Source organism: Paraburkholderia sp. 2C, assembly GCF_054589215.1.
Genome location: NZ_BAAILL010000041.1, coordinates 260,736 through 316,932, shown reverse-complemented (window position 1 = coordinate 316,932; position 56,197 = coordinate 260,736). Strand labels below are relative to the sequence as shown.

52 protein-coding genes and 3 pseudogenes (1 of these 55 running past the window's edge) are annotated in these 56,197 nt (G+C 61.3%); 29 read left to right on the top strand and 26 right to left on the bottom strand.

Annotated features, from left to right (window positions below; genetic code table 11):
- The 6 genes from ACYPXD_RS20025 to ACYPXD_RS20000 form a co-directional block, all read left to right on the top strand.
- Positions 1-397: the 3' portion of a MarR family winged helix-turn-helix transcriptional regulator gene (locus ACYPXD_RS20025; protein WP_459714960.1), read on the top strand. 41 nt of this gene lie to the left of the window's left edge; only the last 397 of its 438 coding nucleotides appear in the window; its start codon lies off the left edge, out of view; the stop codon is at positions 395-397.
- Between the two features lie 132 nt (positions 398-529).
- Entirely contained in the window at positions 530-967 is a 438-nt protein-coding gene (locus ACYPXD_RS20020) for a MarR family winged helix-turn-helix transcriptional regulator (RefSeq protein WP_459714924.1), read from the top strand.
- A 35-nt stretch (positions 968-1,002) separates the two neighbouring features.
- Entirely contained in the window at positions 1,003-2,481 is a 1,479-nt protein-coding gene (locus tag ACYPXD_RS20015) for an efflux transporter outer membrane subunit (RefSeq protein ID WP_459714921.1), read from the top strand.
- Between the two features lie 35 nt (positions 2,482-2,516).
- A complete protein-coding gene (locus tag ACYPXD_RS20010; RefSeq protein WP_459714958.1) occupies positions 2,517-3,797 on the top strand; it encodes an HlyD family secretion protein in 1,281 nt (426 codons plus the stop codon).
- A gap of 97 nt (positions 3,798-3,894) precedes the next feature.
- Complete coding sequence (locus ACYPXD_RS20005; RefSeq protein ID WP_459714919.1) at positions 3,895-5,454, top strand: DHA2 family efflux MFS transporter permease subunit; 1,560 nt, start codon at positions 3,895-3,897, stop codon at positions 5,452-5,454.
- 114 nt (positions 5,455-5,568) lie between these two features.
- Positions 5,569-6,237: a MarC family protein gene (locus ACYPXD_RS20000; RefSeq protein ID WP_459714918.1), complete on the top strand. Its 669-nt coding sequence runs from the start codon at positions 5,569-5,571 to the stop codon at positions 6,235-6,237.
- 15 nt (positions 6,238-6,252) lie between these two features.
- Here the strand turns inward: ACYPXD_RS20000 and ACYPXD_RS19995 are convergent, their stop codons facing one another.
- Positions 6,253-6,522 carry a hypothetical protein gene (locus ACYPXD_RS19995; RefSeq protein WP_459714917.1) on the bottom strand — a complete coding sequence of 90 codons (270 nt, stop codon included), beginning with the start codon at positions 6,520-6,522 and terminating at the stop codon, positions 6,253-6,255.
- A 50-nt stretch (positions 6,523-6,572) separates the two neighbouring features.
- On the opposite strand from ACYPXD_RS19995, the gene ACYPXD_RS19990 reads away from it, so the two are divergent.
- The 5 genes from ACYPXD_RS19990 to ACYPXD_RS19970 all read left to right on the top strand — a co-directional run bounded on the left by ACYPXD_RS19990 (position 6,573) and on the right by ACYPXD_RS19970 (position 10,948).
- Positions 6,573-6,890: a hypothetical protein gene (locus tag ACYPXD_RS19990; protein WP_459714915.1), complete on the top strand. Its 318-nt coding sequence runs from the start codon at positions 6,573-6,575 to the stop codon at positions 6,888-6,890.
- A 149-nt stretch (positions 6,891-7,039) separates the two neighbouring features.
- Complete coding sequence (locus tag ACYPXD_RS19985) at positions 7,040-7,798, top strand: hypothetical protein (protein WP_459714913.1); 759 nt, start codon at positions 7,040-7,042, stop codon at positions 7,796-7,798.
- 144 nt (positions 7,799-7,942) lie between these two features.
- The gene (locus ACYPXD_RS19980) at positions 7,943-8,278 is read left to right on the top strand and encodes a DUF4148 domain-containing protein (RefSeq protein ID WP_459714911.1); all 336 of its coding nucleotides are present in this window, start codon (positions 7,943-7,945) and stop codon (positions 8,276-8,278) included.
- Between the two features lie 286 nt (positions 8,279-8,564).
- Positions 8,565-9,878, top strand: coding sequence for an ATP-binding protein (locus ACYPXD_RS19975; protein WP_459714909.1), 1,314 nt, complete (start codon positions 8,565-8,567; stop codon positions 9,876-9,878).
- 392 nt (positions 9,879-10,270) lie between these two features.
- Entirely contained in the window at positions 10,271-10,948 is a 678-nt protein-coding gene (locus tag ACYPXD_RS19970; RefSeq protein WP_459714907.1) for a response regulator transcription factor, read from the top strand.
- Positions 10,949-10,983: 35 nt separating this feature from the next.
- Here ACYPXD_RS19970 and ACYPXD_RS19965 read toward each other — a convergent pair whose 3' ends face one another.
- From ACYPXD_RS19965 to ACYPXD_RS19945, 5 genes are all read right to left on the bottom strand, one after another.
- Positions 10,984-11,952, bottom strand: a complete 969-nt coding sequence (locus ACYPXD_RS19965; protein WP_459714905.1) for an alpha/beta fold hydrolase — start codon at positions 11,950-11,952, stop codon at positions 10,984-10,986.
- A 121-nt stretch (positions 11,953-12,073) separates the two neighbouring features.
- Positions 12,074-12,511 (bottom strand): GNAT family N-acetyltransferase, encoded by a 438-nt coding sequence (locus ACYPXD_RS19960; protein WP_459714902.1) that lies wholly within the window; start codon positions 12,509-12,511, stop codon positions 12,074-12,076.
- 87 nt (positions 12,512-12,598) lie between these two features.
- Positions 12,599-13,780, bottom strand: a complete 1,182-nt coding sequence (locus ACYPXD_RS19955; RefSeq protein ID WP_459714900.1) for an amidohydrolase family protein — start codon at positions 13,778-13,780, stop codon at positions 12,599-12,601.
- Positions 13,781-14,050: 270 nt separating this feature from the next.
- The gene (locus ACYPXD_RS19950; protein ID WP_459714898.1) at positions 14,051-15,709 is read right to left on the bottom strand and encodes a methyl-accepting chemotaxis protein; all 1,659 of its coding nucleotides are present in this window, start codon (positions 15,707-15,709) and stop codon (positions 14,051-14,053) included.
- A gap of 175 nt (positions 15,710-15,884) precedes the next feature.
- Positions 15,885-16,085 carry a hypothetical protein gene (locus ACYPXD_RS19945; protein ID WP_459714896.1) on the bottom strand — a complete coding sequence of 67 codons (201 nt, stop codon included), beginning with the start codon at positions 16,083-16,085 and terminating at the stop codon, positions 15,885-15,887.
- A gap of 311 nt (positions 16,086-16,396) precedes the next feature.
- On the opposite strand from ACYPXD_RS19945, the gene ACYPXD_RS19940 reads away from it, so the two are divergent.
- The 4 genes and pseudogenes from ACYPXD_RS19940 (at position 16,397) to ACYPXD_RS19925 (ending at position 23,018) form a co-directional block, all read left to right on the top strand.
- Entirely contained in the window at positions 16,397-17,332 is a 936-nt protein-coding gene (locus tag ACYPXD_RS19940) for an ABC transporter substrate-binding protein (RefSeq protein WP_459714894.1), read from the top strand.
- 13 nt (positions 17,333-17,345) lie between these two features.
- Complete coding sequence (locus ACYPXD_RS19935; protein WP_459714891.1) at positions 17,346-19,022, top strand: amino acid ABC transporter permease/ATP-binding protein; 1,677 nt, start codon at positions 17,346-17,348, stop codon at positions 19,020-19,022.
- Positions 19,022-20,260: pseudogene (locus tag ACYPXD_RS19930) on the top strand (acetamidase/formamidase family protein); the annotation flags it as partial. The gene ACYPXD_RS19935 and the pseudogene ACYPXD_RS19930, both read left to right, overlap by 1 nt.
- A gap of 328 nt (positions 20,261-20,588) precedes the next feature.
- Positions 20,589-23,018 (top strand): acetamidase/formamidase family protein, encoded by a 2,430-nt coding sequence (locus tag ACYPXD_RS19925; RefSeq protein ID WP_459714888.1) that lies wholly within the window; start codon positions 20,589-20,591, stop codon positions 23,016-23,018.
- Between the two features lie 8 nt (positions 23,019-23,026).
- Here ACYPXD_RS19925 and ACYPXD_RS19920 read toward each other — a convergent pair whose 3' ends face one another.
- Positions 23,027-23,788, bottom strand: coding sequence for a S1 family peptidase (locus ACYPXD_RS19920; protein ID WP_459714886.1), 762 nt, complete (start codon positions 23,786-23,788; stop codon positions 23,027-23,029).
- Positions 23,785-24,267: a YbaB/EbfC family DNA-binding protein gene (locus tag ACYPXD_RS19915; RefSeq protein WP_459714883.1), complete on the bottom strand. Its 483-nt coding sequence runs from the start codon at positions 24,265-24,267 to the stop codon at positions 23,785-23,787. Before ACYPXD_RS19915 ends, ACYPXD_RS19920 begins: the two co-directional genes overlap by 4 nt.
- Positions 24,268-24,522: 255 nt before the next feature.
- Here ACYPXD_RS19915 and ACYPXD_RS19910 point away from each other — a divergent pair, with 255 nt between their 5' ends.
- From ACYPXD_RS19910 to ACYPXD_RS19900, 3 genes are all read left to right on the top strand, one after another.
- Positions 24,523-25,101 carry a TetR/AcrR family transcriptional regulator gene (locus tag ACYPXD_RS19910; protein WP_459714881.1) on the top strand — a complete coding sequence of 193 codons (579 nt, stop codon included), beginning with the start codon at positions 24,523-24,525 and terminating at the stop codon, positions 25,099-25,101.
- 93 nt (positions 25,102-25,194) lie between these two features.
- Positions 25,195-26,076: an NmrA family NAD(P)-binding protein gene (locus ACYPXD_RS19905; RefSeq protein ID WP_459714878.1), complete on the top strand. Its 882-nt coding sequence runs from the start codon at positions 25,195-25,197 to the stop codon at positions 26,074-26,076.
- A 76-nt stretch (positions 26,077-26,152) separates the two neighbouring features.
- Positions 26,153-27,037: an SDR family oxidoreductase gene (locus ACYPXD_RS19900; protein ID WP_459714876.1), complete on the top strand. Its 885-nt coding sequence runs from the start codon at positions 26,153-26,155 to the stop codon at positions 27,035-27,037.
- A 98-nt stretch (positions 27,038-27,135) separates the two neighbouring features.
- Here ACYPXD_RS19900 and ACYPXD_RS19895 read toward each other — a convergent pair whose 3' ends face one another.
- The 3 genes and pseudogenes from ACYPXD_RS19895 to ACYPXD_RS19885 form a co-directional block, all read right to left on the bottom strand.
- Positions 27,136-28,125 carry a 2-keto-3-deoxygluconate permease gene (locus ACYPXD_RS19895; protein WP_459714873.1) on the bottom strand — a complete coding sequence of 330 codons (990 nt, stop codon included), beginning with the start codon at positions 28,123-28,125 and terminating at the stop codon, positions 27,136-27,138.
- A 315-nt stretch (positions 28,126-28,440) separates the two neighbouring features.
- Positions 28,441-28,752 (bottom strand): annotated as a pseudogene (locus ACYPXD_RS19890) (NnrS family protein); the annotation flags it as partial.
- A gap of 224 nt (positions 28,753-28,976) precedes the next feature.
- Entirely contained in the window at positions 28,977-29,741 is a 765-nt protein-coding gene (locus ACYPXD_RS19885; protein WP_459714870.1) for a bestrophin-like domain, read from the bottom strand.
- On the opposite strand from ACYPXD_RS19885, the gene ACYPXD_RS19880 reads away from it, so the two are divergent.
- Positions 29,740-30,312 (top strand): SDR family NAD(P)-dependent oxidoreductase, encoded by a 573-nt coding sequence (locus ACYPXD_RS19880; RefSeq protein WP_459714868.1) that lies wholly within the window; start codon positions 29,740-29,742, stop codon positions 30,310-30,312. The genes ACYPXD_RS19885 and ACYPXD_RS19880 overlap by 2 nt on opposite strands.
- Positions 30,309-31,124: an alpha/beta fold hydrolase gene (locus ACYPXD_RS19875; RefSeq protein ID WP_459714866.1), complete on the top strand. Its 816-nt coding sequence runs from the start codon at positions 30,309-30,311 to the stop codon at positions 31,122-31,124. Before ACYPXD_RS19880 ends, ACYPXD_RS19875 begins: the two co-directional genes overlap by 4 nt.
- Positions 31,125-31,154: 30 nt before the next feature.
- Here the strand turns inward: ACYPXD_RS19875 and ACYPXD_RS19870 are convergent, their stop codons facing one another.
- The gene (locus ACYPXD_RS19870; protein WP_459714863.1) at positions 31,155-31,394 is read right to left on the bottom strand and encodes a hypothetical protein; all 240 of its coding nucleotides are present in this window, start codon (positions 31,392-31,394) and stop codon (positions 31,155-31,157) included.
- A 140-nt stretch (positions 31,395-31,534) separates the two neighbouring features.
- On the opposite strand from ACYPXD_RS19870, the gene ACYPXD_RS19865 reads away from it, so the two are divergent.
- Positions 31,535-33,469, top strand: coding sequence for a S9 family peptidase (locus ACYPXD_RS19865; protein WP_459714860.1), 1,935 nt, complete (start codon positions 31,535-31,537; stop codon positions 33,467-33,469).
- 92 nt (positions 33,470-33,561) lie between these two features.
- On the opposite strand, the gene ACYPXD_RS19860 is transcribed toward ACYPXD_RS19865, so the two are convergent.
- The 3 genes from ACYPXD_RS19860 to ACYPXD_RS19850 form a co-directional block, all read right to left on the bottom strand.
- Positions 33,562-34,065 (bottom strand): DUF417 family protein, encoded by a 504-nt coding sequence (locus tag ACYPXD_RS19860; protein WP_459714858.1) that lies wholly within the window; start codon positions 34,063-34,065, stop codon positions 33,562-33,564.
- A gap of 192 nt (positions 34,066-34,257) precedes the next feature.
- Positions 34,258-34,887: a cysteine hydrolase family protein gene (locus tag ACYPXD_RS19855; protein ID WP_459714855.1), complete on the bottom strand. Its 630-nt coding sequence runs from the start codon at positions 34,885-34,887 to the stop codon at positions 34,258-34,260.
- A gap of 192 nt (positions 34,888-35,079) precedes the next feature.
- Positions 35,080-36,492: an amidase gene (locus ACYPXD_RS19850; protein ID WP_459714853.1), complete on the bottom strand. Its 1,413-nt coding sequence runs from the start codon at positions 36,490-36,492 to the stop codon at positions 35,080-35,082.
- A 312-nt stretch (positions 36,493-36,804) separates the two neighbouring features.
- Here ACYPXD_RS19850 and ACYPXD_RS19845 point away from each other — a divergent pair, with 312 nt between their 5' ends.
- The 3 genes from ACYPXD_RS19845 to ACYPXD_RS19835 all read left to right on the top strand — a co-directional run bounded on the left by ACYPXD_RS19845 (position 36,805) and on the right by ACYPXD_RS19835 (position 38,641).
- Entirely contained in the window at positions 36,805-37,380 is a 576-nt protein-coding gene (locus ACYPXD_RS19845) for a TetR/AcrR family transcriptional regulator (RefSeq protein ID WP_459714850.1), read from the top strand.
- A 542-nt stretch (positions 37,381-37,922) separates the two neighbouring features.
- Positions 37,923-38,276, top strand: coding sequence for a BON domain-containing protein (locus ACYPXD_RS19840; protein WP_459714848.1), 354 nt, complete (start codon positions 37,923-37,925; stop codon positions 38,274-38,276).
- Between the two features lie 56 nt (positions 38,277-38,332).
- On the top strand, positions 38,333-38,641 hold the full coding sequence (locus ACYPXD_RS19835) for a hypothetical protein (RefSeq protein ID WP_459714846.1): 309 nt from the start codon (positions 38,333-38,335) through the stop codon (positions 38,639-38,641).
- Between the two features lie 166 nt (positions 38,642-38,807).
- Here the strand turns inward: ACYPXD_RS19835 and ACYPXD_RS19830 are convergent, their stop codons facing one another.
- Complete coding sequence (locus tag ACYPXD_RS19830) at positions 38,808-39,050, bottom strand: hypothetical protein (protein ID WP_459714843.1); 243 nt, start codon at positions 39,048-39,050, stop codon at positions 38,808-38,810.
- 101 nt (positions 39,051-39,151) lie between these two features.
- Positions 39,152-39,958 carry a DUF2306 domain-containing protein gene (locus tag ACYPXD_RS19825; protein WP_459714841.1) on the bottom strand — a complete coding sequence of 269 codons (807 nt, stop codon included), beginning with the start codon at positions 39,956-39,958 and terminating at the stop codon, positions 39,152-39,154.
- A 663-nt stretch (positions 39,959-40,621) separates the two neighbouring features.
- Between ACYPXD_RS19825 and ACYPXD_RS19820 the strand changes: the two genes are divergently transcribed.
- Positions 40,622-41,704 (top strand): acyltransferase family protein, encoded by a 1,083-nt coding sequence (locus tag ACYPXD_RS19820; RefSeq protein ID WP_459714839.1) that lies wholly within the window; start codon positions 40,622-40,624, stop codon positions 41,702-41,704.
- A 38-nt stretch (positions 41,705-41,742) separates the two neighbouring features.
- Here ACYPXD_RS19820 and ACYPXD_RS19815 read toward each other — a convergent pair.
- From ACYPXD_RS19815 to ACYPXD_RS19805, 3 genes and pseudogenes are all read right to left on the bottom strand, one after another.
- A pseudogene (locus ACYPXD_RS19815) lies at positions 41,743-41,967 on the bottom strand (acetamidase/formamidase family protein); the annotation flags it as partial.
- A 104-nt stretch (positions 41,968-42,071) separates the two neighbouring features.
- Entirely contained in the window at positions 42,072-42,272 is a 201-nt protein-coding gene (locus ACYPXD_RS19810; RefSeq protein WP_459714836.1) for a copper chaperone, read from the bottom strand.
- 149 nt (positions 42,273-42,421) lie between these two features.
- Positions 42,422-43,069, bottom strand: a complete 648-nt coding sequence (locus tag ACYPXD_RS19805) for an isochorismatase family protein (RefSeq protein WP_459714834.1) — start codon at positions 43,067-43,069, stop codon at positions 42,422-42,424.
- Between the two features lie 365 nt (positions 43,070-43,434).
- On the opposite strand from ACYPXD_RS19805, the gene ACYPXD_RS19800 reads away from it, so the two are divergent.
- A complete protein-coding gene (locus ACYPXD_RS19800) occupies positions 43,435-44,964 on the top strand; it encodes an HdeD family acid-resistance protein (RefSeq protein ID WP_459714831.1) in 1,530 nt (509 codons plus the stop codon).
- 28 nt (positions 44,965-44,992) lie between these two features.
- Here the strand turns inward: ACYPXD_RS19800 and ACYPXD_RS19795 are convergent, their stop codons facing one another.
- From ACYPXD_RS19795 to ACYPXD_RS19785, 3 genes are all read right to left on the bottom strand, one after another.
- Positions 44,993-46,516: a CoA-acylating methylmalonate-semialdehyde dehydrogenase gene (locus tag ACYPXD_RS19795; RefSeq protein ID WP_459714828.1), complete on the bottom strand. Its 1,524-nt coding sequence runs from the start codon at positions 46,514-46,516 to the stop codon at positions 44,993-44,995.
- Between the two features lie 92 nt (positions 46,517-46,608).
- Positions 46,609-47,538: an aldo/keto reductase gene (locus tag ACYPXD_RS19790; protein ID WP_459714826.1), complete on the bottom strand. Its 930-nt coding sequence runs from the start codon at positions 47,536-47,538 to the stop codon at positions 46,609-46,611.
- Between the two features lie 45 nt (positions 47,539-47,583).
- Positions 47,584-48,222, bottom strand: a complete 639-nt coding sequence (locus ACYPXD_RS19785; RefSeq protein ID WP_459714824.1) for a VOC family protein — start codon at positions 48,220-48,222, stop codon at positions 47,584-47,586.
- Positions 48,223-48,517: 295 nt separating this feature from the next.
- Between ACYPXD_RS19785 and ACYPXD_RS19780 the strand changes: the two genes are divergently transcribed.
- A complete protein-coding gene (locus tag ACYPXD_RS19780) occupies positions 48,518-49,732 on the top strand; it encodes a YeeE/YedE family protein (protein ID WP_459714822.1) in 1,215 nt (404 codons plus the stop codon).
- A 29-nt stretch (positions 49,733-49,761) separates the two neighbouring features.
- On the opposite strand, the gene ACYPXD_RS19775 is transcribed toward ACYPXD_RS19780, so the two are convergent.
- On the bottom strand, positions 49,762-50,973 hold the full coding sequence (locus ACYPXD_RS19775; RefSeq protein ID WP_459714820.1) for an MFS transporter: 1,212 nt from the start codon (positions 50,971-50,973) through the stop codon (positions 49,762-49,764).
- 390 nt (positions 50,974-51,363) lie between these two features.
- Between ACYPXD_RS19775 and ACYPXD_RS19770 the strand changes: the two genes are divergently transcribed.
- Together ACYPXD_RS19770 and ACYPXD_RS19765 are read left to right on the top strand one after the other, a co-directional pair.
- Entirely contained in the window at positions 51,364-52,044 is a 681-nt protein-coding gene (locus tag ACYPXD_RS19770; protein ID WP_459714818.1) for a hypothetical protein, read from the top strand.
- Positions 52,045-52,400: 356 nt separating this feature from the next.
- Positions 52,401-53,603: a porin gene (locus ACYPXD_RS19765; RefSeq protein WP_459714815.1), complete on the top strand. Its 1,203-nt coding sequence runs from the start codon at positions 52,401-52,403 to the stop codon at positions 53,601-53,603.
- A gap of 107 nt (positions 53,604-53,710) precedes the next feature.
- Here the strand turns inward: ACYPXD_RS19765 and ACYPXD_RS19760 are convergent, their stop codons facing one another.
- Together ACYPXD_RS19760 and ACYPXD_RS19755 are read right to left on the bottom strand one after the other, a co-directional pair.
- Complete coding sequence (locus tag ACYPXD_RS19760; RefSeq protein WP_459714813.1) at positions 53,711-54,832, bottom strand: L-dopachrome tautomerase-related protein; 1,122 nt, start codon at positions 54,830-54,832, stop codon at positions 53,711-53,713.
- 104 nt (positions 54,833-54,936) lie between these two features.
- The gene (locus ACYPXD_RS19755; RefSeq protein WP_459714811.1) at positions 54,937-56,025 is read right to left on the bottom strand and encodes a hypothetical protein; all 1,089 of its coding nucleotides are present in this window, start codon (positions 56,023-56,025) and stop codon (positions 54,937-54,939) included.
- Between the last annotated feature and the right edge of the window lie 172 nt (positions 56,026-56,197).

Sequence of the window (56,197 nt, the reverse complement as noted above, 5' to 3'; positions counted from 1 at the left end):
TGTCGGCTTCGCATTGAACAAGGCGCGCAATCTGATCCTGATGGAAATGGATGCGGCGCTCAAGGAAGTCGACATCTCGAGTCAGCAGATGGGCATCTTGCTGGCGCTGAAACAGCAAACGGCGAGCACGCCGTTCGAGCTGTCGAAGTTGCTCGGCATGGACACGGGCCTGATGACGCGCATGCTCGACAAGCTCGAAACCAAAGGGCTGGTGGTGCGCTCGCGCGACGCGGAAGACCGGCGCGTCGTCAATCTGACGCTGACCGGCGCCGGCCGCGCGGTGGCCGCGCGGCTCCCCGAAATCGCGCCCGCAGTGCTGAACGAACGCCTGAAAAAGTTCACGAAGGCCGAGGTCGAGGAGCTGCGCCGTCTGCTGCGCAAATTCATCGCCGAATAAGCGTCTCGCGCCCTCTGCGGCGCCATTCTTTCTTTCCCGGTACGCTCCCCTGCCGCATTGATGCGTTAAAAAATTCGCTTGAACATATCTGACCTATCAGCTATTGTTCGTGCAGCAAATGAGGAGTCAGAGATGCCGTTCTATACGCAAGACAACTACCAGCAGTCCGAGAGCGTCGGTTTCCTGCTCAACAAGGCGCGTAACCAGTTGGCAGCGGATATGGACGCCGCGCTGAAGGAGCTGAACATCAAGGCCCAACACTCCGGAATCCTGATGTCGCTGCTGCGCGGTACCTGTACGACGCCGGCCAGTCTGGCACGTCACCTGGGCGTCGATACAGGCCTGATGACGCGTCTTCTCGACAAGCTCGAAGCGCTCGATCTGCTGGCCCGTTCGCGCGATCTGGCAGACCGCAGGGTGGTCAATCTGCAGCTCACGGCGGTAGGACGCGCGGCTGCGTTGCGTATCACCGAAGTCGCGCCGGACGTGCTCAACGGACGCCTGCAGAGCTTCACCGACATCGAGTACGACGAATTGCGCCGCTTGCTGCACAAGCTGATAAGAAATTGAGCGTTTTTTTACCCATATATCTGATAGGTCAGAAAATGGATAGTCAAACAAAATCGACGTGCTACGCGTCCCGCGGACTCAAAGCCGGCTTCTCGGTGATCGGCGCGGCGGTGTTGTCCGCGTGCGTGAACTATGCGGGCATCCACGGCGATCAGCAGATCGCCGAACCGCAGCAATACGCGACGCAGCAGAGCGTGCCGGCCGAAGGCGGCCGCTGGCCGGCGGCCGACTGGGCCGATCAGTTCGGCGACGCGCAACTGAAGGCGCTGATCGACGAGGCCTTGCGCGGCAGCCCGACCATCGCGCAGGCGAGTGCGCGGGTCGCGGCGGCAACGGCTTATAGCGAGACCGCGAAAGCCGCGACGTTGCCGCGCGCGGACGCGAGCTATTCGTACACGCGCGAGCAGCTTTCGGGCGCGTCGTTCATACCGCCGCCCTACGCCGGGACCTGGCAGTCGCAGAACACCGGGTTGCTCAGCGCATCATACGAGCTCGACTTGTGGGGAAAAAACCGCGAAGCGTCGAAGGCGGCGCTGTCGCAACTGCAAGCAAGCGAAGCCGATGCGCAAGTCGTGCGGCTGACGCTCACGACGGCGGTCGCGCGCGCTTATAACCAGCTCGCGAGGCTCTATGTGCTGCGCGATATCGCCGCGCAGGAGATCGCGCAACGCGAACGGATCGAACGCATCACGGCGGGCCGCATCGCGACGGGTCTCGATACGGACGTCGAACTCAAGACCGCGCAAGCGAATCTCGCGACGAGCCGTGCCGCGTTGAAGGCAATCGACGGTTCGATCGTCACGACGCGCTACGAACTCGCCGCACTGCTCGGTGAAGGCCCGGACCGCGGGCTCGAGATTGCGCGTCCCACACTCGGCACCGGCGACGAAGTGCGGCTGCCGGACAACCTGCCTGCGGACCTCGTGAGCCGCCGGCCCGATATCGTCGCCGCGCGCTGGCGCGTCGACGGGCTGACGCATGAAGTGAAGTCGGTAAAGGCCGAGTTTTATCCCGACATCAACCTGAGCGCGGCGATCGGTTTCGACGCATTCGGCTTCGGCCGCTTCCTGACGGCGGCGAGCCGCACGGCTTCGGTCGGTCCCGCCGTTCATCTGCCGATCTTCGACGCGGGCGAGTTGCGCGCGAAGCTGAAGGGACGCTACGCGGAATTCGACTATGCGGTCGCGACATACAACCAGACGCTCGTCACCGCGCTGAGCGAGGTTGCGACCCAACTCGCGGATATCCGCGCCACCGACGGACAACTGACCGACGCGCAGACCGCGCAAAGCGCCGCACGCCGCGCCGACGAACTTGCGTTGACGCAATACAAGGCCGGCCTCACGAATCAGCTGACCGTGCTCAACGCGGACGTGACCGCGCTGTCCGCGGATCAGGCAGTCGCGAACCTGCGGATGAATCGCCGCGACCAGCAGATCGCGCTTGCCCAGGCACTGGGCGGCGGCTACACGGACACCACACAAGAACAACCCAGCCTTGGAGAATTGAAATGAGCGAAACAGATATCCAGGACCAGACGAAACCGGCGATGGCCGGCGCGGCAGCGTCGGCATCGCAACGCAAAGCGGAGCCGCAAGCGGAGCCGCAGTCGCGCAAGCGCAAGCTGCTGCTTTCGATGCTCGGCGTGGCGATCGTCGTCGCGAGCGCGGCGTACGGCGCGTATTACATGACCTATGCGCGCTACCACGAAGATACCGACGACGCGTATGTGAGCGGCAACCTCGTCCAGCTGACGCCGCAGGTCACGGGCACCGTCGTTGCCGTCAACGCCGACGATACACAGACCGTCAAGGCCGGCGACACCGTCGTTACACTCGACGCGGCCGATGCGAAGATTGCGCTCGGCAACGCGGAAGCGACGCTTGGGCAAACGGTGCGGCGCGTCAGCAGCCTGTATGTGAACAACGATTTCTATAGTGCGACGGTCGCGCAGCGCAAGTCCGACCTCGATCGCGCGACTGCCGATTTGCGCCGCCGGCAAGCCGTATCCGATACCGGCGCGGTGTCCGCCGAAGATGTCGCTCACGCGCGCGACGCCGTGGCTGCCGCGCAAGCGGCGCTCGACGCGGCGCGTCAGCAGGCTCAGTCGAACCGCGCATTGACCGACCGCACGACGGTCGCCGATCACCCCGACGTGCGGGCCGCCGCATCGAAAGTGCGCGCCGCGTACCTCGAATATGCGCGCAATACCTTGCCCGCACCGGTTACCGGTTACGTCGCGCGGCGCTCGGTGCAGGTCGGTCAGCGCGTCGCACCGGGCACGCCGCTGATGGCGATCGTGCCGCTCGACGGCGTGTGGGTGGACGCGAACTACAAGGAAAGCCAGCTGCGGCACATGCGCATTGGCCAGCCTGTGACATTGACCGCCGACGTCTATGGCGGCAGCGTCGAATATCACGGACGTGTGGTCGGCTTTTCGGCAGGCACCGGCGCTGCATTTGCCGTGTTGCCCGCGCAGAACGCGACGGGCAACTGGATCAAGGTCGTACAGCGCCTGCCGGTGCGCATCCAGCTCGATCAGAAGGAGCTCGACGCTCACCCGTTGCGTATCGGACTGTCGATGCAGGTCGATGTCGACACGCGCGACGAATCGGGCAGCCAACTGGGCGCGGCGCTCAACACCCGCTATCGAACCGACGTATTTGCCGATTACGGCGCGCAGGCCGACGACGAAATCGCACGAATCATCGCGCAGAACACGGTCGGCGAGACCCCGGTTGCAGCGGACGCCACAAAGCCGGGCCGTTCGACGAAAACGGCGTCGGCAAAGACGGCTGCGCGGCGCGATTCCACGCAGCCGGCCAGTTGAGTCGATCTCTCGACGCGCCTCGCCATTTTTTTATTCATCTATCTGACAAGTCAGATTATTCGCGCAAGAACGCTAGCGAACCGAAGGAAACGACATCATGGATGCTTCGACGAACACAGCCAGTCCACCGCCGCTTTCGGGCGGAAAGCTGGTGCTCGCGACGCTCGCCGTTGCCTTGGCGACGTTCATGAATGTGCTCGACTCGTCGATCGCGAATGTTGCGATCCCAACCATCTCCGGCAACCTCGGCGTGTCGGTCGACGAGGGCACATGGGTGATCACGCTCTTTTCCGCTGCGAATGCGGTGGCGATTCCGCTGACCGGATGGCTCACGCAGCGTGTCGGCCAGATCAAACTGTTTGTCGGCGCGATTCTGCTGTTCGTGCTGTCGTCGTGGCTGTGCGGCATCGCACCGAACCTGATCGTGCTGCTTGCTGCTCGCGTGCTGCAGGGCGCGGTGGCGGGGCCGCTGATTCCGCTGTCGCAAGCCATTCTGCTCGCCTCGTATCCGAAGGCGAAAAGCTCGACGGCGCTCGCGCTATGGGCGATGACGGCCACCGTCGGCCCGATTGCGGGCCCGGCGCTCGGCGGCTGGATTACCGATAGCTATTCGTGGTCGTGGATTTTCTATATCAACATTCCGGTCGGTTTGTTTGCGGCCGCCGTGACATGGATGATCTATCGCAAGCGCGAAACGCCGGCGCGGCGTCTGCCGATCGACAAGATTGGTCTGCTTTCGCTGATCGCATGGGTCGCGACGCTGCAAATCATGCTCGATAAAGGCAAAGACCTCGACTGGTTCAATTCGCCGGTAATCTGCGCACTTGCCGTGATTGCTGCAATCAGCTTCGTGTTTTTCCTGATCTGGGAGCTGACGGAAAAGGCGCCGATTGTCGACCTGCGCCTTTTTGCAGTTCGCAATTTCCGCGGCGGCACGATCGCGATTTCCGTTGCATATGCAGTGTTCTTTTCGAATCTTGTGATTCTGCCGCAGTGGATTCAGGGTTACCTGAACTATCGGTCGGTTGACGCGGGCCTCGTGACGGCGCCGCTCGGCATCTTCGCGGTGTTGCTCGCACCGGTGATGGCGAAGATCATGCCGAAATCGGATGCGCGCATTCTTGCGACACTCGCGTTCGTCGGCTATGCGATCGTGTTCTTCATGCGCTCGAATTACACGACCGGCGTCGACGCCTGGACGCTTATTCTGCCGACGCTGCTGCAAGGCATTCCGACCGCGCTGTTTTTCGTGCCGCTCACGGCGATCATCCTGTCGGGTCTTGCGCCCGAGCGGATTCCGGCGGCCGCCGGCCTGTCGAATTTCGTGCGTGTGTTCGCGGGCGGCGTCGGCACCTCGCTCGCGACGACGGGCTGGAACAACCGCACCATCCTCCATCATTCGCAATTGATGGAGCAGGCGAGTGTCAATAATCCCTTGTTTACCGGCGCCGTCGATTCGCTGCATGCGACGCTCGGCGGCAACAGCAGCCAGGCGCTGGCATTCTTCGAGCGGTCGTTGAACGCACAGGCCGCGATGTTAGGGTTGAACGACATCTTCTGGCTCTCCGCGGTGATCTTTATCGTGATCATTCCACTCATCTGGCTGACGAAGCCGGTTAAGGGTGGCGCGGGCGGGGCGGCGTCGGCGGCGCACTGAGCGACCGCAATGAGCGACCGCACTGAGTGACTGCACCGAGCGGCAGCGAATTCACCTTGCCAGGCGCGCGGGACCCTGGTAAAAAGGCGGTCGGAGCCCACGACCGCCTGGCCTATGCTGAACGAACTGCTCAAAACTATTCTGCTGCTGGTGACCGGGCTCTTTCCGGTCATCAACCCGCCGGCCACCGCAATCATCACGCTGACGATGATCCCGCACGTGACGCAGGCGCAGCGCGCCGAACTGGCCATGCGCATCTCGATCAACAGCCTGTTCATTCTGCTCGGCTCGTTGTCGATCGGCGCGTACGTGCTGTCGTTCTTCGGCATCTCGGTGCCGGTGTTGCGTGTGGCGGGCGGCATCGTGATCGCGATGGCCGGATGGACGCTGCTGCAGGCCCCCACCGACGACGACCCCGAAAAAGAAGCCCACGCCGAAACCCAGATCGAACACGGCGCATCGCTGCGCGCGAAGGCGTTCTATCCGTTGACGCTGCCGATCACCGTTGGGCCCGGCGCGATCTCGGTTGCCATCGCATTGGGCACGGGGTCGCCCAGGGAGGGATTATCGGCGGCTCATATCGCCGGTGTCGGCGTCGCGCTCGCTATTCTGTGCGCGAGCATCTACATTTGCGTGCGCTTCGCCGGGCATCTCGAACGGCTGCTCGGCGCGGTCGGGATTCAGGTCGCGATGCGGCTGCTTGCCTTCGTGCTGTTGTGCATCGGCGTGCAGATCGCATGGCTCGGTATCGCCGAGCTGCTCGCATCGGTGCATTTGAAGTAGCCGCGCTACGCCTTCTTATCTGTCTTTGTCGCCCGGCATCACGTTCGAATGCAGATGGTACGAACATTCGTTCAGGCCCAGCAGCCGCATCCGGTAGTCAAACTCAAGCGGGTCGTCGTTCGCCGCAAAGCGGCCTGCGGTGGCGTTTTCGTTAGCGATTGGCGAAAACAGCGCTTCCAGTTTTCCGGCTAGCCACGCGAACATGATCGTCTCCTTTGCAGTACGTGCTGTATCGATGCCTGCATCGTAGGGAGCGCAAATGAGCGGTAAATGAGGCCCAGTCATGCCGTCCTCATTCTTTGCTCATTGTTCGCGACCAGAATCCCGATTGAACGATGCATCGAACGACTGCATCGCTGTTCGAGGAGAACAACATGAAAGGGATTCGCTACCTGATAGTCGCCGCCGTGCTGAGCGGCGGCATGATCGGCGTCGCGCAGGCGCATGTGTTCGTCGGAGTCGGCATCGCACCGGTGATGCCAATCGTGCCGGCCGTGCCCGCGCCCGTGTATGCCGCGCCTCCGCCTGTCTACTACGCGCCGCCGCCGGCGCCGGTGGTCTATGCGGCTCCGCCGGTCGTCGCCGGCTACTACTACGGCAATCCGTACTGGTGGCACCGTCCGCACTACTACGGGTACACATACTGGCGTTGATGCCCAGCGGATCGATCCAGTTGGGCCGCAAGCATGAGGCCGGCTGTGCGCATCGCGCGGCCGGCCTTAATTTTTTGGCGATTTTCTGGCGACAATCGTCAAAAAACGCTGCACACTGCGAGTGTTCCGTACCCACGCAGGCCTTAACCATGAAAACAACTGCCGTTGGTGTCGCGCTGTGCGTTTCGCTTGCCGCATGCAGCAGCAGCAAGCTCGCCTCCGAATCCGAAACGACCCCTGTCATCCAGTCTTCCGCGGGCATCTATACCGGACCGTTGTCCACGCAACAGAGGCTGACGTTGCTCGCGAAGCTCGACGGCAGCGCGTATCTCTTCTATCGAACACCGTCGGCCGCGCGGCCCGCCATCGACGACGTCGTGATCGTACGCAACGCTGAACAGGCAAAGGACGGCAAGTACCAAAGCAGGCAGGCAACACGGTATCGACTGGTTCAGCCGCGCAAGGCGACACCGGTGCAGGTCGATATCGACTTTGCGCGCTCGCCGGCCGTCAGTGGTTTTGTCGCCGTGCCCGGCGACAAGACGGACAACGTGGCGTTCAACGCGAGTCCCGCGCTGATCCTCGGCGAACCGCCGTCGCTCGCATCGGTCCAGGGCTTGTATAGCGGCACAGGGAGCTCGCTGCAGGGCGCCACCGCCACGCAGGTGACGGTTACCTCGAGCGGCCTGCTGGCCGGCAAGACGGCCAACGGCTGCGAGTTTCGCGGCTCGCTGACGCCGAGCAGCGGCATCACCGCCTACGACGTGTCGGTCACGTATAACGGCGCGCCGTGTATCGATGCCAATGCAACGATATCGGGCGCCGCGGTGCTCGACGAATCGCAGCTGCTTGTCGCGCTGCCAGGAGTTAACGGTTCGGATGTCTTTGTATTCGCCGGCGCGCGCTAGGATGGGCGCGCGGCATAGGCGGATGAAGTCGCGCACACGGCAAGCACGACTCATTTCCCGCTAATTCTCGCCCAGTACGATGGTTTCCGTGGGAAGACACAACGCCTGAACCACGAACCATCAAAACCACTGGAGGGAATTACCATGAAATCGCTCATCAAAGTCGTTGCAGTTGCCGCTGCTCTTGCTCTTCCGGTTGCCTGCTTTGCGCAGACCGCACCGCAGTCCGCTCAGCAGCCCGCCGATACGGGCGAGTATGTGCAGATCATTCAAGTAGAAGAAATCGGCTACGCGCCCGCCGCCGACCAAAGCCAACCGGCTGCGGCCACCGCACCGGCGCAAGCACCGGCTACCGATGCGTCGCAGGCAGCCAATGCCGATAGCTACGGCGGCGTGGCCAGCGGCAGCTCGAAGTCCGGCGCCCCCGCATTCAATCCGGTCAACGACATCGGCCTGAAATCGATCTATCAGCATCACTGATCAGTGCGGACGCCATCCCCGTGCCACGGCGCATTGACAGCGCGCCGGACTTTACCGAGGGCGCGCAGCTTGAACTGCGCGCCCTTCGCGTACGGGCAGTTCACATGTGCTTTCCTTCGAGCGTTGCATGACGACGCGTAGAGTAGAATCGATTCGCAAAAAGGCTCTTGCCGAGGGCTTGTTTTGTCGCTTCGCGATCGGCCGGATCCCGCTTCCGCGGGCCGGGCGTTCCGCTTCCGGATGGACTCGGGCGTCTTCGTCAACGTCATTCTGTCGCCGCGCCGCCATGATCAAGTCATTAAGAACTCAACTCGTCCTTGCATTGTGCGCGGTCGTCAGCATCGTCGGCATTGTGCAGGGCATCAGTTCGTATCAGTTGTCCAAAGCGGGGATGAGCGCGCTGCTCGATCTGCGTCTCGAGCAGGTCGCCAACCGGCTGCGCGGCAGCCTCGGCGATGCGATTCCGACGATTGCCGCGCGCGGATCGCAGCCGGCGCGCGACATCCTGATCACGATCTGGCGCGACGACCTCGAAACGCCATACCGTTCAACCGACTCGTCGTTGCCGCTGCCGCGCGAGGCGCCGGCCGGCTTCAGCTCGGAGATGGTGAACGGCGAACAGTGGCGCATTTATACGCTGCGCGAGCCGCCCAAGGTGATTCAGGTAGCGCAGCGCTCATCGGTGCGCCACCAGCTCGCGGAGGAGGCCGCCGTCAATACACTGTGGCCGATTCTCGTGCTGGTGCCGCTCGTGTGCGCGGCGGTGATGCTCGTGGTGCGCTTCTCTTTCCGCCAGTTGAACCGCCTCGGTTCGGAGGTGCGGGGGGTCGACGCTGCCCATCTGCAGGCGCTGCCGACCACCGGTGTGCCGATCGAACTGCGCCCGTTCGTCGATTCGATCAACCGGATGATCGAACGTCTCGCGCGGTCGATGGAGAGTGAACGGAAGTTTATCTCCGATGCGGCGCACGAATTGCGTACTCCGCTCACCGCATTGCAATTGCAGGCGGACAATCTGCAACGCGATATCGCGCCGGGCAATCAGGAGCGTTTCCAGGAGCTGCGCCGCGGCATTGCGCGCAGCGGCAGCATGATCGCGCAAATGCTGCGTCTTGCGCGTGCCGACGCGTCGCTGCAACGCGAGGCGGTGACGCAGGTGGACATATCGGAAGTGGTCGTCGCGGCTGTCGCCGAAGCGCTGCCGATCGCGATGAAACGCAATATCGACATCGGCGCGGAAGAGATGGCGAGCGCGAAAGTGCGCGCGATCGAAGCGGATCTCGGCATCGCGATCCGCAACCTCGTCAGCAATGCCATTCGCTATACGCCGGACGGCGGCAAGGTCGACTTGCGCACCGAAGTGCGCAACGACATGGTCTGGATCGAAGTGATCGATACCGGTCCGGGCATCGCGGAGGAGCTGCTGCCGCGCGTGTTCGACCGTTTCTTTCGCGCGAATACCGATATTGAAGGCAGCGGCCTTGGCCTTTCCATCGTGAAGGCGATCGTCGCCAAATACGGCGGCACGGCCTCGCTGAGGAATCGCGACGATGGCCAGACGGGCATCGTCGCATCGATCGGTTTCACGCGCGCGGCCTAACGATGGGTGGCCGCCTGGCCGTCTGCCGCTTGGGTCATTCATGGCTCATTCAAGGCTCATTCTTCGCACGTACGATTGAATCGTTCCCCGAGACCCGGCCGCGACCATCATGCTCCCCGCTGATCCGCATAGACGGCCCCTCTGATTCTGGCTCGGCGATCGGTGTAGGCCAGAATCTTTCGGCCGACCGCTTAGGCGGTCGGCTTTTTTTGTATGAAGCGCCGCGCACCCGCTGTTGGCGGCCCTGTTATGCAGTCTGGCTAGTGGTGGGTACAACGAAGCCAACGTGCGCTATTTCCGTTGTCCTGACCGCTCGCGAGTCGGCTATTATTCCGATACCCGGCCTCGCGCCGCAGATCGAACACCCGTTCCCGTTGCCGTGACACGACATCATGCGAGTGCTACTGATTGAAGACGACCTGCAGATCGGACAGAGCCTGCTGCGTGCGCTAAAAGACGCGGATTACAGCGTCGACTGGGTACGGGATGGCATAGCCGGCTGCGCGGCGATCGAAGCCGCCGAATACACGGTCGTGCTGCTCGATCTCGGCTTGCCGGGCATGAGCGGCATTGAACTGCTGAAAACCTGCCGCTCGAAAGGCAACCCGGTCCCGGTGCTGATTCTGACTGCGCGCGACGATCTCGACGCGCGCGTGCAAGGGCTCGATCTCGGTGCGGACGACTATATGCTCAAGCCGTTCCAGGTGCCGGAACTGCTTGCGAGAATCCGCGCGGTAATCAGGCGCAAGGCCGGTTACGCGGTGTCGCGTCTCGGCGACGAAAACCTGAGCCTCGATCTCGACAAGCGCACGCTATGCGTCAATGGCGTGACCTCGGTGCTGTCCGCGCGCGAATTCGCGCTGATGCTCGCGTTTCTCGAGCGGCCCGGCACGATCCTTTCGCGCGAGCAGCTCGAAGACCGCTTGTACGGATGGGGGAAAGAGGTGGAAAGCAATGCGGTGGACGTGCTGATCCACTCGGTGCGCAAGAAGTTCGGCCTGTCCGTGATACGCAATGTGCGCGGACTCGGCTGGACGGTGATGCTGAACGACGCCGCCGCCAAGACCTGAAACAAAGCAGCGGCGCGTCGCGGTATGCCGGCGTATCACTCGTCCGCAAATGAATGGATCGTGCGGGCGAGCGCCACCGGATATTGATACATCATCGCGTGGCCCGCTCCGTCGACGACCAGCAAGCGCGCATCCGGCAGCAGTTGCTTGAGCGCTTCCGCATTCTTCTGTACCACTACCGTATCGTCATTGCCGCTCATGACGAGCGTCGGGATACGCACCGCGCGCAGCGCCTGCCCGGCCTTGTCGTTCGACTCCCAGTGGCGCAGCGCTTCGGTTTGGCCCGCGGTAACCGTGCTTGAAATCGAGTGTTTGCCGTAGTCCGCCGGCGTGAACATATCCTGCTTGAAACAGCGCTCGGCGTTGCTCACATCGGCTGCGGGAAACAGCGCACCCATCACGTCGGCCAGCGTGACGCCGGGCTTTCCGGACAGTGTCGCTTCGACCTGCGGCGATAGCGGCGTGCCGAAGCTGCCGGGCGCGGGCGCGCTCAACAGCACCATCCTGCCGATCGACGCGGGCGAGTCGATAGCGAGCTGCTGAACGATTGCGCCGCCCATCGACCAGCCGACCACGGTCGGCTTCCGCAGATGCAGCGCGTCGATCAGGGCGGCTGTATCGCGCGCCATATCGTCGATCGAGAACGTGCTCGTGTCGGCCTCCGAGCGGCCGACGCCACGATTGTCGAAGACAATCACATCATGATGCTTCGCGAGTTCGGTCAGAAACGCCGCGTCCCACTCGGTCAGCGTCGCGCGAAAGCCCGTGACGAGCACGAGCGGGCTGCCCTGGCCGAGCCGATAGTAAGCGAACTGTCCGCGCGGCGTCTTGGCTATCTGTTCGCGTGCCGTTGCCTCGATGCCGGTTTGGGGGTCCATCGTCTTGCACATCGGTTCCGGTGTATAGCGTTCAGTATCGGCATGCGCGGTTGCCGGGGATGCCATTGCGGTCAGCCCGCCAAGCGAAGCCAATAGCGTCATGGCAAGTTTTCGACGAATGTTCATTGGAAGCCCTCGTGTGTTTGAAGAGGAGTCGAGCGCGTTTATTGTGACGTCGACGGCCATTCTATCGGCCGGAAATGAGGCAGGAATGACGCGATGCGATCCGATGATGCGCGTGGCGATGCTAAGGCCTGCAGGTCATTTTCAGTTCGATTGAGGTTTCGCCGGCCACCTGAAAACCGAGCCGCTTATATAAGCGCAGCGCGGGATTGCCGTGCAACACATTTAGCGAAACCGGGACGCGCGCGTGATGCGCATCAGCGAGCATGGCACGAATCACCGCTGTGCCGATGCCTCGGCCTTGATACTCAGGCAGTATCTGTAACTGTTGAAGGTGCCAGATGGTTGCGGAGCGAACGAGCTTGATCAGACCGATATCCGCGCCGTTGCAGCAGACGATCTGCGCGCTGTGCAGGTTCGAGCGCGCGCGCAGCCGGTGCGACTCGTCGTCGACCGGTTCGCCTGCGCGCTCGAGATGCCCGGTCATCGTGAGCTTGCGCAGCTCGATCAGGAACGGTTCGTCGTCGGGCGTCGCGGCGCGCAGGTGGATGGCATCGTTCATAGCCTGAATCGTAAGGCATGCTTGAGCATTCGGCTATTCGCTTCGGCGCGTACGTGCAAGCCTTTGGACGATGCGTTCGGGATTTGCTCAAGCGGTTGGCGCAAGTTTGAGCCTGAAAAGCTCCACGGCATTTGCGCGCCCGATACGCCAGCGGTCGGCATCGCTCAACTCCGCATTGTCGAGCCATTGCCCGCCTTGCACCATATCCATCCACGGGTAGTCGGTCGAGAAATAGACACGATCGCGGCCGACGAAATTCATAACCTCAACCGTTGCGGTGGTATCGAAGAAACCCGCGGTCGTATAGCGGAAGTTCGTCTTCAGATAGGTCAGGAGGTCGTGTTTCAGTTTGACGCGATGCGCGTGCCGCGCATACACGGCCGATACGCGCCACGCCATGAACGGCAGCGACTCGCCGAGATGACCGAGGCAGATCTGCAAATCGGGGTAGCGATCGAAGAGGCCGCTCGTAATCAGCCGCAGCGCATGCGTCGATGTTTCGACGAGGTAGGCCCACGTTGCGGCAAGCAGCTCGGGATGGTCGCGAAACATCAACTGCTGACTCGGCACCGGATTGCGCGGATGCAGATACAGCGGCACGCCGAGGTCTTGCACGCGTTCCCAGAACGGCAGGTATTGCGGTTCGTCGAGATAGACGACGCCGTTTTCCGTGTGCAGATTCGAAAAACTGTTGACGAGCGGCGCGTGAAACCCGAGCTCGCGCACCGCTCGATCGAGCTCGTCGGCTGCGGCGGCCGGGTCCTGCATCGGTAGTGCGGCGAAAGCGCCGAGTCTGCCGGGACGCCGGTCGACGATACGGCGCAGTTCGTCGTTTGCGTAGCGCGCGTCGCTCACCGCGGCGGCGGGATCGGTCTCGCCCTGGATGCCGGGCGTGTTCAACGAAAGGATCGCGTATTGAATGCCCGCGCGATCCATCAGTTCGATGCGTTTGGTGTCGACGTCGAGCAGGTCGGCGTAGACGCCGGTGCGCGCCGCGACTTTCGTGTCCTTACGAACGATGCTGTCGAAATGCGACGTCATGTAATGCTCTTCGAAGGCTACCTTCCATGGCCGCGACGGGATTTTGACAGGCTCGTCATGGATATTGGCGGATGCATCGGCGGGTGCCGCGCTTGCAGGTTGCGAGGCGAGCGACGCGCCCGCCAGCAGCGCGCCGGGCATGCCGAGCATGAATGAACGGCGCCCGATGCCGGGCGCGGCAGCCGGTTGATCGAAATCATCGGTATTGCTGGAGTTATCGTTCGGCACGTTCTACCTCGTTCTGGTCGTGATTGGGCGGGGCTCGACGCCCGGCATCATGCGACGTGGGGACGGTCGAGTCGAACGAAGAACGTGCTTGGCGGAAGGGCTATTCCATTACCGATTGTTGCCGTGACTTATGGTTAGGCAAACGATATTTTCGATGAAGTTTGCGGTAAGTTCGTCGAACGTTGCGCTTGCAACGATAAACAGCGGAAGCCGGGCTCAGGTCGCGCTCAGGTCTCGCTCAGGTGCGTTCAGGTTGCGTTCAGGCCGTGCTCACGCCGCGGCGGCTGAAAGCATCGGAACAACGGGCGATGCCGTGTTGAAGCTCGACCCAGCGTCGTCCCGATGGCCCTCCCTGGCGCTGCCGTCGAGCTTGAACACGCCCACCGCCGTCAGCAAGTGCTCCGCTTGCGCGAGCAGCGCATCGGCCGCCGCGCCCGACTGCTGCACGAGCGCCACATTCTGGCGCGTGCCATTTTCGAGCTGATCGATCATCGCGCGCACCTCGCTGATCTGTTGCGTTTGTTGCCGGCACGCATCGTTGATTTCGCTCATGATCGTCGTCACGCTGCCCGACGACGACACCACCTCGGCGATCGTCGAACCCGCATCGTCGACGAGCCGCGTGCCTTCACCCACGCGCGCGCTGCTCTCCTGCACCAACGCTTTGACTTCCCGGGCGGCTTCCGCGCTGCGTTGCGCAAGCACGCGCACCTCGCCGGCGACCACCGCGAATCCCCGTCCTTGCGCGCCCGCGCGCGCGGCTTCGACAGCGGCATTGAGCGCGAGAATATTGGTCTGGAAGGCGATCGAATCGATCACCGAAATGATCTCGCCGATACGGTTCGACGACGTATTGATGCCGTGCATCGTATCGACGACACGGCCGACCGCATCGCCGCCTTCGCTCGCGGTCACCGACGCGCGTTTCGCGAGTTCATCGGCATGCACCGCATTGTCCGCGTTCGACTGAACACTGGCGTCGAACTTTCCGAGCGCATTGGTTGCCTGTTCAAGTGCGGCCGCCTGGCCGTGCGTGCGCTCGTCGAGATCGCCATTGCCCTGCGCGATCTCGCGGCTCGCGTCCGCGACGCCGTGCGCGGCTTGCCGCACCTGCTGCACGATGTCCGCGAGGTTATTGCGCATCCGTGTGACGGTGGCCATCACGCTCGACGTGTCGCCGGCCCGGACCGGCGCGCGGCGCGACAGGTCGCCTGCCTCGATCGACTCGGCGAACGCGATCATGTCGCGCGGATCCGCGCCGAGCGACCGTGTGATGTTACGCACGACAAGCCATGCAACGCCGGCACTGAACAGACAGGCGAGCGCCGTGAGCGTTGCCATCAACAGGCGGAACTGCTTGCTGATCTCGCGTGCGCGTTCGCCTTCGTCCTGGCTCAGCGACTCTTCATAGTCGATCATCGTGTTGATCGCCGCGAGCCAATCGACGAAGGCCGGCCGTGCTTCGGCAAGCAGCAGTTTGCGCGCGCCATCGGTGTCGCCGCTCTTTTGCAGCTCGATGATACGGCTGATCAGCGGTATCGTCCGTTCGCGAGCGGCCGTGATGCGCCCGTAGATCTGCCGTTCTTCGGGGGTGACGTCGGCCGCCTGTTCGAAGATCTGGCTGAACGGCTGCGCGGAGTGCTCGTAGTCGGCCTCGAGGCTGTTGATATGGTCGACGACTTTCGGCAATTCTTCCGGCGGGACGAGCGTCACATCGCGCACGGCAATGGAACGGTCATGAACGCTGCCGCGAAAGTTGATCGCATAACGCTCTTTCACGCCGTTTACATCGATGATGTCGTCGAGCCGCATGCGTACGTTCTCGACCTGGTAGATCGCAATCGCGGCGAGCGCGATCACTGCAACAAGAACCGATCCGAAACCCGCGACCAGCCTACCCCGGACGGTCCACCCCGTCATTGTTTTCATCTACCACCTCTTAGTGATTTTCTATCGTGTGACTCGGCGCGAAAGCCGTCGCGCGTAGTATGCAAAGTTTTTGAAAATACTGCTGCGACGGCAACAGGCCGTAAGAGTGGCCAGATAAGGTGACGCGACAAACATGCGCGGCGCGCACTCAATCCGGTGCGCGCCGCCCATCGACTCAACCGAAGATCGGCAGTGCGCCCAGCAGCGCAAAGCCGATCACCGCACCCGCCACCGCCCCGAACACGCGCGCCGGATAGGCGCGCACCTTAAGCAGTGCGCCGAACGCGGCGCCGATTCCGACCATGCCCGTGACGGCGAACACTGCGAACAGCGCGAACAGGCTGACCCAGTAAGCGAAAGCGAAGGTTCCGACCATGATGGATCTCCAAGAAGGAAGTGAAGTTGAGGGGTTACCGTTTTCCTACAGCATGGGGTGAACTGTAGAGTTCGCTGCGTGTCCCGTGAATGGCATGGCGAATCAGCAAATTGCTTATTCGACTCATCGCGGTAGCCGATTCTTTCGCGTGCGCCCGCGTCGGTCGGGCCCCGCTTCTTCGCCTGAATCCAGGTATTTGTGCGCGCCGAGACAAGTCCGTCGAATTTCGGCTGCCTACGCTTGGGCTCGTGCGATGCAATGAGGCGTACATGGTGTGTGCCGTTGACATCTGCCGCTCACGGAGTCTCCCGATGCATACAGAACTTATCGACTACGGGCATGGCCGGCAGCGCTTGGCGGCCGCTCGCGGGCGCTGGCGCGACCTCGTCATGGGCGCGCTCTGTCTGCTGGCGCTGCTGGTAGTGGGCGCTCGCCCCGCGATGGCCGCGGGCACCGCGACCCCCGCGGAGTGCAAGGCGCTGCAGGCGAAATACCCGCAGTACAAGGGCAAAACGCTGACCAATGCGATCAACCCGCATACGCCGGGCTACGAAGCGCTCGACCCGAACGATCCGAGCAAATACATCGGCTTCGATATCGACCTCGGCGAAGCGATCGGCGATTGCCTCGGCTTCAAAATGGCCTATAAGCCGGTGACGTTCGCCGCGTTGCTGACGACGCTGCAAAGCGGCCAGGCCGATATCGTGATCTCCGACATCTATGCAACCGAAGAACGTGCGAAGGCGGCGGACTTCATCACGTATTCGAAGGTGTTCGACGGCGTGCTCGTCGCAAAGGGCAATCCGAAGAAGATCACCGGCATCAACGCGTCGATGTGCGGCACGACCGCCGCGGAAAACACCGGCTATGTCGAAGTGCCGCTGATCAACAACCTCGCGCCCGCATGCAAGGCGGCGGGCAAATCTGAAGCGACGGTTCAGCTCTACGACAACAACGCAAACTGCATTCAGGCGATTCTCGCGGGCCGCGCGGACACCTACATCAACGACGTGAACACTGTCGATCAGGCTGTGAAGGCCTATCCGGACAAGCTCGAGAAGGCCACGGCCGTGACGCTGCCCTATTCGGTGGGAATCGGCGTACCGAAGGACAAGCCGGAGTTTCGCGCGGCAGTGATGGCGGCGCTCGTCGCGCTGCAGAAGTCGGGTGCGCAGGCGGAAATGCTGAAGAAGTGGTCGCTGCCGTCGGAAAATCTCGAAGCGCCGAAGCTCATCGTTTCGAACTGATTGCGGCTGCCCGATGGATCTGTTTCTGCACTATCTGAGTTTGCCGTATCTGCTGCGCGGAATCGGCTTTACGATCGCCGTGACCGCGCTCGGGCTTGCCGGCGGATTGCTGGTGGGCCTCGTGCTTGCCGCCATGCAATTGAGCAAGGTCGGCCCGCTCGCGGTGATCGCGCGCGGTTATACGGTGATTTTCCGCGGCACGCCGTTGATCCTGCAACTCGTGTTCGCATACGACGCGCTGCCGCATATCGGACTCAAGCTGAGCGCGCTGGGCGCCGCGGGGCTCGCGCTCGCGGCGAACGAAGGGCCGTTTATCGCCGAGATCCTGCGCGCCGGCGTGCTCGGCGTCGACCGCGGACAACTGCTTGCGGGGCAGGCGCTCGGTATGACGCCGGCCGTGCTGATGCGTCGCATCATCTCGCCGCAAGCGATCCGCACGATCGTGCCGGCACTGGGCAACGAGTCGGTGAGCGCGTTGAAGAACTCGTCGCTCGCGTCGGTGATCGCGGTCGACGAACTGACGCTGCGCAGCACGCAGCTCGCTTCGTCGACCTTCGATTTCTTCTCGATCTTCTTTGCGTCCGGCTTGATGTACCTGCTGTTGACCGGCGCAATCGCAATGATTCAGCTGTTCGCCGAAGCGGCGCTCGATCTCGATCGCGCGCCATCGGAGCGGTTTAGCCGGCTGTTGCCGTGGCGGCGGCGTCACGCGGAGGCCGACGATGCTGTTGTGCAGCCCGATATGGCCGGCAATGGCGGCGAAGCGTCAGAGGCCGCGCTGCAATCCGCGGCGTCCGCTCCGGCTGAGCTGTCCCCGCATGCGCCGGTGCGCGCCGCCGGCGCGTCCCCCGCCGATCGCGCAAAGCGCTATGCACAGCTCGCGCAGCGTCCCGCGGCAGTGCGCGTGACAGGCTTGCATAAACGTTACGGCAAACAGACGGTGCTCGACCGCTTCGATCTGACCGTGCAAGCGGGCGAGGTGATCGCGCTGCTCGGCCCAAGCGGCTCGGGCAAGAGCACGCTGCTGCGCTGTATCAACCATCTCGAGCAATGGGATGCGGGGCAGATTCACGTGGGCGGGCGCAGGCTCGGCTATCGCGAAGACGGCCGGCCGATGCGCGCGCGCGATATCGCCAACGAGCGTGCGAGCGTCGGCGTCGGCATGGTATTCCAGCAGTTCAACCTGTTCAGCCATCTGAGCGCGCGCGAAAACATCGCCGGTCCGTTGCGCTGGGTGCATGGCATGCGTGCTGCCGATGCCGATCGCCGGGCAGGCGAACTGCTCGAACGCGTTGGCCTGAGCCACCGCGCCGATGCATTGCCGCGTCACCTGTCGGGCGGGCAGCAGCAACGTGTCGCAATTGCGCGTGCGCTGGCGCCGAGTCCGCGCGTGCTGCTGCTCGACGAGCCGACGTCCGCGCTCGATCCCGAGCTCGTCGGCGAAGTGCTCGACGTGATCCAGCGGCTCGCGCTCGAAGAAGGGCTGACGATGATCATTTCCACGCATCAGTTGCGCTTTGCCGATCAGGTCGCCGATCGCGTCGTCTTCATGAGCGGCGGCAACGTCGTCGAAGAAGGACCGGCGCATGAATTGCTCAGGCATCCACAGCATCCATTGACGGCGAAATTCCTCAACGTGATGGGCGCCGACACGGGGTTTGAATTGGCCACGAGGTCCGAAACGATATGAAGCAACACACACTTCCCGTATCGCCGGAAACGGTTCATTGGGGTTATTTCAGCAAGCAGGTCGCACCCGCGCTGACCGTGCGCTCCGGCGACCGCGTGACGATCGAAACGCTGACCCATCACGCGAACGACGACCACGAGCGAATGATTGCCGGCGACCCCGGCGCTGAAAGCGTGTTTCACTGGACCCGCGAACACAAAGCCGTGCCGCGCCGTGGCGCGGGCCCGACCGAGGGCCCGTTCAAGCTCGGATCCGGCGAAGGCGTCGGCGTGCACCTGCTCACGGGGCCGGTGGCGGTCGAAGGCGCGCAAGCGGGCGACGTGCTCGAAGTGCGGATTCTCGACGTCCGTCCGCGGCCGAGCTGCAGCGCGTGCTATGCGGGCCGCTGTTTTGGTTCGAATGTCGCGGCATCGTGGGGCTTTCACTACCGCGATCTGATCGAGGAACCGAAGCCGCGCGAAGTCGTGACGATCTTCGAACTCGATACCGCCGGCGAACCGTATGCGCGCGCGGTTTACAACTACGTATGGACACCGCAGACGGACCCCGATGGTGTCGTGCATGCGATGATCGACTATCCGGGCGTCAAGGTCGATCACACGCTCGTGCGCAAGCGCGAACATATTCTGCCCAACGTGAAGGTGCCGGCACGTCTGCATTTCGGCACGATGGGCCTTGCGCCCGCCGAGTCCGACTACGTGAGTTCGATTCCGCCGGGCTACACGGGCGGCAATATCGACGACTGGCGCGTCGGCAAGGGCGCGAAGATGTACTACCCGGTGGCGGTCGACGGCGCCTATTTTTCGGTGGGCGATCCGCATGCGGCGCAAGGCGACAGCGAACTGGGCGGCACGGCGATCGAATGCTCGCTGACCGGCGATTTCGAATTCGTGCTGCACAAAAAGAGCGATCTCGCCGGCACGACGCTGGAAGGGCTCACGCATCCGATGCTTGAAACCGACGATCTATGGTCCGTATACGGCTTCACGTTCGCGAATTACCTCGCGGAACTCGGTCCGAACGCGCAACTCGAAGTCGCGCAGCACGCGAGCCTCGACAAGGCGATGCGCGACGCGTTTCGCAAGCTGCGCCGTTTTCTGATGACGGTGCACCGGATGAGCGAAGACGAAGCGATTGCGCTGATGTCGGTTGCAGCGGACTTTGGCGTCACGCAGGTGGTCGACGGCAATTGGGGCGTGCACGGGTCGATTCGAAAGAACGTGTTTGCCGCCGGATGATTCGATTTCCTTTTCAACAACTGACGTATTGCTGACACGGCCGCGCGTTGCGCCAGCGCAGTGCACGTGCGCGACTCTGGCGCAGGAATGCGCGCGCCGATGCTCGTCGAAGGGGCGTGGCACGCTTCCTGTGCGTTGCGCTTGCCTGCGTAGCGTGCACGCCTATGCGCCGCAGATTGCGCGTATCGGTTTTTGAGCAGCGATGGCACAAAGGTTGCCTTGTTTAGCGCGATAACGCGTCCGGTGCCGCGAGGAGACCTGCCGAGCCGGTTCCGGGCGTTGCCGCGCGGCGTTCCCGCGTCGCTTGTCACGACCCGGGAGCCTTACGTTGGAACCGCTGCGCTTTACAACCGAGTCCTATCCGCAGGCCGCGCGGTTGCACGCATGGCGCGACGCACTCGACGGCATCGGTTTGCGCAGCAGCGTCGCGGGCGCGCCGCAATCGGCTCGTGCGCTACACGGCATCATTGAATCGCGGACATCGATCGGCGGCTTCGCGCTCAGCGTGCTGACGTCGGTCGCGCAAACGCTCGAACTGAAGACGTCGGCCGCCGACTGTCTGCAGATCGTGCTCGCCGTCGACGGCGCCGCGACGCTTGTCGCCGATGGCCGCCGCGAACCCGTTGCGGTACATGACATCGTTTATCTGCCGCCGCGCGAACAGGCGTCGCTCGAGTTTGCAACGGACTTTCGCGTGTTCGTCGTGCGCGTGCCGCGCGCGGCGGTCGGTGCCCGCCTGTTCGCTTCGTCGTCGATACGCGCCGGCAGGATTGCCGCCGACGCGGGCATCGGGCACGTGTTTTCGGCGTTTCTCGCGTCGATTGCGGAAAGCGTCGACACACTGTCGGTCGGCGAGTTGCGGCCCCTCGAACTCGCGCTGGCCGAGTTCCTCGTGGCATGTCTCGCCGGACGTCAAGAGGAAGCGAGCATCAATGGCCTGACCGCATCGCAGGCGGCGATCTACGCGCGCGCGTGTCGCACGATCGACGAACGCCTTGGCGATCCAGCGATCTGCCTCGCTGCGATCGCCAAGGAAGTGCGCGTCTCGTCGCGCTATCTGCAGAAACTGTTCGAGACGGCCGGCCAGAGCTTTTCCGCTTATTTGCGGCAACGGCGGCTCGAACGCTGCCGCGCGGAGCTCGTCGACCCGCTTTACGAAAAGATGTCGATCTCGGACATCTGCTTTCGTTGGGGCTTCAACGATCCCGCGCACTTTAGCCGCGCGTTTCGCGAGCAGTATCAGATGTCGCCGCGCGCGTTTCGTCACGGAGCGGGCCTTGAACTCGCGCGGCATCTCGTGCGGCGCATTTCGCGCGGCGTGCCGCTCAATGCGGAGTCGGTGCTGGTGCAGGCGCAGCCAGCCAGTCGTGCGCGCGGCGCGGCATCTTTGGCAGAAACGGCAAACGAAGCCGAAGATGATGCGGATACGATGGTCGCGCAATCGCCAGCGAAGGCGCATACCGCGATCGGCAAAGCCGGCAGCCGCCGGCCGGCCCGACCGCGCCACCACCTTCTGCGTGCGACCGCGAATACCGTGCATTGGGGCTATTTTTCGCACGACCTGAAGGCGGTGCTCGAAGTCGACAGCGGCGATACCGTCACGATCGAGACGTTGACGCAGCATGCGTCCGACGACTGGGCGCGCATGGTAGCCGGCGACCCGGGTGCCGAAAGCGTGTTTCACTGGACGGCCGAGCGCAAGAACGTGGACCGGCGCGGCGCCGGACCGATCGATGCGTCGATCTATGGACGTGGCGCAGGCGAAGGCTTCGGTGTGCATATCTGCACCGGACCGGTCGCGGTGCGCGGTGCTGCGCCGGGCGATGTGCTCGAAGTGAAAATTCTCGATGTGCATCCGCGCCGCTGCGCCAACCCGCATTTCGCGGGCCGGGCGTTCGGCAGCAATGCCGCGGCATGGTGGGGTTTCCATTATCGGGAACTGCTGACCGAGCCCAAACCGCGCGAAGTCGTCACGATTTATGAACTCGATGCCGATCTGCCGGAGCACGGTTCGTCGTTTGCGCGCGCCGTGTACAACTACCGGTGGACACCGCAGCGAGATCCGTTCGGCGTCGTGCATCCGACCATCGACTATCCGGGCGTGCCGGTCGACCACTCGACGGTTGTCGAGAATCACGACGTATTGAAGAACGTGCGAATTCCCGTGCGGCCGCACTTCGGGCTGATCGCGGTCGCACCTCAGCAGGACGGCTTGATCGATTCGATTCCGCCGTCCGCGTTCGGCGGCAATCTCGACAACTGGCGCGTCGCGCGTGGCGCGAGCGTTTATCTGACGGTGGGCGTCGAAGGGGCGTTACTGTCGGTTGGCGATCCGCACGCGTCGCAAGGAGATTCGGAGCTGTGCGGTACGGCGATCGAGTGCTCGTTGACGGGCGACTTCCAGTTGATCCTGCACAAGAAGGCGACGCTAGCCGGAAAGCCGTTTGCCGATCTCACGTATCCGCTTGTCGAAACGGCCGACGAATGGGTGCTGCATGGATTCAGTCATCCGAATTACCTGACCGAGTTCGGTTCTCATGCGCAAAGCAAGATCTATGAGAAGTCGACGCTCGATCTGGCCATGCGCGATGCGTTCATCAAGACGCGCCGCTTTCTGATGACCACCAAAGGGCTCAGCGAAGACGAGGCAATTTCGCTGATGTCGGTCGCGGTGGATTTCGGCGTGACGCAGGTGGTGGATGGCAATTGGGGCGTGCACGCGATCATTCGCAAGGCTTTGTTCACCGACGGCGGTTAGTGGCGGCGTCAATCGCCGCACAACACGCCGGTTTCGAGTGTCGCCGCTCTGGGGGCGCGCGCCTGCATCGGTTCAAGTTGCGCGGCGTCGGTCTCGTTGAACGGAATGCGGTGTGCCGCGAGAAACGCCTTGAGTGTTGGCGCGGATACGGCGACCACGTAGTCGGCCGCGCCGCTGCGCGTGACAAACGCACGCGGGTCTTCGCTACTGAGCTGGGTTCGATCCGTGACGAGGCCGACCACGAGGCCTGCCTGATCGAGCACCGGGCTGCCGCTCGCCCCGTTCGTCGCGGACGACATCAAGGTGAACGTGCCCGCTGCCGCAGCGGGTGGATCGCGCGTGACGGCGTTGTACATCGTGCCCGCGCGATTCGGCAGATGACGTAGCACTTCGTAGCCGGCAGTGAATACCGGCTGTGCGCTGCCGACGCTGCCCGTTTTGGGGAAGCTGGCCGCGAGGAGCGGCTTGATCCTGCTGGTAATCACCGCCAGGTCCGCGTCCGCGCTGACCGCCTCGATCGTCGCGCGCGCGATTTGTCCATCCTTGATCACGAAAAGCGTTTGACACGCTTGTACAACATGCCGCGCGGTTAGCACATCGCCGCGATTGTTGACGAAGAAGCCCGTTGCGTTGGATTCGAGTGCCGTCGCGTCCGGATGCTTCGGCGGCGCGATCGTCATCGGCGCGTTAGTGGTTTGCGCGGTGGCATGACACGCGACGGTCAGCGACAACGTCGTGACATACAGCAGGCGCAAGGCTTGCGCGTTCACGGCGTGTTTTCTCCCGGCATCGGCGGGCTATCGGGGGAGTCGTCATCGTCGGCGTCGGGATTTTCCTCGAGCTGCAGTTGCACGCGCAACGGTTGCCGCATGTCGGGCGGCGGCGGCTCGGTCATCGGGCGCGTGGTCAGTAGTTGCCGCAGGTCCGCATCGGCTTTCGCGTCGCCGAGCGAATCGAACGCGACACGAGTGACGGTTCCGTCGGCGCCGAACCAGGCGCGGACCGCGACCGTCTTGAGCGACGCATCGCCTTTGGCGTTCTTATGCCGCTGCTCCAGATAGGTATGCAGCGCGTCCGCCGCGTCGCCATCGGCTTCGAGCCACGCCTGAAACTGCTGCGCCGCCAGTTGCGCGTAGGCGATCCATGGCTGTGGAATCGCGGACGGTTGGCTCCACGCGGCACGGGAGCAGGTGAGAGCCAGGCCGATCAGGATCGCCGCGGCGCCGATTCGTTTTGCGTTGCTGGTCATGAGCGACACCTCGATCGATTCGGCATTTTCACGGTCCGCTCCCGTTATGCACGGAGCAAGGCCTGCCGGGACTTCGTCGCGCGCAATGATAGTACTTGCCGAAGACAATGTCGTGGCTAAAGCGTACGTACAGCGCTTCTAGCGATTCGACCCCAGCGCGGGACAGGCAACATTATTTTTGCCGATCGCCTTGATCTCGTTTTAGATGTCGGTTATCTTCTATCCAACGGGTAGACACAAGGAGCGTGGCGGGCGATGAAAAAGTCGAAGGTCGAAACGGCCGAAACGCGTCGGCGGATCGTCGATGTGGCGGCACGGCAGTTCCGGCTCAACGGCATTCAGGCGACCGGGCTCAATGACCTGATGGCCGAAGCGGGACTTACGCGTGGCGGCTTCTATCGGCACTTTGAATCGAAAGATCAATTGGTTGCCGAGGCATGCGCGAAGAGTTTCGAATCGATGATCGCTTCACTGGAGATGGCGGCAAGCGAAAGCGAGGGCGAAGGCGCGGATAGCTTTCAGGCGATCGTCAATCGCTATGTGTCGACGGACCATCGCGACAATCGCGCGGCGCGATGCCCGCTTGCGGCGATGGGCAGCGAACTGGCCCGGGCCGACGAGGGCACGCGCGCCGTGGCATCGGAAGGTATGGACGATCTCGTCGACATGGTGACGAAGTGGCTCGGCCGTTCGCAGCCGCAAGCGCCGCAATCCCGCGCCGTATTCGCGGTCGCAGCCATGGTCGGGGCCGTCACGATGTCGCGGATTATCGTCGACCCCAATGCTTCGTCGCGCGTCCTGCAATTCGTCAAGGAACACCTCGACACGCTTTAAACAACGGCAATGAGCATGCCACGACCGGGGTCGGTCTATTCGCGTATGTGAATATGCACATTAACGGTTGGTTTGAAACGGAGTACCGACTTTATGGAACAACGCAAATTACTGGTTACAGGCGCCACCGGCAAGACGGGCGCGCATACGGTGCGCAATCTGATCAACGATGGCCATGCGGTTCGGGCGTTCGTTCATAGCGACGACGCGCGCAGCGATGCACTTAGAAAGCTCGGCGCGGAAATCGTTGTGGGCGATATGCTCGATCATGACGCCGTGATCCGTGCGACGGATGGCGTATCGGGCGCGTATCTGTGTTACCCCATTCGACCGAACCTTATCCAGGTCACCGCGTATTTCGCGGATGCCGCGCTTCGGGCCGGGCTCGATGTTGTCGTGAATATGTCGCAAATCTCGGCTCGCGAAGATTCGAAGAGCCATGCGGCGCGCAATCACTGGATCGCGGAACGCGTGCTCGACTGGTCAGGCGTGCCGACCGTGCACATCCGCCCGACCTTTTTTGCTGAATGGCTGCGGGCCCCGTTCGTGCGCGACCCGATGCTGAAGCAGGGAAAAATCACGCTTCCGTACGGCAGCGGACGCCACGCACCGATCTCGGGTGAAGATCAGGCCCGCGTGATCGCCGCCTTGCTGGCGAGGCCAGCCGCGCATGTCGGCAAGATCTATCCGCTATACGGTGCTCAGGAACTTGACCAGCAAGAGATTGCCGAGGTGGTCGGCAAGTTCCTCGATCGCAAGATTGTGTATGGCCCCAGCAGCATTGAGCAGTATCGCGAGCATCTGGAAGCGTACGGCGTGCCCGAGTTCATTAGCCAGCACTTTATTGAAATTGCGATCGACTACCAGAACGGCATTTTCGCCGGCACCAGCGACACCATTGAAGAAATCACGGGGACCCCGCCGCAGCCGCTCGAAGCGTTCCTTGCGGCGAATCGCGACGCATTCGACGTGTAGCCGGCCTGGTATCGGGCATTCGCTAGAAAAGTACGTATTCCTCTGAACTGTGTTATCCGATGAAGGCAACTCATCCATGTCAAAGACCATTCTTATCACCGGGGCAAGCAGCGGCTTCGGACGCGATACTGCGCAGACACTGTCGAAAGCGGGGCACCGCGTATTCGCGTCGATGCGCGACACCGCGGGCCGTAACCGGCCGCATGCCGACGCGCTGCGCGCGCAGGGGGTTCAAGTCGTCGAACTCGACGTGACCGACGACCAGTCGGTCGAGCAAGGCGTGGCTTCCGTCATCGCGAAAGCCGATCGGCTCGACGTGCTGATCAACAATGCGGGCCTCGGCTCGGCGGGCATTTCCGAATCGTTCACGGCAGACCAGGTGCGCGCGCTTTTCGACGTCAACGTCATCGGCGTGCAACGGACACTGCGTGCTGCGTTGCCGGCTTTCCGTCGGCAGGGCGAGGGTCTCGTGGTGAATATCGGATCGTTCCTCGGCCGTGTGACGTTTCCATTTTTCGGCTTGTACGGTGCGTCGAAGTTCGCCATGGAGGCACTGACCGACAGCTACCGCTATGAGCTATCGCAACTCGGTATCGACGTGGTGCTGGTTCAACCGAGCAGCTATCCGACAAATATGTTCGCGAGCGCTCAGAAACCCGGCGATGTGGAGCGGAGCGTCGGCTACGGCGAAATCAGTGCGATTCCCGGCAAGATGGTGGCGCGATTGATGGACCTGTTCGCGGGCGAAAATGCACCGAACGCTCATGACGTGGCCGAAGCGATCAGCCGGATCGTCGACCAACCGAATGGCTCGCGCGCGGCGCGCGTAATTGTCGGCGAGCCGTTCGGCGCCGATGCGGTCAACGCGCAAGCCGAGCAGGTGCAGGCTCGTTTGCTCGACAGTCTCGGCCTTGGGTTTCTCGACGCATCGCGGACGGTTCCGGCGGACGCAGATGCGTGATGTCTGAAGCAGAGTCTCAAAGACGCTCGCGTGCTTGATTGCAATCGGTGTCTTCGGGGCAATCGTGACCAAAAGCACGCCATGAACGCTTTGAACGCTTAGGCTGCGTCTGCGGGCTTGGCGAGCGGCGACGCCGCCCGAACCTCATCGCTTTCTTTGCGCCGGCCTTTGAATTTCTTCGCGTACAGCGCAGTCAACAGCGGCGCCAGTAGCGACGTCACGATCGTCGATGCCGCAATTTGCGGTGTCGCCACGGCGATAAGCGACGCGAGATGCGGATCGACAGCCGCAATTGCCGTCGGTGTCGCGACCGCATTACCCGCGGTTGTCGATACTGCTGCCCCACCGACACCCGTGCCACCGGCCAGTCGCGACGCGATGATATTGACGATGCTGCCGAATACCAGCGTCACGAGGCCGAGCAGAATGCCCGACATCCCAGCACCGAGGATCGCGTGCAAATTGATCTGCGCGCCGAGGCCGAACGCAAAGAACGGAATCAGCAGATCGCCGCCCGATTTGAGGAACGATCGCATATTGCGGTCGAGGTTGCCGAGCACCATGCCGATCAGAATCGGCAGAATGGTCGCGAGCAATTCGATGAACGGTATCTTCGCGAGCCCCGATACGCCAAGCGCGACCATCGTGATGAACGGGCCTTCGAGAATCGATAGCACCGCGAGCGCGCCGCGGTCGACCTCGTCGCCGAACTGCTTGGTCAGCGCCGCATAAAGGCCCATGTTCGCATTGGTCATGGCCGCGATAATCGCCATGCCCGACAGCCCGAACACCGGTTTGCCCTTGAAGATATAGCTGACCAGCAAACCGATCGCGACGCCGCTCGCCAGCTTCGAAAGGGTGATGGCGGCGCCGTTCTTCAGCGCGCGCGGCGCGGTCTTCAACTGAATCTCGGCGCCCATGCAGACGAAGAACACGGCGAGAATCGGCAACGCCCCATGCGCGAGCGACGTCGAAAAACTGCCGATCGAAAGGACGTGGGGGAAATAGGTGTTGAGCAGGCTACCCCACAGCAGCGGGATCACCATCATGCCACCGGGGAACCGCTCGATGGCTTCCTTGATCTTCATGTCGAATTGTCTCCGTCGAACCGCGCAGCCGCATAAGCCGGCTTACCGCGTTACTGTCATTGCACGGATATGGTGAGTGCGCGCCCGACGCAGTGCAAATTGGTCGGGCCACATTCGTCGGGGCGGACGGAGATTTCAGGAAGGTTTCTTTCGGCTTACCCGATACACGCGACACAGTCGCGCCATGCATCGAGCACTGAAACATGACGTCGTCATGCCGCCGGCGGTCCGCTCGTACCCCTAACGACCAGTTCGATCGGCAGGCATTCGGATTCCGGCGTTGCATCGTTCTTCATCCAGCGCAACAGCGCGCGCGCGACCGGCCGCCCATAACAGCCAAAGCCACGCGAGCGACGCTCCACGCGGTGTTTCCAGCGACGTCCACGCGCGTACGGCAGTGAGCAAAAAGCCGACGACGATCGCTGCGGCGAACCCAAAGACCATTTCGTGCGCATGCCAGATCACACCGCTCATCGCCGGCGAATGGCCGGCGAGAGGGCGGCCGTGCAGCGTAATGAGCCAGAACAGCATGGCGACCAGTCCAAAGCACGCGCCGCCCAGGTAGAACGGCCGGAATCCAAGCCTGAGGATCGGCAAGCCGATAACTGCGCTTGGCAGACCGTTCATTGCCGGCTCGTCGATCTTCATTCCGCCTCCGAAATAACATGCATATATAATTCATGTTATAGCGCGTCCAGGCGCAATGAGAGCGTTCCGTCAGGGCTGCGACAGCATGTCGCCGGGGGCAATTTCCGCAAGCAGATCTGCTTTTTGAACGGTTGATGCCCTTGCAAACGAGCCGTGGCCACGTCGCGCTCGCATCTGTCTGAATGACGCGGCGCCGCCTCGCATCACTTCGTCAACGATTGAAGCAATCTGGCCAAATCCAGAGGCTGGACGCGAATAAACCCCGCCCGCGGACTATCGATATCGGCAATAAGCGCAAGCGATAACGCAACCGTTACAGGCAGAACAGTGATCAACAGGCCTCTGCGCAGCTTCCCTTTCGTGCCGTAGCCCTGCACGACACAGCCAAAGACCGCGATAACGATCATGAGAATCCACGCACCGAGCGGTATGTGATTAATGCGTGCGGCCTCGGTGTAATCCTGCGAATTCAGTACGTCGTTCATCCCTGCAACGACAAGCGCACCGATCGGCGTCGGTTGTTCTTGCGCTACTTGTGTCGCGAGCCGCCACAACTCGGCCTGGACAACTGCGGTATCGCGGTCGATTCGTTCGACTTCCTGCCGGTCTTGCGTCCGGAAATCAGCCAGTCTTAGCTCGGTGTAGCGCACCAATCCAGCCTTTATCTTCGCGCCCACGGCCGCATTGGCCACGTCGGCGCGCGCGTATTCCGTTCCTATTGCATTGGCTTCGCTTTCCTCGAGATTCTTGCGCTGGTCATAGCGGCCGACTGCCATCGAAAGGCTGAAGCCGACGAGCAGCGCCAGCAACGTGAGCGTGGAGGTTTGCACAATGTTGAAGTCTTCGCGGTCCTCCTCCGGGAGGGGGGCGACGCGCCGTAGCACATGGGCGCCGAATGCGACCGCTCCGACGAAAAGGGCAAGCAGGACGACGAAGAGGACGGCCGGATGACTGACGAACGCTGCCATGCGATGTCTCCATTACAGCGGCCGTCATGTCGAGTGTCGAGCACCGATGGCCGGCAGATATACAACCTCCGAACCGGATGCGCACACCGGGAAACGGACCGGCTGTTCCGGCATTGTAATGAAAAGAAGAAGTCCTCAGTGCTTCGACCGTGCGCTCGTAGGTGCCGGTTGCACCATTGGACTTCGTGCTTTCACGCCGCAGTTCGTGGCCCGCAGGTCCGGCACTATCGCGATTGTGAGCAGCGTTGTCGGACTGTCGGCGGTTCCCATGATGGCCGGTTACTCCGCTTCCAAGGCGGCTTTGCATTCGATCACTCAGTCCCTTCGCGGGACGCTCGAAAAGGACGACGTCACCGTTGTCGGCATCTATCCCGGACCGATCGAGACGGTGCTGGCAAGGCAGGTGCCTTATCCCAAAGCTACGCCTGAACACGCGGCCGCCAATATCGTGAAGGGTCTCGCCGAAGGCCGGACCTACATCTTCCCCGATCCGATGGCGCAGCAGGTCGAACAGTTGTGGTCGACCGACAACCGGAAGCTGGAACACGTCGCGCTGCACCTCGGTGCGTGAATTCCGAAGTTCGCCGGTTTGCTTGGCGAGCGTCAAGTCGTGCCGGACGCCGTTGCGAGGCTTTTATTGTCGCGACGACAGACGGCCCTGTTCAACGCTTGCAGGATAGTCCCTTCATGCTCACGCGTCGTTCCTTTACAACGAGTTTGCTCGCTGGTGCTGCGGCCCTGATCGTATCCAACGCGACGTCGGCGAAAGCCCAGACCACGAAAACGGACGGAAATTCGGCCGTCACCGGGAATCTGGAATTTCCGACCCGCTATCGAACCATCGATATCGACGGCGTTTCTGTCTTTTACCGGGAAGCGGGTGCGCCAGGCGCACCGACGGTATTGTTGCTGCCTGGCTGGCCGTCGTCATCGGCGATGTTTAGCGATCTTATTCGCGAACTGTCCGTGAACTATCACGTCTTCGCACCGGATTATCCCGGCTTCGGCAACAGCGCCGTGCCGGATCGCTCGCATGCACCCTATACATTCGACGCCCTCGGCGAGGTGATCGGCAAGTTCGTCGACAAGGCCGGCATCGGACAATACGTTTTGTACGCCACGGATTTCGGGGGCCTTGTCGGATATCGTTTGATGCTGAAAACGCCGCACCGGATGAAGGCGTTGGTCGCGCAAAACAATCCGCTGTTTCTGAGCGCGAGCCCGTGGTTCGGGCCGCTTGTGCCGTACTGGAAGGACGGTACGGCCGGGAGCCGCGAGAAGGTCGGGCAGCACTATCTCACGCTCGACGTGGTTCGCGATCTGTATGTCGACGGCGTACGCGATCCGTCGCTGATCGATCCGGACCAGTGGCAGGCGGACTAGGCATCGCTGCAACGTAGCGGCGCCGCGGATCTATCGCTCGATCTGCTTTACGATATCCGCACCAACGGTCCGACGCTCACGAATGCTCAGGATTACCTGCGCGCACAGAAACCGCCGACGCTGGTGGTGAGCGGAAAGAACGACATTCTGTTCCCAGCTGACAATCAGCAGCGATATCGCGAGGTGGTGCCCGACGCCGAGATCCAGTTGACGGACAGCGGTCATTGCGCCTTGGCCGACAAGAGCGAAGAGATAGCGAGCCGGATGCATCACTTCCTTGGTCGCGTGCTCTAGCGGAACGAATCAGGCAAGTGGCGACATGATTCGCCGGGCAACGAAGCGGTTGCAAGCAGTTTGCGATAAGGTGATACGCGCAGCAGCTCAACAACCTGACAATGCTACCCGGACACATGAAAACCGTTCCTGCAATCGCACCGTATGGAGCCTGGAAGTCTCCTGTTACGACGGATCTGATCGTCGGCGACACGATCCGTCTCGGTCAGCCCGCTATTACGGACGGCGCCATCTATTGGACCGAAGGCCGCCCGCAGGAGCAGGGACGCAACGCGCTCGTCCGCTACGCGGGCGGCGGCGCCGCCGACCTGCTCGCGCCGCCGGCCAACGTGCGCTCTCTAGTGCACGAGTACGGCGGCGGTGCCTATACGGTGGGACCGAGCGGTGTGTACTTCAGCAATGCGGTCGATCAACGCATCTATGCGCTCGACACAACCGGCGCGACGCGCGTATTGTCCGAAACCGGAACGGAAGGACTTCGCTTTGCCGACATGATCGAAGACAGCCGTCATCGACGGCTGATCGCCGTTTGTGAAGACCACCGCGGGCAAGATCACGAACCGGTCAACTTCCTCGCTGCAATCGATCTCGCTTCCGGCGTCCCCACGCGAATCGCCGACACGCACGACTTCTTTTCATCGCCGTGCCTGAGTCCCGATGGGAGCCGTCTTGCGTGGCTCGCGTGGAATCATCCGGACATGCCATGGGACGCCACGGAACTGTGGCTTGCCGACATCGACAGCGGTGGCCGCTTCGGCACCCCGCGCCGCATTGCGGCGGGCGTCACCGAGTCGCTGTTTCAACCGGCGTGGTCGCCCGCAGGGCAGCTTCATGTCGTGTCCGACCGCAGCGGCTGGTGGAATCTCTATCGCGTCGATGGGGACGAGATGATTGCGCTGTACCCGATCGCGGCGGAATTCGGCAAGCCGCAATGGCTGTTCGGCATGACGACCTATGGCTTCGATGCAATCGGACGCATCCTCTGCATCTATGAACAGGACACCGATTCTCGTCTGGCCATATTCGATCCGATCGCGCAAACCTTCGAGCCGATCGACACGCCGTTCTGCATGATGCGCGATCTGCACGTGCGCGGCGATAAAGCGGTGTTCGTCGCGGCCACGCCCGCGTCGTCCGAAGCGGTCGTCGAGTTCGATCTGATGGCCCGCACGCATCGCGTGCTTCGCGGTTCGAGCCGCACCGACGCGGACGCCGCCTATACGTCGATCGCGCAGCCGATCAGTTATCCATCGACGGGCGGCAGGACCGCGCATGCGCTGTACTATCCGCCATTCAACGCGGACTATGCGGGCCCCGCCGATGAACGCCCCCCCTTGCTCGTGATGGCGCATGGCGGCCCGACAAGCTCTTCCGATCGCTCGTTCAAGTGGAACGTGCAATTCTGGACCAGCCGCGGCTTCGCGGTGGTGGACGTCAACTACAGCGGCAGCAGCGGCTACGGTCGCGCGTACCGGCAGCAACTGAGCGGTCGCTGGGGCGTCGACGATGTCGACGACGCGGTCGCCGCGGCCGCTTATTTGGTCAACCACGGGCTCGCCGATGAAAACCGCCTCGCAGTACGAGGCGCCAGCGCCGGCGGCTATCTGACGCTTTGCGCGCTAACCTTCCACAACTGCTTCAAGGCGGGCGCAAGCCACTATGGAATCGGCGATCTCGAAGCGCTGCTGCGCGGAACGCACAAATTCGAATCGCGCTACCTGTTCCGGCTGGTCGGCCCATACCCGGAGCAAAAGGCGCTCTATCGCGAGCGCTCGCCGATCAATCATGCCGACCGGCTATCGTGCGCGATGATTCTTTTCCAGGGCGGCAAAGACAAGGTCGTACCGCCCGATCAGGCTGAAGCGATGTACCGCTCGGTGCGCGCGAAGGGTTTGCCCGTTGCATCCATCGTGTTTCCAGAGGAGCAGCATGGCTTTCGGGTCGCCGACAATATCCGGCGCTGCCTCGAAGCCGAGTTGTACTTTTACGGAAAGATTTTCGGCTTCGAGATTGCCGACGCGATCGAGCCGATCGAGATCGACAACCTTTAAAACAGCGCGCGGAGTATCGAACGTGATCCGCCTCGATATGATCTGCTCAGGACGTCGGCGATGGCGGTCGGCATCACCGCAGAACGATTCCGTCATGCGTGTCCGGAAGTAGCCCGGGCCTCGATCACTCGGGCAACGTCTTGCTTGAGCAGGTAGACGGAGACAACGAGCAAAACCAGATCCTTCAAAAGGAAGGCCGAAACGATGGTCATGGCAGGAAAGCCTCCCGCGGCGGCATCCCACGCGCCAGGTGCGAATGGAAAGATCGAGAAAGTAGCAATGAAGCTGAACGTGGAACCCAGAGCGCCGAGCACACCCAGTTTCTTGTTCCAGTACCCTAGGAACAGCAACGAGCCAAAGGTCCATTCGGCGGTTCCAAGCAGAATGCTGGTGCCTCCCACGCCGAGGACCGGAATCATCCAGAAGATAAGCGGGCCGTGGGTGATTAACGGAACGAGATCTGTAATTTCGGCATTAAACCATTTGTCGTAGCCGAACCACGCGAAGATGATCACCATCGCCGCGCGCAGCAGGTGGTAGTCGAGATTGCGCGTCAGAAGACCCGAACGGCCGAGCAGGTTGACAAGGTAATTCATGATTCTCTCCATATAGTGCGGGGACCTGGTGCTCACCGTTGAAAACACATTTCACCGGTTCGCGTTCGTCAGTGGCGCCAGTATGTCCGTCGGGAGAGGTGCTTTTAATACTCAATTGACTCGCAAAATTGACTGAAAGTATCACGTGGCCGCTGGCCGGCGGACCGCGCACCGCGGATGATGAGTGTGGAGTCAAATCTTCCCGTGCGCGCGAAGATTTGAGTCGTAGATGTTGTCGCACGCGACGTGGGTGGGATGGTTCAGATTTTTCACCCACTCTTCGGTCGACAGGGTTGCCGCATAGGTGGACTCCATGATGACCGTGATGATGCGATGCATCTCCTCCGCAGTCGCGCGGCCCGCCTTGTTCTGATACGACAGCGAACCGGCCGCATCCGGCAGGAACTCGACGCGATAGCCCTTGTGCATGGCTTCGCGCATCGTGGAGTCATTGCAGTTCTGCGTCATGTAGCCGATGACTGTCAAAGTATCGATCTGCCGTTCCGTCAGCCAGTCCTCGAAACCGGCACCGGAAAAAACGCTTGGCAAAACTTTGGTCGTGACGCAGTCGTGGGGGCGGTCCGCGACGCTGGCATGTAGTTCCGCGCCAACGCTACCCTCTGCGAATATCGGTGCATCCGCGGGCAGGACGTGCTTCACTAGCACGACCGGAACGCCATGTGCATTGGCGGCGTCAATTGCCTTGGCGATATTCGGCAACGAGGACGCGACAGGCGGATATTCGATGCGGAAGTTGCCAGTGATGTATTCGTTCTGCACGTCGATGACAATCAACGCGCGACGTGGTGCTTGTTGAGACACAGTGCTACCTCTGGAAATGCTGTCGGCAGACGACAGTTAACAAGTAAAGACAGTTGATTCCTCGACGCCAGGCGAGTCGCCCGGCGTCCCGATTACAGCGTTAAGACCTGTAGCACCGCTTCGGCAAATGCCTTGGGTGCTTCCCGCGGCAGGTTATGTTCGATGCCGCTCTCGACGTCGCCATGGCGCGACTCAGATGTTTGACAGGTCAGGATAACGGCCACGCACCGGGCTCACTGCTTCGAGTAGCGAAGCGAGGTGCAGGATCGTCGACTCCGCCATCCACGGTGAGACGAGTTGCACGCCGATCGGCAGCCCTTCGTCGCTTGTACCGAACCGCAGCGACAGGCCCGGAAGCCCGGTCACATTGAGGGGCGCGGTTGCAGTCATGACGTGCAACGAAGACACCAATTGCCCGTTGATGTTGAATTCCGCAGCGTCATGTCCGTGTGCCGGCACCGGGGTCACCGGGCAAAGCAATGCGTCGTAGTGCCGGAAATACTCGGCGAAGCCATCGCGCAATTGTTCGGACTTCTGCTCCGCGTCGACGAAATCGGCGATCGAGGTGTCCGGCGTGTCAAAGATCCCCTGAACATGCTTGAAGATTTTGTCCTCGTGCCCGGCCGTCACCTTCTTGAAGGCAGGCTTGGTTTCCATGACCTGAAGTTTCCACAGCAATTCCAGCGCGTTGATCTGCTCGAGCACGGGAATACGTACCTGCTCCATAGTGATGCCGAAACTCTTCAGTGCTTCGGCCGAGGCTTGCACGGTAGCCGCGACTTCGGCGTCGACGGGCGCGAACGCATCGACGAGCCAGCCGACCCGAAGCGGCCGGCCCGGGGTGGACGCTATACCGACATCCAGCGTGAGCGGGGCGGTCGAAAATCCGTCCGAGCCGTCAGGACCGGCCAGAAGCGAATAGGCAAGTGCAACGTCGCGCACGCTGCGTGCCATCGGACCGATGTGCCAGAAGCGACGGGGCACGCGTGGCCAGATACCGGTCATCGGAATCCGTCCGTGGGTCGCTTTGAGTCCGACAACGCCAGTCAGGGCCGCCGGGCCGCGTACCGAGATAGCGATATCGGTTGCGAGCCCGATAGGCGACATGAGCGCCGCGATGGCCGCGGACTCACCACCACTCGATCCGCCCGGCGTGCGTTCCAGATTCCACGGGTTTTTCGTGCGTCCCGAGAGCAGGTTATCGGTCTCGATCCAGAACGAAAATTCCGGATGGTTGGTCTTCGCGAGCAGGATGCCGCCCGCCTTCTTCATGCGAGCCACGCTGGTTGCGTCGGTGTCGGGAACGCGGCCCTTGAAGATAGGCGACGCACGTTGCGTCAGCACGCCGGCGGTATCGATCGAATCCTTCGCCGTGAAGGGGACGCCATGCAGGGGCCCCAGTTCTTTGCCTGTCATCACCGCAGCCTCCGCGACTCTCGCGGCTTCGATCGCGTCGTCGGCGACCGTGACGATGGCGTTGATTCTGGAATCGACAGCATCGATGCGGTCGAGATGCGCTTGCACAACCTCCACCGGTGAAACTTCCTTGTTGCGAATCAGTTCGGCGAGCCGGGTTGCGTCTTGGGAGATGAGTTCGATGCTCATGAGGAGCCCTTCTTAAGTGTCGAGGAAAGTAGCCAACAAGGTCAGGTCTATCGACTACCTAACGTTTGTTAGGGCGAAGAATAGGCGTTATACTTGGATCCGTCAACATCCTTTGAGCTGATCGAATGGGCGGCGGTCGCGGCCGCCGCGACGGTTGCCGCGGGTGATCGGATCGCCCGGCTTATAACCTGTCGGCAAAAACTGAGGCAAACTACGCGGTGACTCCGCAGCACCGCTGCCGCGAGGCCGGCAGCATAGGTCGAGCCGCCTCCATGATTCCAGGGCGGTTTATCTTCATCGAGGGGAAAATTCGTGGCGAACCAGGAAAGCGCAAGTTCCAGTGACAAGATCCTGACGGCCGCAACAAGAATTGCGCAGGCACACGGTTACGGCGGATTAAACCTTCGTACCCTTGCCGAGGAGGTGGGTATTAAGGCTGCGAGTCTGTACCATCATTTCCCGAGCAAGGCCGATCTCGCTGCTGCTGTCGCCAGGCGCTATTGGGAAGATGCGGCGGCAGCACTTGAAGAGTTGTCGGCGAAGACGCCCAAGGCGCTCGACTGCCTGCGCAAATTCCCGGGGACGTTTCGCGCGTCGTTGGAAAACGACAACCGCATGTGTCTGGCCAGTTTCATGACCGCGGAATATGACGACTTGCCCGAAGTCGTGAAGAAAGAAGTCCAGACTTTTACTGACGTCAACGTCGCGTGGCTCACGAAAACGCTTGCGGCCGCGGAAATCGTCAGCCCGAGGGACGCCAGAAAGCGTGCGCGCGCCATATTTGCCGCGGTCTCCGGCGCGCAACTGATGGCGCGAGGCCGTTCCGATATCAAGCTGTTCGATGCGCTGATCGAAAGTTATCGGTCGGCCGGACTCTTGCCGGCGTAGGGAAAGTAAAGGAGGGGCCGTGCCGCTCGCAGTCGGTGATGGTCACATCGTCTCCGGGCGCATCAATGCATACGGCACAAACAGCAGCGCCAATGCAATCGTCGCGCCGGCAGCTTCAAATGCCGCGGGAATGTCGCTCAGATCGACCCGACATCCCCCGAGGTATGAACCCGACGCAACGGCGAATTGAGCCGTACAAACAATCGGCGCCGCACTCTTTTCAGAATCGGCAGACGCTAAAGTCGACGACGGCAGCGTGGAGTCAACGCAAGAACGCCGGATTGACAAACCTTATTCCCGTGCACGATGCGAGTTGAAGAAAACGTTTCGACTGCCTGATTCAAGGTACTTGATTTCGCAAGCAGGCATACGTCCGACGAAACGCTCGACGCAGGCGTTTTACATTGCCCGTCCAACCGCCCGGCCAGCGGGCGGGCGTCAGCTCGCAGGTTTCTCCCCAGTCGTGCAGGCGGCTTTGCTGGAAGCGGACTGTTGACTATCTTTGTTTCATCATCGGGCTCGGCCAAACAGGAGAGACGATCATGAAACCATTTAACGTTGCGAGTCTGCTCGTCGCCGCGGGATGCGTGGCGTTGATGCAGAACGTCTATGCGCAGGCCGCCGGGGCCGCACCGATGGCGTCAGGTCCTGTTGCCAGTTCAGGCAAGGCGACGCCGGCGGACAGGAAGCTGGCTCGCGATGTACGCAAGGCGTTATCGAAGGCGCCCAACTTCAATGTGTCGAACGTATTCGTCAAGGCGCGCGGTGGCGTCGTAACATTATCCGGCAGTGTGTCGGACGGTCTGCAGATCCAGCAGGCCTCAGAAGTGGCGATGGGCGTGTCGGGTGTAACGTCGGTGAGTAACCGCCTGACGATGTATACGAAAGGGTATTGACGCGTCCTGGCGGCGCAGGCACGGGCAGGTCGTCGTTTACCGGAGGGAGACGTGACATGAAGAACTCGCTGACCACCTTGCCGATACTTCTCGCGTCGGCATTCTCGCTCGTTGGCTGCGTCGCCGGCGGCACGACCGCAACCGAAGGGGGGTCGCATCTGAGCGCAACGCAATGCAGCGACCTCGCCGCTCTCAAGAGCGGATCTTCGACACCCGAGCGCAACCGAAGCGAATTAGCCGCGCTGAGGGCGGCAGGTTACGACCCGCTTCGGTTCGATCCGTACTATCCGAGCAATCTGCAGGCGGCGCAGCGTCAGGTGGATCGCTGGTATCAGCAGGAATGCCCGCAGGCGCGGCCGGGTTAAGGGACTTCGGCGATGAAACGGCGATCGATTCAAACAGCCACGGCGTAGTACAAGGTAGTCATTCCATTCCGCATGGTATGCACTGCCATTGTGACCAGAAAAGGACTGCCGCCTCTGCGGTCTTCAATCACGAACGTTGATGCCAGCACGAGTCCGATATCGAATGTCACGAGGACGTACGCAAGGCTGTATGCGGAGCGATCAGGAATCCGATCAGGATCATGGGTCCAAGTCCATGCTTGACGAATTCCGGGCCACCGGTGGACAGTTTGGGCATGACCAAGGTCAAAACCAGCATAGGCGCGGCTGCGACGTAAGTCAGCAGGAGCGCGATCAGCATCAGCGGGACCGATGGAAGTTGAGTGGCCCACGCAACGCTGCTTACCCAGTACCGCGCGATCGCTTTCAAAAGGTCTCTCCATCGACGATCCACATCCAGCCAAGGGACAGCCGATGATAAGCGACGTGCGCGATTTCGACGACGTTATTGAAGAGACAGGCACGGCCCAATCAATCGTGCCGCGCGTGCGTCCCGCTTAAATCAGCGAGTCGTTGCGTGATATGCGGCAACCAGTAGGAACGGCCAAAGAGAATAGTTGCGACAAGCACGAGCACCGCCATAAGGCCAATCGAAGCCGACCTTATCGTTCGCGCCGATTCGGTTTGTATTCCATCGCGTCGCCGGATGATCAGTTCCGCAATCGCGAGGTTGGGCACATAGAAGAAGAACGACATGATCCGGTCGAACGGCCCATCATAGGTATGCGAATGGTGCCCGAAGCCGCCGATCAGCTTAAGCCAGATTCCATAGTCCATTCGAAATAGCCACGATCCGATGCCTAGTGCAAATAGCCGAATGGCCCAGGCACGATGTATATCGAAGCGGCCGGCTCGAGCATGGCGCACCGTGTTGATGGCGCACAGCACCATCAATGCGCCATAGAGCGCAAAGCCGGTGGACATGACGGCTCCGCCTACCGTCCCTTCGAGGGCAATATAAACGATCCCGCCAACGCCCGTTGCAAGGGCTGCGGCGGCATAGATCCGACCCACCCAGCGATGCACTGCCGGAACTCGTGCGCGTAGCGGTGCGATCAACTGCATCGGGCCGAGAATGAGTACGACTGCACCCGCGAGGAAGTGCGCGCCGATTGCAGCGGTTGCGAGCATCGAACCGGGCTGGTAAATGCGAGGCAGCACTTCATTCCAGTCCTGCATCGTATGGGTGAGCAACGCGCCCTCGTAATAGATCACGATATAGGCGCTGAAAATGATCGCGCTGAGCCAGCAGACGATAAAAAGCAAGCGCGTTGACATTCGGCCGGCACGGCGCGACCGAATGGGGCTAGCCGGTATTGATGACGGTTGTGACATATGTTTTTTGCGGTTGAAAAGGCGTGATCTTTGGCGCATCGGCTGGGCATGGCGACCGCCTACGTCGATACGTCGCTCCCGGTGCTTTCCATCGAACGCCCGACAAGGGGAATTATTCCGGGCATGTGGCGCAACGGCGTCTCTTATTGAATAGGCCAACGGCGTCGCCACACTTTCATAAGCACAGGTTGTCCATGAATGCTTTCCACGATCGCCTTGACCTTGTCTTTTTCGCGAATCCGATTAAGCGAAGCGGCATCAGTCGCTTTAAACACTGTCGTTAGTGGCGCCATGCCAACGTTCCTTGGCGTCACCTGTCTGATCGCTACAAGGTCTGTCGCACGATCGATTTTCGTGACTTGTCTGGTTATAGGGTCGATGTGTCGCAGACAGAGTGGGTTGACCAATATGAATAGTCAGCCACATCGAGATCGGAAATTTGACTTTTGGTAGCGCGACGTTTCTCTGTTTGCAGGTTGTTTCTCAACAGAAGTTGAAAGAGCAACGAAAGTGCCATATGCGATATCCTTGCGCACTCGCGGCGCTGCGTCGCCCACCCGAGTAGGCCGCCGCGTCCATTTTGAAAGGAAGGAAACTGGCATCCGCATGACCCAACGCAAGTACACCAACCTCGATGCAATACGGGGACTCGCCGCTATCCTGATTGTGCTGCGCCATGCGCCTGTGATGTTCACTTCGCCGCAATTCCAGCAAAGCTATCTTGCGGTCGACATTTTCTTTGGCATGAGCGGCTTCGTCGTAGCAAACGCCTACGAGTCGCGACTCAAATCCGGAAGTCTCACCTTATCCACGTTCACGAGAATAAGGTTGATTCGTCTGCTGCCGCTTTATCTGCTCGGAACGCTTATTGGCCTCTTTGAGCATTTTTTCCAGGAACCCGGCGGCGAGCATGCAGGCGTGAGATCGGCGATAAGTGCGGCCTCGCTCGTGCTGCTCCCGCTACTGATGTTGCCGGCCAGAGCCAAGCCTCTGTATCCGGTCAACAATCCCGCATGGTCTCTGCTCTATGAAATCGTCGCAAATTGCGCGTACGCGAAATTCGTCGGGAAGGGCAAACGCATTCTCCTATCGGCGATCGTCGTGTCAGGTGCAGTGGTCTTCATATACTCGCTCTTGCACGACAGTCTCGACGCAGGGTGGAATGTATCCGACTCGTATATCGCGCTCGCGCGAGTCGTATTCGCGTTTTCAATCGGAGTGCTTCTGTATCGCAGACGCGCAGAGCGTGCACGTCACCGCGAAAGCGCCGCTTTGTCCGCGCTAACGCTGATGGGTACGGCGCTGATGCTCTGCATTAATGTGCATGCCGGTTGGTCAGGCATCGCTACCGCCGCTGAAGTCCTTCTGGGCGTCCCGGCGCTCGTTTATATGGCCACGGCCGCCGAGCCTCCATCACGCGTCGCGTCGCTATTTAAGCGGCTTGGGCAAGTCTCGTACGGCCTTTACATCACGCATGTACCCATCCTCATGTTCCTGTCCAAACTTCCCGTCAATAAGGAACGAATCTATGGTGTCAGTGGGCTCGTCGCATTTCTTTGCATGATGCTGGTGTTTGTCTTCATCCTCGACAAATATGTCGATATACCCGTGAGGCGTGCGCTCTCAAAACGCTTTGTCCGAAGCGAGTCGTTAAAGAAGACGCAAGTCCCGGTTACAACCGGGACGTAACGTGCATCGACCAACGCAAGCGACACATCGATATACACCGGCCCCGTCATCGGATGAACGCGATTGAGGTCGCAAGCGGGAACCTGGTCGGACGTCGTGTTCCAGTCGAACTGATTGTCGAACGCATCGCGCGTTTCGAACACGATATAGTCGCCCGGTGCAGCATGCGTCACCGGTTCGAGTGCCCAATGCAGCCGATTGAAGCAGACCGGATCGTCGATAGCGGTCGCGCCGCTCCTTCTGATCTCGCAGGTCTTCGTCACTTCGCCCTCCTTTACATAAGAGACAAAGATCGCGGCGACCGTCGCGATTGCCTGTCTCCCAGTTCAGGAAGAAAAGTAGCGCCTTACTCGTCAATCACCGCGTGCTATGCCTCGGAGATCGTGACGTCGTAGTCTTCGTCGTAGAAAGCGACAAGAAATTCTTCAGGCATCAGCCACGAATCGATGCTCACCGTCTTCGCGCCAACGTCGACGTCGATTTTCGCGTCGCCATCGACCCTCTTCATCGCATGTTCGAGCGTTGGAACATCGTCAGGGCGAATTTCATTTTTCACTGAGAATTTCATTGCCGCATCTCCGATAAATATCTAGAAGACAGTCTAGGATTTGCGGGGTTTCATCGACATGCCGGTTGTGACGGTTTGAGGACATTTTCCGCTCGCTTCCGGCCACGCGGCTTCCCGGATGGGGGAAGCCGCAAGTGACGTGACTCGCCTTATTTCATCTCGGCAACGACTTCTTCGGTTGTCAGCACTGCGTGCGCAAGGAACTGGTAGTTGACCAACGCCGCCTGATAGCCATCACCCCACTTCGGGTGGCGCGGCCCGGCGGTCGCATCTTTTACGACCGCGATCTCGAAGCCCTGCTCAAGTAATTCGCGCAGATGCGATTCGACGCAGATATTGGCCAGCATGCCGCCGAGTACGATCTTGCTCATGCCCCGTTTGCGCAACTGCAAGGTCAGATCGTTGGTCTGCGGTCCCCATACCTTATGCGGGCTCACAACAACCGTTTTTCCGTCTTCGATGTACGGCTTGAACCGCGCAAGCCAGTCCGCGCCCGACCCTTCAAAGCCGCCGAGATTCAACGGCCCCGTTCGCGCGAAACTTCGCGTCTCCACTTCGCCTTGCTCGAGCGGGCCGTATGACTTCCACGCGTAGTCGGTCGGATAAAAGTAGTGCGGCGAGATCAGGACGTCGTATTGCTTCTCTTTTGCCGCCTTGAAGATGCGCTCCATATTGTCGACCGTGTGGTTCTCGGTCACGCTCGCGCCCACGGCTCCCCAGTTCACGCCGTGCTCGCTCAGCACATCGTTTTGAGGGTCGATGAACACGACTGCGGTATCGCTGTTGCTAAGTTTCATGTCCGCTTCCTGGATGAGATGAGGTTGGGTTAAGTCGCCCTTTGCGGCGACTCAACCGTATCACCAGGAAGGGCGAAAATCTTCGATGTGGCCGAGCGGATTTTAAATTTGCACGCAGGCGCAGGCCAACCTGTTGGACACAGCTTCCGAAATAGATTGCACTGCGTGAAAACCGATAGCCGGACGTTGCCGAATGCTTTTGGTCAGAATCTTTAAGAACTGAATTAGCGCAGTTCCAGGGGTGGATTGTTCTGAACAATGACAAAGCTCGCATCGATTCGTGCGGAACGCACTATCATCGTGGTGTTGTCGGCGGTCACGTCGTTTGCTAGTTGCGATTCCTCAGCACAGGGAAGATCAAAGCCATGGTCCGTCTTGTGATGATCCTGCTCGGTGTCGACTACCTTCGCACGCGCTGGCGAGAGCTGCTCGCAGCAGGATTCCTGAGCACCGTGCTAGGCGTGGTGATTTTCTGCGATGCCCTCGACGGCGCGCTGTGGTTCCCCATCATTCCGTTTGCCGGCTTGCTTATGCTCGAAGGCGTCGCGACGCTTGCGGTCGCGTGGACCGGCATAGGCGGACAGCGCACGCTGCGCTATGTGAAAGGCGCGACCTTTATCGCGTCCGCGGATCTCGTGCTGATGGGAGGCGAGCACGGCAATTTCATCCTGTCGTTGATTTTCGGTACGCTGTTTCTCGCGGACGGCACACTCCAGATCATTGCCGCGGCACTCGTGCGTTACCGGACATGGAAGATGGCGATTGCCGGGGGCGTGCTGGAAATCGCCATTGCGATTTTCTTTTATCAGCCGTATCCCGATCACTACGCGGGCACCATCGCATACTGTGTCGCGTTCGGCTTGCTGTTCGGCGGCTGGAACATGACCTTGCTCGCGATACGTGTGCGGCGTATGACGACGAACCCGGTCGTGACCGACGAAAAGCGCACGGCGCATCGGGTCCCGGCGATGGAGACCGCCGAGGTAAGGGCGGCGGCCGCAGTGCCCACAGAGGTGTCCGGACAGATGCCCCCGAAAGGCGAGCCGAAGCCGCAAACGTCGCATGGGCTCGACAATCCTCCCCAACCAGAACCACGCGAACACGTTTTGACGATACACGTGTGGACGCCGGTTGGTTCCGCGAAATCGCAGGCGCGGCGGCAGCCGGTCATCGACCGCTACATTGCCGCGGTCGATCGAAACGGTGCGATCTCGACAGGCCATGCGGCGCTCGAATCGGCCGAGGGCGTTTATATCAGCCTGTACCCGGCCGTTGAAATCGAGCGGTCGCCGGAGGAGTTCTCGCGCATTCTGCGCGCGACGCGCGATAACGATGTGCCCGGTCTGTTCCAGCCCGACTACGAAACCGAAGCGAAGGCGTGGTGTCCTTCCACGCGGCAGGTGCGTATACGCAACTACGATGCCGCACGGCTCGAACGCTTCTGGGACGAATACCGCCGCACGACAACCTATAACCTGACGTACCGCAATTGCTCGAGCACGGTCGCGAAGGCATTGGAAGCGGCGATCGAAGGGGCGTCGGCGCGGGCGTGGGGAAAGGATCGCGGCTGGAAGCCGTTGCTGCATATTGCCGTGACGCCCGAGCTATGGGTCGCGGCGCAAGTCAGAAAACGCGCGGCGACGATGGCCTGGACGCCGGGGCTCACGCTCGACTACGCGCGTGCGCTGAGCATGCTCGCGGATCCGCACCCTTCCGGATGGGTGAAGATGGCGCGCCTCGCGCTACGAACGATGCACGAATCGCGCATGCGCTGGCGAGCGGAGAAAGCGGCGTCGCCGAACATCGACGACAACGACGTGGCAGAACCGGCTGTGCGATCGGTGTCGGCCGTTACCGACGCGAATGTCGGCGCCGACACGAGCGCGCAGCGCTGATTCTCCGCCGGTCGCCCGATCTCCTGGTTCAGCGGGCCACCGGCATCGCAAACTCCGCACCTTTGGCGATACTGTCGGGCCAACGTTGCATCACGCTCTTGTAGTGCGTATAAAAGCGCACGGCCTCCTCGCCGTACGCGTGATGATCGCCGAACAGCGATCGCTTCCATCCGCCGAACGAATGCCAGGCGACCGGCACCGGCGCGGGCACATTGATGCCCACCATGCCCACCTGAATTTGCCGCGAAAATACGCGCGCCGAGCCGCCGTCGGTGGTGAAGAGCGATACGCAATTCCCCAGTTCGTGCGCATTGACGAGTGCGATCGCGCTCTTGAGATCGGGCATGCGAACCACCGACAGCACCGGCCCAAAAATCTCTTCGCGATAGATGCGCATGTCGGGTTTCACGTCGTCGAACAGCGAGCCACCGAGAAAAAAGCCCGCTTCGTGTCCGGGCACGCTCAGCCCGCGGCCATCGACGACTAGCTTCGCACCACCCGCCACGCCCGCATCGATATAACCCAGCACCTTCGTGCGATGCGCGGCCGTGACAAGCGGCCCCATGTCGAGATCGGGCTCCATGCCGCCGCCGATCCTGAGCGAGCGCACGCGCGGCACGAGACGTTCGACCAGTTCATCGGCAATGCGCCCGACCGCCACCACCACCGAGGTCGCCATACAGCGCTCGCCGGCCGAGCCATACGCCGAGCCGATCACCGCATTGACGGTCAGATCGAGATCGGCGTCGGGCATCGCGATCAGATGGTTTTTCGCACTGCCCAGCGACTGCACGCGCTTGCCGTGCTTCGCACTTTCACGATGGATATATTCGGCCACTGGCGTGGAAGTCACCGACGATATCGCGGCCACATCGGGATGTTCGATCAACGCATCGACGGTTTCCTTATGACCGTGTACGACATTGAACACGCCTTTGGGAAAGCCGGCCTCGATGAACAGCTCGGCCAGGCGGATGGAGGGCGATGGCGTTTGCTCCGAGGGTTTGAGCACGAACGTGTTGCCGCACGAGGCCGCCATGGCAAACATCCAGCACGGCACCACCACAGGAAAATTGAATGGCGTGACGCCCGCGGCCACACCGAGCGGCTGACGCAGATTCCAGGCGTCCATGCCGCCGGAGACCTGATCCGTGAAGTCGGTCTTGAGCAGAGTCGGAATGCCGCAAGCGAATTCGACGATTTCGATGCCGCGCAGCACCTCCCCCTGCGCATCCGAAAACAGCTTGCCGTGATCGCGCGTAATGAGCCCGGCGATTTCGTCCAGATGCTCGTCGAGCAGTTGCTTGAACCTGAACATCTTGCGGGCGCGCTTGAGCGGCGGTGTTTCGCTCCACGCAGGGAATGCGGCTTTCGCGGCCGCAACCGCCTCGCCGACATCGGCTGCATTCGCGAACGGCACGCGGGCGGCCACCCGGCCTTGCGCCGGATCGAATACGTTGCCGAACCGACCGCTCGCGCCCGCGGCGCATTGACCACCGATGAAATGACTGAGCTCGCGCACGCACGCGGCGTCCTGATCTGCTTCGCTCATAAAGCCCTCCTCGCGAGGGATGCGGGCATTGCCGCAGCGCGGTGCGCGGCTTGAACGCCCCTGGGGACGGTTAAGGTTTCGCGACTGCCGGCTTAGGAGAGGAAGCTCCCGCTGCCGGTGTTCACGACTTCATTGAACCTTTGCCGCGTTTCAATTCGATTGATCGCGTCGAAGGCATCGGTGGGAAGAGCGGAGAGGTTGAAATTCTCGCGCGCGCGGGCCGCGGTTTTGGGCGTGGTGAGTACCGCAGTGCCGCGCTGCACGGCCCAGGCAAGCAGCACTTGCGCCGGCGTTTTGGCCACTTGCCCGGCAATCTGTGTAACGACCGGATCTTCCAGCGGCCCGGGTCTGATCCCGTGACCGAGCGGCGCAAAAGCCAGAAACACGATCTTTCGCTTACCGCAGAATTCAAGCAGCTCAGTTTCGGGAAGGTAAGGATGAGCTTCGACTTCGATCACGGCCGGCTTGATTCGCGCCGAATCGTAAAGCGGCGCCAGGTCTTTCAACGTGATGTCGGACATACCGATGGCCCGGCACTTGCCGCGGTCGACGAGATCTTCCATCGCCTGCCATGTGTCAAGCAGGCTCACGCCGGTGTCGTAGAGCACATCGCCGTTTTCATCGCGCGGATCCTGTTCCTCGCCGGCCTGAAAAGCGAAGGGCGTATGCATGAGGTAAAGATCGAGGTAATCGAGCCCAAGCCTTTCAAGGCTTGCGGAAAAAGCCGCTTCGACACGCTCGGACCGATGGTTGGTATTCCATAGCTTGGACGTCACGAAGATTGCTTCACGGGCGATTCCCCCAGCCGCGAGTCCCGCCTTTAGTGCCTCGCCTACTTCACGCTCGTTTCGATAACGTTCGGCGCAATCGAAGTGTCGATATCCAGCTTCGATCGCGTACCGCGTGGCGATTTGCGTCGTGACAGCATCGGCGATCAGCGTACCGAATCCGACGGCGGGAATGCGGCCGCCTCCGTGATTCAGCGTCATCGTTCTGCTTCGAAAATCGGAAGGCTCTTCCATACAAGGATCTCCACACGCTTTCGCGTTCAGCCGTCATTCGCTGCCTTACTCGCCTTTATCCCCCGTACCGTCCGATTCGCGCCCGAGAAATTCCGCGTACCAGTCCGCCCAGTTTTCATCATGCTTACCCGTCGCTTTCTCGTGTTCGCCGTGTGCGGCCGCGGCACGGCGCAGCGCAGCCGCAAGCTCTTGCGGCGAGGTGAAGGCGATGTTCGGCGCGTCCACGCGTCCGGGCAGGCGAGTGGTGACTTCCTGAAAGACCCAGCCGTTTCCGTCGGGATCGCTAAACAAAGCAAAAGAGCCGTAGCTGTTGCGCTCCGGATGCAGGCCGCTCACGCGTCCTTCGTCGCCCGCATGGTGGAAGAGGCCGCCGGCGTCGTGAAACACTTCGCTCACGTCGACGCCACGCGCCGCGAGCGCTTCGCGCGCCGCAACGACATCGGAGACGATCAGGTGCAGTCCTTGCACCGAGCCCGGTTTTTCCGCTGTAACGCCTTTGCCGAACAGAATTGAGCAGTGTGAGCCGGGCGGCGTGAAGTGCACCACGCGAAATGGGTCGCCCTTCGCGATATCGACGTCGAGTCTCCAGCCCAAGCTGGCGTAAAACTGTTTGGCACGATCGACGTCCGATACCGGGATGACGACGACCTCCAGCTTCATGTCGACTGTTTTTGCATTGCTCATGTCGCGATCTCCTTGAGTTTGGGATGCTCCGAGGACGGCACATGCAAACAGACAGGCTACAGCAGCGGCGACTCGCGCCGCTTCAAAATCGCACTAATCATCGATCGAATCGTCGATCGGAGAGGCGGTGGAGACGGCGATCGAATCGTCGTACAAAGCGGCATGTGCACATAGAGTGCGGCCCGGCGTTTGCGCACAGTGACCATCGCTGTGTCGCCCATTTCCACGCCGTGCAAGCTTGCGCCAATCGCGAGAAAATATGCGTTTTGTTCACGTCTTTTTAAGCGCATTCGACATGTCCGACCTGACTTCCACGATTTCCCGCCGTGCCGACATCGATCCCGGCCCCCTCGGCGTGGCCTTGCTATTGATCATCGCCGGTGCGTTGTTCCTCGCGCAGACGGTCAGCGCGGTTCAGGCAGCGCTGTACGTGGTCGGCGCGCTGCTCGGCATTGCGCTGTATCACGCCGCATTCGGCTTTACTTCCGCGTGGCGCGTCTTTATTGCAGACGGACGCGGCGCCGGCCTGCGCGCGCAGATGCTGATGCTTGCCGTCGGGGTCGCACTCTTCTTTCCCGCGCTGGCATCGGGCACGCTATTCGGCCATCCGGTGACCGGCCTGGTGTCGCCGGCCGGCACGTCGGTGGTAGCCGGCGCATTCCTGTTCGGCCTCGGCATGCAGCTCGGCGGCGGCTGCGCATCGGGCACGCTTTACACGGTCGGCGGTGGCAGCACGCGGATGATCGTGACGCTGATCGCATTCGTCGCCGGATCCGTCATCGCGACCGCGCATATGCCTTTCTGGACCGCGCTGCCGGGGTTGCCCGCCATCTCGCTTGTGAAGACCCTCGGCGCGGCGCCCGCATTGTTGCTCAACTGGGCGCTCTTTGCGTTGATTGCGGCGATAACCGTGGTGATCGAAAAACGCCGGCATGGCCGGCTGGTTGCGGCGCATACGCAACCGCCGCACGCTTCGCCGTGGCTGCATGGTCCCTGGCCGCTGCTGGCAGGCGCAATCGCACTCGCGGTGCTCAACTTCGCCACGCTCGCGCTTTCGGGCCGCCCCTGGGGCATTACGTCGGCGTTCGCGCTGTGGGGCGCGAAGGCGGCTTCGGCGCTCGGCTTCGATGTCGCGAACTGGGCGTACTGGACCAGCAAGCCAAACGCTGCGGCGCTCGCCGCGCCGATCTCGCACGACGTGACCTCGGTCATGGATATCGGCATCGTGATCGGCGCGATGCTGGCGGCTGCGCTGGCCGGCCGCTATGCGCCCGTCTGGCGCGTGCCGCTGCGCTCGCTGGTGGCCGCGGTCGTTGGTGGACTGCTGCTCGGATATGGCGCACGCCTCGCATACGGCTGCAACATCGGCGCCTATTTCAGCGGCATCGTGTCGGGTAGCCTGCATGGTTGGTTGTGGGTCGTCGCGGCATTTTTCGGCAATGTGCTTGGCACGCGTCTGCGGCCGTTGTTCGGCCTGGAAGTGGAGCGGCTTGCGCCGACCGCGTGCTAGCCAACAGGCGAACGCATGGCATGTCGTCCTTACTGGCCGCTGCGCAAATAGCTGAGCACGAGGGTCACCAACGCGACGCAGGCCAGCACCGCCGACGCCCAGTGCAGATCCGGCAGACCGACCCCTGCACGAATCAGGGTCGCGCCGATCGCGGTGCCCGCAGCCGAGCCCAGGTAGATGCATGAGTTGTTCAATGCCATCACGAACTGCGCATGATGCGCTTCGACAATCTTGAGAAGCCGCGCCTGTTGCACGGGCAAAAACAGCCAGCCGCTGCCTGACAGAATCGACAACGATAGCGCGGCGCTCCAGAGCGACAGCATCGAAAAAGCCAGCAAGGCGGCATCGATGCCAAGCACGGTGAACGTCACCACGAGCACGACGATGGGCCTGAAGCGTACGCCAAGCTGACCGCCCGCGAGACTGCCCAGCACACCGCCAATGCCGGACGCAAGGAAGACCGCTACGATCTGGCGCGCAGGGAAACCCTGCGCGGCGAGTATTGCACCCAGGTAGGTGTACGTGAGGAAGTACGCCGAGCCGATCGCTACCGCGGGTAACAACGCGAGCAAGGTCGAACCGTGCGTAAGCGGTTTGAATCGCGCGGCAAGCCCTGGAGAAGAGGCAAGCGTTGCGTCACCGGACGGAAGCCGCGCAAGGCGGATCGCCACGACAGCCACGAGCGACAAGGCGACGACCAGCCAGAATGTGCCGTGCCATCCGGCGCGCTGTCCCGTTACGACGCCGATCGGTACGCCCAACGCGGTGGCCGACGTCAAACCGAGGGCAACGACCGCAAGCGCTTTGCTTTTCTTTTCCGGCGCCGCGAGTGCGGCCGCAAGTGTAAAGGCTGTCGGCGTGTAGAGGCCGCTCGCTATCGCGGCGACCACGCGCGCGGCAATCAGAATCTCAAAGCTCGTTGAGATTGCGCACACCGCATTGGCCGCCGCAAACATCAGCAGTGCGCCGACGATCACATTCTGCCTCTTCAGGTGACCGACGAATGCCGCCAGCACCGGAGCCGCAATCGCATAGGTAAAGGAGAACCAACTGACAAGCTGGCCTGCGGCATTGACGCCGACATGAAGATCTTGTGCAACAGCGGCAAGGATGCCTGATATCACATATGCGTCGGTGCCAATGGCGAATGTGCCTAACGCGAGAAAGCAGATCTTCGGATCGAACTCTCGCGAGCGGACAGGCCACTTATCGGCGAATACGTCTTCAGATTGCGAATTCATCTGCATTCCTTTCTCGTTGCAAGCTTATGCAAATGTTAGTTGTGTCCGCAAATATGTGCGTGCACGAGAAGCGCGTGTTGCGTGTGCGAGAACCGCTTTGCCGACTGGTATGCGAGGCGCGCTTTCGCGCAGCCGATCAAACGAATCGAACGACCTCGCTCAAGTAAGGGGCGAACACTCCGTTAACCGTATTGCCTCAACGCGCACCGAGTGTGTGGACCTGCATCTCTGACGAAACGTGTCATAAGACCGTAAGCCTGCGAGTCAAGCGCCGTCGTTATCGCGACGGGACAGGAAACGGGATGTCGCCCATAAGGCCGAATCGTTGGGTTAGGCGAGAAAGTGGATTGACGAAGTTTCTAACCAGGCTTGTATAACGAGGAAGCATTTATGAAGATGACGGTTCGCAAACCGTTAAGGGCACTGTGCGTGTTCTGCGCAGTGGGTCTTGCGGGTCAGGCTGCTTACGCACAATCGAACGAAGTTTACGGCGGCTTCGGCACCGGCGGTCTCGTGCTCGGCGCGGGTCACGGCTTCGGCCCGTATGTCGGCGCGCGCGCCGAACTCGGCGGGTTCAGCCTGTCGCACACTTTTACCTCCGGCTCGACGGACTATGACGCCAACCTTCGGCTGATTCACGGCTCGGTATTCGCGGACTTCTTTCCGGCCGCGGCATGGTTTCCGGTGCATTTCACCGCGGGCGTGATCTTCGGCGGCGACCAGGTTTCCGGCGACGCGAAGACCAACAGCAATGGAACGATCACCATCAATGGCGTGCCCGTCACGCCGACTGACGGCGAAACGGTGTCCGCGAAGCTGCAGTGGCCGACTGTGCGGCCGTATGTCGGCTTCGGTTTCGGCCACAACCCGGTTGGCAAGCCCGGCTTTTCGTTCGCGGCGGATTTCGGCGTCGCATACGGTAAGCCGCATGTCACGTTCAATGTGCCGGAAAATCTCGCGCAGCAGGCGGGCGCCGCGAACGTCGCAGAGGCGGAAAACGATCTGCAAAACAAGGCCGACGATCTTCGTTGGTATCCGCTTGCGACAGTTTCGGTGACTTACCGGTTTTAATCGCCAGGCACTCGCGCGGTGTGCTGCGACCCCTCGCGTGGCAGGCGCAAGGAAACAGCAGGACGCCGCGCGAGTGCACGCGACATTCGTTTCCCGCTGTCGCAAGCGCGCGACATTCAACACGCCGTTGCTCTCTCAAAACGGTCTTTTCGCCGCGTAAGCGTGCTATCTCGCCGCGCAGACATCAGTCAGACCCGCCTGGATGAACATTTGTTTAGACAGCGTGACGAACTGCCTCTGCAACTGAAATAAAGCATTCCATCTCGTGCGATCGCAACGATGCCGGACGATACCGCACGTCGCCTGAAGGCGATTGCCGATCACTCAACCGGGGAACACCAGTGAAACGAGATGTAATGTTGCTGAAGATCAGATGTCTTGCCGCAGGGTCCGCCATGCTCCTGGCCGGCGCTGCACATGCGCAAAGCAGCGTGACGCTTTTTGGCCTCATCGATACGGGCGTGGTGTATCAGAACAACGCACGCGTCACGCCTTCCAGTGCGACCTCGCCGGGCGGCAGCTCGTTTTCGTTGCAAAGCGGAAACGTCTTTACATCGCGATGGGGTTTGCGGGGCACCGAGGATCTCGGTGGAGGGCTTAGTGCGATTTTCTGGCTCGAGAACGGCTTTAACGTAAACAATGGCACGTTCAAGAACGGCGGAGATCTGTTTGGCCGACAGGCATGGGTCGGTCTTCACTCGAATCAGTACGGTACGCTGACGCTCGGCCGGCAATACGACTTCCTCGTCGACTTCGTTGCACCAATGAGCGCGACCGGCTCAGGCTTCGGCGGCAACCTGGCCACGCACGTCTACGACAACGACAACCTGAACAACGATCTGCGCCTGAATAATTCCGTCAAATTCAGCAGCGCGACGTATGGCGGCTTTAAGGCCGGTGCGATGTATGCGTTCTCGAACGAAGCAGACAACTTCGCCAACAACGGCGCATACAGCTTCGGCGCAAGCTACGCCTATGGGCCGTTCAGTTTCGGTGCCGCGTACCTGCAGATCAACCGCACGGCCGACCCGACGCTCGCCAACGCAACGGGCGCGGCGAGCACAAGCGACGGCGATGCGTTGACGACCGGCGGCCGTCAGCAGATCTACGGTGCCGGTGCGCAATACAAGTTCGGCAAGTCGTCGGTTGGCCTGGTGTGGACGCACTCCGTGACGGATAACATCACGGGGCTGTTGCAGGACGGCAGCACGAGCGTCGGTGCGCTTGCGGGGACGTCGATGAAATTCGACAACTTTGAAATCAACGGCCGATATTTCCTGCGCCCGGACCTTAGCCTCGGCGCGTCGTACACGTACACCACAGGTCAATTTAGCGGAGCCTCCAAGGGCTTCACTTCCGCCTCACCGCATTGGAATCAGGTCATGGCGCAAGCCGACTATCTGCTTTCGCAGCGCACCGATATCTATCTTGAGGGTGTTTATCAGCGCGTCGGCGGCGGAAACGGCAATGCGGCATTCGACGCGAGCGTCTACACGCTTGACCCATCGGCGGGCAACGAACAGGTGGTCATTGCGGTCGGGATGAAGCATCGCTTCTGAGCATCGCCGCAAGCTTTGAAGTGGCGACGCGCGTCTCGCCGTATTCCATCCGGCGGACGCGCGCTCGGCTCATCGATTGATGTCGCGGTAGCGGCATCGCGCACACATCATCCACCGAGCTTGACTTTAAAGATGGCAAACGGCCCTGAACGCGGTAAATGATTCTTGAACGTCACCTCCCACAGGTGCGAATCCGCGATGTACATATAACCCTGGCTAATCGCAAAGCCATCCGCCCATGAAAGCTTGCCCGGCGCGCGCACGAAGAGCCGCGATTTAACTTTGTGCGTGGCGGGATCGATGTCGAGCGCGACGATGGTGCTGTGTTCGAGATCGCCGCCATAAAGCGTCCCATGCTGGTCCATGATCAAACCACCGGTCAGTTCAGCCGAGCCGAGGTATTGCACCTTGCGCGACAGCTGGCTCGCGCCGAGCTTCGCATCGATCAACGCGCTGGTCGGCACCCGCCAGTAGTTGTGATCGGTTAGCGGCCGGTAGTAAAGCCATTTAGCGTCCGGCGAAAGCGCGATGCCGTCGGCGTGGATCGCGACGACTTTGCCGTCGTTCGTTTGCGCCGGCTGCCCGTTGATCATCAGGTGCTGCTTGGGATCGGCAAATGTCGAGCGATCGCCCGCGAGAACCTGACGTGACTTGCCGGTTTTGAGGTTCAACACCACAAGGCTGCCGCGATTGCCGATGTTGGTCAGATACGCGTAGCCATGCACGAGATCGATGCGCACATCGTTGAGCGAATCGGTTGGCGCAACGGTGCCGTCAAAGCCGTAGCTGCGCATCACCTTGTTGCTGCCCAAATCGAACTCGACAAGCTTCGGCGTTGCGCCTTGACCCGCGGCGGTCAGCACCGCGCGCCCGGAATCGAGCACCCATAGACGATCGGCCTTGTCGACCCACATCGCCTGCGGAACCGCCCATTCATGTTCCGTGTCCGTGCCGGACGTGTTCCAGGCTTCGTCGGGATAGGGGCTTACCGCACCGGTTTGCGCATTGACCTCGACGAGCCTGTCGCCGGACTGCGCGGCGGGGGCGCTCGCGAAAATGCGGCCCTCATGAGAGACACCGATGCCGACGAGCTTGAACGTATCGAAGGTCTTGACGGTTTCAAGCGGAGGCCCGTAGTCGCCCTGCGGCTCGGCCGATAGAGCCGGCGCAATGCCGGCGGCAACGGCCGCACAGGCCAGTGCGATTCTCGCAAGCTTCGTTATTTGCACGTCCAGTCTCCGTTGTTAAGCAAGTAATGAGTTGGAGACTGGGGTAGAAAAGCAGCGAAGACTATCGGGACTTATCTCGATGCGAACGGGCTGTCAGTTGGCTTTCAATGGCAATCGATCAACGCTTCCTGAGAAACGGCGTTGCAATGACGTTGCACGGTTTCTGCGGCCGTGTGAAAGCATGCTTCGTCGCGAGGCCAACTTGCCAGCGCGTCCAGGCACTCATGCGCATAACGTGCGCCGGCAAGCTGTTGCAGAAAAGTGCTGTCGTTAGCGAGGCGTTTCACAAGCCGTACGCCAGCCGCTTTGCACGCGGCTTGTTCGCTTAACGCGCCGAGCGCTTTCAGGCAATTGATGAAATGCTTCGCGGTAAGACGTTCGCATACCGATGAGTCGGTGGCGAACCGCCTTGCCAACTGCGCGGTCGCACGCCGGCACATGTCATCGGAAGGCCACTGCGCCAATGCGTCTATGCAGACCGCCAGATGCCTCGCGTTCAGATTGTGTCGCAGGTTTCCGTCTTCGGATATTCGCCTGGCTAGTCGAAGGCCCGCGACATGACATGCGTCATCTTCGTTCCAGCGGCTCAGCGCGTTGATGCAAATCGCGAGCCGCACGCCGTTTAACTGGCGAACGAGGGCTTCGTCCGCGGAAATACGTCTGGCCAGCAGCCTGCCTGCCTCTTTGCATATCGGCTCCTGGTGCCATTTTGCTAGTGCGCTAAAGCAGTTTGCTACGGCTTGTCCATTCAAATGGGTTAATGAAGCACTTCCGCTTGCAAGATGAGTTGTTAAAGAAAGTCCAGCCTGCTTAAAAAATCCATCTTCGTCCCACCTTGCTAACGAAGCAAGGCATCCCGCCAATTCATAGCTACTGAGCGATTCACGTAAGGCATCGTCGATCAGCAGTCGATTTGCCATCAACGTCGCGGCCTTTTTGCAAGTGTCTTCGCGGTGCCATTTGCTTAGCAATGAAAGAAATGTCACGACATCGCGAGCGCTAACCGAAACGAGCGACCACGAACGATCATCGATCACGCGCTTCGACAGCGTGAGCGCGACGTGCTTATCGTCTGTTCGAGCGCTTGCGGTATTGTCTGGCATGCCGTTTGGAAACGCATAAAGCAAAACGTTGCGCGGTTTCATTCGTTCCTTGTCCTGCGAACTCATCACCGCGACGCTATCTTCTTCCATCGTCTTCGTCGCCGCTTGCGCGTATGACCACTTTCTTTTGCGTGAGTGGGCCCTACGCGCTTTTAATCCTCAAGCCTCCCCCATCATTGCCGTCAACGCGGGCTAAGGCGGCCGGCAATTAACACTTGTCTTCGCTGATCTCAATGTCGCAAGTCTTAATGACTCGATCCTT

What these genes read in the sequence shown, in the direction of transcription:
- ACYPXD_RS19940 (WP_459714894.1), top strand. Translation starts at nt 16,397, where the DNA reads ATGCATACAGAACTTATCGACTACGGGCATGGCCGGCAGCGCTTGGCG.
- ACYPXD_RS19805 (WP_459714834.1), bottom strand. Translation starts at nt 43,069, where the DNA reads ATGAAACTTAGCAACAGCGATACCGCAGTCGTGTTCATCGACCCTCAA.
- ACYPXD_RS20005 (WP_459714919.1), top strand. Translation starts at nt 3,895, where the DNA reads ATGGATGCTTCGACGAACACAGCCAGTCCACCGCCGCTTTCGGGCGGA.
- ACYPXD_RS19785 (WP_459714824.1), bottom strand. Translation starts at nt 48,222, where the DNA reads ATGAGCAATGCAAAAACAGTCGACATGAAGCTGGAGGTCGTCGTCATC.
- ACYPXD_RS19985 (WP_459714913.1), top strand. Translation starts at nt 7,040, where the DNA reads ATGAAAACAACTGCCGTTGGTGTCGCGCTGTGCGTTTCGCTTGCCGCA.
- ACYPXD_RS19975 (WP_459714909.1), top strand. Translation starts at nt 8,565, where the DNA reads ATGATCAAGTCATTAAGAACTCAACTCGTCCTTGCATTGTGCGCGGTC.
- ACYPXD_RS20015 (WP_459714921.1), top strand. Translation starts at nt 1,003, where the DNA reads ATGGATAGTCAAACAAAATCGACGTGCTACGCGTCCCGCGGACTCAAA.
- ACYPXD_RS19980 (WP_459714911.1), top strand. Translation starts at nt 7,943, where the DNA reads ATGAAATCGCTCATCAAAGTCGTTGCAGTTGCCGCTGCTCTTGCTCTT.
- ACYPXD_RS19765 (WP_459714815.1), top strand. Translation starts at nt 52,401, where the DNA reads ATGTTGCTGAAGATCAGATGTCTTGCCGCAGGGTCCGCCATGCTCCTG.
- ACYPXD_RS20000 (WP_459714918.1), top strand. Translation starts at nt 5,569, where the DNA reads ATGCTGAACGAACTGCTCAAAACTATTCTGCTGCTGGTGACCGGGCTC.
- ACYPXD_RS19970 (WP_459714907.1), top strand. Translation starts at nt 10,271, where the DNA reads ATGCGAGTGCTACTGATTGAAGACGACCTGCAGATCGGACAGAGCCTG.
- ACYPXD_RS19770 (WP_459714818.1), top strand. Translation starts at nt 51,364, where the DNA reads ATGAAGATGACGGTTCGCAAACCGTTAAGGGCACTGTGCGTGTTCTGC.
- ACYPXD_RS19860 (WP_459714858.1), bottom strand. Translation starts at nt 34,065, where the DNA reads ATGAATTACCTTGTCAACCTGCTCGGCCGTTCGGGTCTTCTGACGCGC.
- ACYPXD_RS19820 (WP_459714839.1), top strand. Translation starts at nt 40,622, where the DNA reads ATGACCCAACGCAAGTACACCAACCTCGATGCAATACGGGGACTCGCC.
- ACYPXD_RS19795 (WP_459714828.1), bottom strand. Translation starts at nt 46,516, where the DNA reads ATGAGCGAAGCAGATCAGGACGCCGCGTGCGTGCGCGAGCTCAGTCAT.
- ACYPXD_RS19780 (WP_459714822.1), top strand. Translation starts at nt 48,518, where the DNA reads ATGTCCGACCTGACTTCCACGATTTCCCGCCGTGCCGACATCGATCCC.
- ACYPXD_RS19850 (WP_459714853.1), bottom strand. Translation starts at nt 36,492, where the DNA reads ATGAGCATCGAACTCATCTCCCAAGACGCAACCCGGCTCGCCGAACTG.
- ACYPXD_RS19915 (WP_459714883.1), bottom strand. Translation starts at nt 24,267, where the DNA reads ATGACCAGCAACGCAAAACGAATCGGCGCCGCGGCGATCCTGATCGGC.
- ACYPXD_RS19885 (WP_459714870.1), bottom strand. Translation starts at nt 29,741, where the DNA reads ATGGCAGCGTTCGTCAGTCATCCGGCCGTCCTCTTCGTCGTCCTGCTT.
- ACYPXD_RS19835 (WP_459714846.1), top strand. Translation starts at nt 38,333, where the DNA reads ATGAAGAACTCGCTGACCACCTTGCCGATACTTCTCGCGTCGGCATTC.
- ACYPXD_RS19995 (WP_459714917.1), bottom strand. Translation starts at nt 6,522, where the DNA reads ATGACTGGGCCTCATTTACCGCTCATTTGCGCTCCCTACGATGCAGGC.
- ACYPXD_RS19810 (WP_459714836.1), bottom strand. Translation starts at nt 42,272, where the DNA reads ATGAAATTCTCAGTGAAAAATGAAATTCGCCCTGACGATGTTCCAACG.
- ACYPXD_RS19790 (WP_459714826.1), bottom strand. Translation starts at nt 47,538, where the DNA reads ATGGAAGAGCCTTCCGATTTTCGAAGCAGAACGATGACGCTGAATCAC.
- ACYPXD_RS19825 (WP_459714841.1), bottom strand. Translation starts at nt 39,958, where the DNA reads ATGTCAACGCGCTTGCTTTTTATCGTCTGCTGGCTCAGCGCGATCATT.
- ACYPXD_RS19990 (WP_459714915.1), top strand. Translation starts at nt 6,573, where the DNA reads ATGCATCGAACGACTGCATCGCTGTTCGAGGAGAACAACATGAAAGGG.
- ACYPXD_RS19945 (WP_459714896.1), bottom strand. Translation starts at nt 16,085, where the DNA reads ATGGTCGGAACCTTCGCTTTCGCTTACTGGGTCAGCCTGTTCGCGCTG.
- ACYPXD_RS19950 (WP_459714898.1), bottom strand. Translation starts at nt 15,709, where the DNA reads ATGAAAACAATGACGGGGTGGACCGTCCGGGGTAGGCTGGTCGCGGGT.
- ACYPXD_RS19880 (WP_459714868.1), top strand. Translation starts at nt 29,740, where the DNA reads ATGCGATGTCTCCATTACAGCGGCCGTCATGTCGAGTGTCGAGCACCG.
- ACYPXD_RS20020 (WP_459714924.1), top strand. Translation starts at nt 530, where the DNA reads ATGCCGTTCTATACGCAAGACAACTACCAGCAGTCCGAGAGCGTCGGT.
- ACYPXD_RS19960 (WP_459714902.1), bottom strand. Translation starts at nt 12,511, where the DNA reads ATGAACGATGCCATCCACCTGCGCGCCGCGACGCCCGACGACGAACCG.
- ACYPXD_RS19775 (WP_459714820.1), bottom strand. Translation starts at nt 50,973, where the DNA reads ATGAATTCGCAATCTGAAGACGTATTCGCCGATAAGTGGCCTGTCCGC.
- ACYPXD_RS19935 (WP_459714891.1), top strand. Translation starts at nt 17,346, where the DNA reads ATGGATCTGTTTCTGCACTATCTGAGTTTGCCGTATCTGCTGCGCGGA.
- ACYPXD_RS19905 (WP_459714878.1), top strand. Translation starts at nt 25,195, where the DNA reads ATGGAACAACGCAAATTACTGGTTACAGGCGCCACCGGCAAGACGGGC.
- ACYPXD_RS19840 (WP_459714848.1), top strand. Translation starts at nt 37,923, where the DNA reads ATGAAACCATTTAACGTTGCGAGTCTGCTCGTCGCCGCGGGATGCGTG.
- ACYPXD_RS19900 (WP_459714876.1), top strand. Translation starts at nt 26,153, where the DNA reads ATGTCAAAGACCATTCTTATCACCGGGGCAAGCAGCGGCTTCGGACGC.
- ACYPXD_RS19870 (WP_459714863.1), bottom strand. Translation starts at nt 31,394, where the DNA reads ATGCATCCGGCTCGCTATCTCTTCGCTCTTGTCGGCCAAGGCGCAATG.
- ACYPXD_RS19800 (WP_459714831.1), top strand. Translation starts at nt 43,435, where the DNA reads ATGGTCCGTCTTGTGATGATCCTGCTCGGTGTCGACTACCTTCGCACG.
- ACYPXD_RS19865 (WP_459714860.1), top strand. Translation starts at nt 31,535, where the DNA reads ATGAAAACCGTTCCTGCAATCGCACCGTATGGAGCCTGGAAGTCTCCT.
- ACYPXD_RS19965 (WP_459714905.1), bottom strand. Translation starts at nt 11,952, where the DNA reads ATGAACATTCGTCGAAAACTTGCCATGACGCTATTGGCTTCGCTTGGC.
- ACYPXD_RS20010 (WP_459714958.1), top strand. Translation starts at nt 2,517, where the DNA reads ATGGCCGGCGCGGCAGCGTCGGCATCGCAACGCAAAGCGGAGCCGCAA.
- ACYPXD_RS19755 (WP_459714811.1), bottom strand. Translation starts at nt 56,025, where the DNA reads ATGGAAGAAGATAGCGTCGCGGTGATGAGTTCGCAGGACAAGGAACGA.
- ACYPXD_RS19910 (WP_459714881.1), top strand. Translation starts at nt 24,523, where the DNA reads ATGAAAAAGTCGAAGGTCGAAACGGCCGAAACGCGTCGGCGGATCGTC.
- ACYPXD_RS19895 (WP_459714873.1), bottom strand. Translation starts at nt 28,125, where the DNA reads ATGAAGATCAAGGAAGCCATCGAGCGGTTCCCCGGTGGCATGATGGTG.